The organism is Chryseobacterium sp. MYb264, from assembly GCF_035974275.1.
In the GTDB taxonomy this organism is placed as follows: domain Bacteria; phylum Bacteroidota; class Bacteroidia; order Flavobacteriales; family Weeksellaceae; genus Chryseobacterium.
On record NZ_CP142422.1, the window covers coordinates 3,286,676 to 3,344,346 of the forward strand.

The following is a 57,671-nucleotide window of genomic DNA, read 5'->3' on the forward strand; positions in this document are numbered from 1 at the left end:
ATTCTAATCTTGTATTTTTTGCTTTTTGAAGATTGTCTTTTTCCACTTTATTAATGAAAATTACGTCTACCATTTCCATAATTCCGCGTTTGATGCCCTGAAGTTCATCTCCACCTCCGATTATTTTCAGAAAGAGAAACACATCGGTAATATCTGCCACCAGTACTTCTGACTGCCCAACGCCGACGGTTTCAATTAAAATATAATCATAACCCGCTGCTTCACAAATCATCATTGTTTCAAAAGTGGTATTCGCAACGCCGCCTAAAAAACCTGAGCTTGGAGAAGGCCGAATAAAGGCATTTTCTTCTTTTGCCAGTTCTTCCATTCTGGTTTTATCTCCTAAAATACTCCCTTTATTAATTGCCGAGCTGGGATCAATGGCTAAAACAGCTACTTTTTTGCCATTTGCAATCGCTAATCTTCCGAAACTTTCAATAAAAGTTGACTTTCCTGCTCCCGGAACTCCTGTGATTCCTACACGAACGGAATTTCCTGTAAAAGGCATAATTTGTTTTAATAATTCTTCTGCCTGAGTTCTGTGTTCTGCCTTTTTACTTTCGACTAATGTAATGGCTTTTGCAATCAGACGTTTGTTGCCTGACCGTATTCCGTCAATTAGTTCTTCTGTAGAAAATTTCATTGACTCAAAAATAAGGATTAAAGAGGGAATTGTCAAATGTGAATGATGAATTTCTTTGAGTCACTGGTCAATTATACACTGATCAAAATTAACTTGCGAAGCAAAATTCACAATTCACCATTCTGCGGTTCATATTTATACTTCTTCTAAATTAACCCCCTTTTAATCAATGAAGAACGGAATTTGCTACATTTGTTACCAATCAAAATAAGAAACATGAAAAAGATAATCGCTGTAGCATCATTCACTGCTGTTTTACTGGCATCTTGTACATCAAAATCAACTACACCAACAGCTCCGATAGGGCCTGCAACATCTACAGCCGAGCAAATAGCACAGGGAAAAACGATTTTCGAAAACTCTTGTGGAAAATGTCATAAATTACCAGATCCAACCGCTCACACTTCGGTACAATGGGTAGGAATTATGAACTCGATGGCTCCTAAAGCTAAACTGACAGATGAGCAACATCAGTGGGTTTATGATTATGTTGTTTCTGTGAAGAAATAAACCTTTTCAAAAAATATTGTTATGAAAAATTTGATTTTAGGTATGATTATCGTGTCTGCATTTATGACTTCATGCGGACCCAAAAGTATGGCTGTAACCGGTCCCAAATACACCTCATCTGAACAAATCGTTCAGGGAAAAACCATTTTTGAGAACTCTTGTAACAAGTGTCACAAACTTCCTGATCCGGCAAAGCATGATGATCAAGGTTGGATAAAGACTTTAGCGAGAATGGCTCCTAAAGCCAAATTAACGGATGATCAGCATCAAATGGTTTATGATTATCTGATTTCTGCGAATAAGAAATAAACTTTCTTTTGAGAGTTTTCATATTTTAATTCTACTTCTATTTTAGGAGTAGATTTTTTTATGTTTAATTATTTCATTAAAAACAAAAAGAGACCCGAAAGTCTCTTTTAAATAGCATATAAATTAAAAATTATCTTACAATAAGCTTTTCAACTTGAGTTTTATCTCCCTGTTTAATATGAACCATATAAACACCTTTTTGGAAACCTCTCGTAGAAATTGCTTTCTTAGATGCCGCTTCTCGGGAATCTGAAAGAACTAGTTTTCCGGACATATCGAACATTGTAATCTTCACCTCTTCTTTAGATTTATCAATATTTCCTACGAAAAATTCATCGTATGTTGGATTTGGAAATACAATAAATTTAGTATCAGCTAATTTTATATCCTGAGTTGCCAAAGCTGTATTACACTCTTGGGGAACTGTAAAATCTTCTACCTGATCATTTGCTACAGAGCTACTTCCCGCGGATGCATTTACACCGAGCCCCCTTTTAGCAAACGTATTCCAGATCATACATTTATCGGCTGCAGCGTTTCCTACCGCATCAGCCTGAAGAATTGCATTTCTTCCATCAATAAATGAAGGATTACAAGCCTGTAATTTAAGCCCATCCATTACAATTTGTAGAGCTTTCGCATTTCCTGAAGTTGAGCTTGCCATTACATCACTATTATACCCATACTTTTCAATATATTTCCATGTAAGATCCCATAGCATCGTTGCCCATATAAAACCAATGGAATGAGCTCCTGTGACGGTATTTGTTCTTGCATAGGTATAATTATTCACTCCAAAATCAGGAGAATATTTAGCCGGTCGTATTCCGTCTCCTGTAGTTGGTTCACTGCTGGCATATGTTCCGATAGCTCTTGCTAAAGCAGACGTATCTCCCGGTTTTGTGGTAAGCATTAAAGCAAAATAATCTGACCAGCCTTCCCCCATTTGTTCAGCACTTTGAAGACAGCTATACCCTTGCCCTGTTAATCTGTTTGAAATACCATGCCCATATTCATGGGCTACAATCCCATTATCAAGGCTTGAATGTCTAAAGCCATTATAATCAAAATTCAATGTAAAGTTTACAGTTCCTGTACCAATTTGACTTACAAGAAAGTCTCCTTCCGTTTTTCCCATCATAATTGATGGAATATTGATCCCCGTAACCGCAGCATCGGCTCCCATATTAATAGGTGTTGTATTTACTGCATCATAAATAATGCCTCCAACAGCTCCAGCATTCTGCATATTTTTTACCTTTAGTGCAAAGCTACAGGTTCCCCTTTTTGCAATCCCTATTTTACCTGTCAAGCTTCCTGCAGTAAGTGCTGTACACGCATCATCAGGAGAAGAAATTGCCAAATCGCCTGTAACTGTTGGTCCTCCGATTAATAATGGGCCAAATGACGCACTGCCAGTTGCTACTTTAGGTCTATTGACAATAGCAGACGGAGAATTATATTGATATCTGATAACCGGATCATCTGCGGGTTGATCTCTATCCCAAAGGTACATCTGCATTCTAGGTGCAGCAAAGTAGGAATTGCCATTAAATACATATTCATATCCTGAGGCGAAATTAGCGTTATTTAAACCGCTTCCATCAAAAGCTTCAGCTCTTACAGCGTCTCCCTGTATTCCTCCTTTTCCAAAATTGTTAGTTTGAAAATTTCTTGCCGTTTCTGTAAATCCAAATTTATAAAAGATGTCATGCATCTTATTATTCATGTAAAACAGATTGGTAATCGCAGCGTCTCTGTACGCCACAGGATTATCATATCTTCCATCAGCAAAAGGAAAGTTAAATGTTAAACTACTGCCTCCATCAGGAGAATAGCCTGGAGTATTCGTATTGTTCTGATCCGAATAGGCGTACACATTATTTCCTCTTGTATTGGTATAATTGTTTGTTCCGTCAGAATGCCAGCCTTCAGGAGATGCTACCAGATACCAAGGATCACTCACAACAGCCCGGGATCCAAATGTTGGCGCTTCTACCGGTAAAGGAAAAACGTTATAAGAGGCACTTGTAGGCGGCGGAGTAACGGTATTAGCAAAGTAATTATTTGTACTCTGCTCACTATCGAAAGGTGAATTTTCCACACTTTCTGAATGCGCTGTTTCTGAGTGATGACCATTCTCAAATTGGCAGTTAATTGTTGTATTATGTTTAGAAAGCACTTCTCCTGAGCTTGCATCCGCAATCACATGCCAGATATCTGAAGAATTTTTATCATAAACGAATAGCTCTTTAGCAATAATATATAAACCATTTTTATTAAAATAAAGATCCGGAAGGTAATCAACATTAGAAATTTCATCTACTCCTAAGTTCTGTTTCAGTGTGTTCTCAGGAACTTTATCAACGATCTTTCCTTGCTGAGCAATAATGATATTTTTACTGAATTCATTCTTCTCAGAAATAATTTTATCACCTTTAATAATAACTTTTCCGAAAGCATTATAAACTCTTAATCCATCATACGTCTGTTGTACATTTACAATATTTGCACCCAAACTTCTTGAGGCATCTTCATTTAAAATAATGACATCTACCTTACTAGAATTTCCGCCATTTTTTTGATTTAATTGACTACTTTTTTTATAGTAATCCTGAATAATCGTCTTCGAATTCTGTGCACTAAACGTACCAAAAGCAAAAAACACCGCCAATGAAATTGGCAACAAAAATAATTTTCTATTCATAACCCCTTTTTAATTAAATCTAATTTATAACTTTTTTTCAAACAATTTAAAAAATCATTAGAAAAATAACAATTAGGGTGATTTTATTTTTTTATTAAATTCAGAGTTATTTTTATTTTTGTTTTTTTTAATTAATTTTTTTTTGACAAACTTCTTACGATCCTTTACCATACTCAAACTCTCTTCCGTAAAGCAAAACTTTGCAGCCTCGTCGAGAAACTTCAGTGCATTCTTAAAACTTCCTCTTTTTTCGGAAAGCAAGGATCTGTAAAACCATAAAGTAGCTTTATCAATTCCTTTTATCTTTAAAGCATATTCAATCAGCTTGGTGGCCTCATGATAATCTTCATTATCCAAAAGACATTTGATATAATATTGCGGAGTATTAAGATTATTAACATCATACAGCATTGCTTCCTCAAAATACAGCTTTGCTTTTTCGTAATCGATAAGCATTTCGCTATAAATTCTGCCCATCAAACACAAGCTGTCTGCATCTTCCGGATCGTAAGACAGCGCATAATTCAAGGCTTCCAAACATTCTGGAAGGCTGTATGGATAGTGGTCCAAAGCCTCGAAATAGTATTTATTTTTAGTTAAGGTCATTTTTGTAGTTTTTTAACTCGTTTTTCAGTTGACTTCTCTGTTTTTTGAAAGATTTTTCCTGATGATTCTTTTTAAAATCTGTTCCGGCAAATGTTCTGATCGGGTTTCCTCTTTGCACCTGCAAATGATTATTCCATGTTTCCTGCATTCTTTTTTGAAGCTGAATAATATTCTGTTCCAACACTTTTTCTTTCAGTCTTGAAATTGACAATTTTTTATTCTCCAATTGTGAGCGCGAATCCTGAACGAAAACACTTTGCCCCGTCGGAATATGAGTTGCCCGAACCGCCGTGTTCACTTTATTTACATTTTGTCCGCCACTTCCCTGACTTCTCGTGGTCTGAAACTGAATATCTTTTTCATTAAATTGAATCTTGTCCAAACCTTCCAGTTCAAAAACTCCAATAAACCAGTTACTTCTTTTATGAAGTTTCCGGAATGTACTTTTTCCTGTCCAGCAAATACTTCCTAGCCAGGTTTTTAAAAAGTCATTTAAAATTTGGGCTTTTAAAAGGATGGTCACAGATTTCAAAGTAAGGTTTTCATCCCCATTTTCACGATGGATGATTTCATAGTCTATATTATTATTTTTTGCTTCCTCAAGGAAAGTTTTCAGCACTTTGGCAACGACCCATTGGCATTCCAAAGGTCCTCTTCCTGAGGTTATTTGTATGAGTTTTTCCATTTTTGTAAAATTTTTAAAATCGCCTCTCTATTTTTGGCTTCTTTAATAAATGTTGGTAATCTTTCTACCATTCGCATTCTGTACGGCAATCTTGTTCTCAAGTCTGATGAAACATAGTTTTCCATTTCCAACAGATGCTCCCGATTTCTTGCCCAGAATAATTTTCCTTTAAAATCTTCCTGAAAATAATATCGACAACCGAAAATTGGATCGTGAATCAAGCCCTCTTCTTTTATGAAACGATTGAAATATTTCTCTGATTTTGGCTGAATTTGAAAAGAAAACTCACACTCATCACATTTTACAGTAACATTCTTAGGCTTTTCTTTTAAATTACCTTGTTCGTAATGAATCGGGTGTGAACAAGCGGGACAATAAAGATTGACAAACGCTTTGTAAACCACTAAATCCAATCCGTTTTTTCGCAAATCACAATGATTACATTCCAGTGTTGCCGTTTTATAACTATGTTCATTTTTTACAAGTGCATCTTCTCCGCAATCCGGACAGACTACGAGAATACTTTCGTGGTAACCAAAATGTTCCTGTTTATATCTTTTTTTCATTTCAGTTTATTTTGGGCATTTCACTTAATTTCGGATGACCAACAGGATCAATTCCTTTTTCCAATAAATCTTTTGCCGCCATTACCGCCCAACATTTATCACTGGAATGGATATTTCTGTAAAACGAAAGCAAAACATCAGGTTTCACCACCGTAAATCCGTTGGTTTCGACAATTTCCAGATCATTTTTCTCAAAGAAATCGATCGTGATTCTGTGGAATTTTCCGTTTTCCATTTCTATTGTTTTCTCGTACCTGCGAAAATTTTCTTCGCTTGGAAGATGATCATATCTCGTCCAGACTTTCTGAAAACCTTCCTGCTGAAGAATCATAACCACCTCAGCAATATTCTCCTTTCGTACAAAAACATCAATATCCTTATGATCATGAGCGTGTTTATATTCCGTGTGTCCGATTTCAGACATAAAATGCCATGCCCAACCTCCTGAAATAATGACTTTTTCTTTTAATTTCTCTAAAATTTCCAGTCCGTGTTGAATTCTAAATTCCGGCCAGACTTCGCCGTATCTTTTTATGTTATGTGGTGCTCCCATTTTTTTGTTGTTAGTTGCTAGTTGTTGGTTGACGGTTGTTAGCAGGAGTGTTCCCTCCATTAACTAACAACCATTAACGATCAACCAAATTATTTATCCATTCTCACAATTCGAGGCTGGAAAGTTCCAAGAATATCCACCAGTTCACTTTGCGCATTCATCACTTCATTGATGTCTTTGTAAGCCATTGGAGCTTCTTCCGTATTTCCACCCATTAATGTGACATTTTTGAGTTTTAATTCTTTTTTAATGTCATTTTGAGTGAATAAACTTCTGCATTCACCTCTAGAATGCGCTCTTCCCGCTCCGTGCGAAGCCGAGTTCAACGAATCCGGATTTCCTTTCCCGCGAACGATAAAACCTTTTGCCGTCATTGAGCCGGGAATCATTCCTAATTCATTTTCATTCGCAGGAGTTGCTCCCTTTCTGTGAACAATGACTTCTCTTCCGTTGTGAATTTCCTTCCACGCGAAATTGTGATGATTTTCAATTCTTGCCTTCACTCTTCCTCCGACTGCTTTTACCAATCTTCTGTGAATATCATCGTGACAGGCTGAAGCATAATCTCCTGCTAAATTCATTGCCGTCCAATATTCCAAACCGAGATGTGTGCTTAAATCTAACCACGCAAATTGCTGTGCTTCTTTTGGCAACGGACATTGTTCTGCCGCCACTCTCGAATAATATTGAGCGATTTCCGCTCCCAATCCACGAGATCCACTGTGTGAAAGAATTCCTAGGTATTTTCCTTTTGGAAGTCCGATTTGTTCGTCTTCTTCTGTGATTTCTACTTCTCCGAATTCCACAAAGTGATTTCCGCCACCGGAACTTCCCATTTGTTTAATGGCTTTTCCTTTTAATCTTCTTAAAATCGGAATCATATCAAACGTATCTCTGTCGAAAATTTCGTGATCGATGTGAGATTTATGTGTTTCATACATTCCGAATTTAGTATGCTCAGCAAGAGCTTTTTCATATTTATCTCTTGCTCCGTCAAGATATGAAATAGGGGTATCCAAAATACTCAGGCTCATTCTACAACCGATATCCATGCCGACTCCATAAGGAATTACGGCATTTTCTACGGCAAGAACACCTCCAATCGGAAGTCCGTACCCGCTATGTGCATCGGGCATTAAAGCGCCCTGCGTTGAAATTGGAAGTTTCAAAGCGGTATACAGTTGGTTTTTTGCTTCATCCGAAATATTGTTTCCGAAAATATTAAAAGTTGCTCTGTTTGTATTAAGCATTCTTTTTTCTGTTTTCCTGGATGAAAGCAAAGCTTCTGCGATTTGTCCGAACGTTAAATCTTTTTCAAACTGTTCCGGATTTTGCAGAATTTCCTTTAAAAGAGATTTTACATGATGAATATTTTTCGTTGCAAAATTTCTTTTCATGACTTCCAAAGCGATGTTCACACTCTGATTGTTTGGATAGCCTATTTTTAATATATCTTTTCCTTTAAGTTTTAAATTTCCCATTGTTTTTGTTTTAAAATTGGAGGATATTTCCATCCTCTGAATTTTCTGCAATCTCTGTTGCAGACATTTTGTAGCGAACGCATTTTCTGCTGTTCAGCGGATCACGTGTGTATTTATTTTTCCATGGATTGGGTTTTCCATAAATCTTTTTATGAATAATTCCCGTGACTTTATGCCGACCTAAAAATGAATCGAGTTCATCAATTTCTCTTTCTAAATCGGAATTCAATGGTTTGCAATGAGTAATCATATTTGGTTTTACTCTCAATACAAATCTCCATGGTTCAATAAATTCGTAGTAAATATTATATCTCTTTCTGATCGGACAATAATCTTCTCTTTTTAAGAAATATTGCCTTTCCCGGGTTGTTAATCCTAACTTTGGATCGTTCCATTGATGCGTTGAAAGTCGAGCCAATTTCTGTTCTCTTTCAACATAAATTCTTCGTCCGAATTTTCTTTTCTTTTTTAAGAATTTTCGGGTTTCGGAATACATCTTTGTATTAATCTTATCTAAAATTCCTTGGAAGAAATCGCCATCTTTAGATCGTTTCACATCGTCTCTTACGACAAAGAATCTTACAAATCCTTTCTGATAAGGTTCCATCAAAGAAACTAACGGAATATTTCTTCTTATTTTCCAAAGTTCATCACTACGTTTATACTTTTTCCTGATCTGCTTTTCTACATCTTTTCTTATTATTCTTTTTCTGCTTCTCAGACTTCGTAATCTGAAAGACAAAAGGTTATCTTTTTCCATTTATTAATAGATTCTAGATACAAGACACAAGATTTCAGATTTTCTGAAACTGTATTTTTGCATTAAATCTTTAATCAACTATTATTTTAGTTGACTTTATTTAAACCTCATAGGTTTTAAAAACCTATGAGGTTTAGTTTATCCGTAGCCTTCTCCTAGCCCCGATTGCAGCGACATCCTTTTTTGTTGCGGCCGCAGCGAAGCGGAGGCCGTAATAAAAAAGATACAGCGGAAAGCGGGAATAGCTTCAAATAGAAATTATCTGCTATTTCGAAAAAAGCTCCAAAAATTTTATAAAAAAAGATTTCGGGGAAACTGATTTGAGTTTGAAATATTGCGCAATAAAAAACCCGAAAATCTTACGACTTCGGGTTTTGATATTTCAATATACTGTTATTCTATGAGTGTACCAAACCACGAAGCCTCGCCTTTGCAAAAGGCAATCCTACTGTTGAATGTAGATTAAATTTGAACATTGCTTCGTTGCTTTTTAATTGGTTAAACTTGATTTTCAGATGCAAAGATATAGTATTTTTTTAATCTGCAAAATAAATTTTTAAAATTCTTCACCTTTCATCATGCTGAGCATCAAGTTCAAAGCATTTTCCGAGTGAAGTAATACCGTATTTTTCAATGTATCTTCGGTGACTTTTGAGGTTCTTTGCTGCATTTGTTTTTTCGTAGTATGAAATGGCTCTGAGGTCAATTTTGAAAGGATGAGATTCAATCTGAGAATTCATATAATTAAAAATTTACTTCAAATTAATCAAGCTGATGAAAATAGCATCAATCACCTTCGTCATTCGCTGTAGATCGAGCGTTTCCAAAGTATCTGTCGGTTCGTGATAATTTTTATTTCTGAAAAATGATGTATCTGTGATCATTAAAGCCGGATAATTAAATTTCCAATAATTAAGATGGTCAGAAAAATCTACTCCTTTTACGAACTTCGGAGCGGGAAATGTTTCTGTTTTTATTTGCTTTGATTCTTTAAAATTAGCAACAAAATTTCTTACAAATTTTCCTGAACCACTGAATCTTTTAACCAAAGTGATAAAATCTCCTTTGTTACCATAAATCCAGGAAAGCGCACCCACCGGAAAGCTTTGTGAATTTTTTTCATCTTTAAAATAGCCGATCATTTCCACACTTGCCATTCCGTACACTTCAATATGATTGTCTTTGAGGTATTTTGCATGAATATAACTTCCCATATTTTCAGTTCTGAAAAACGGTGGTTCCTCTAATGTATATGCAACTAAATCTATTCTGTAATTGAGTTTTTGCCCTTTCAACATTCTGGCCAATTCTAAAAGAGCCGTCACTCCCGTCGCATTATCATCCGCTCCTTTTTGATCGCCGCAAACATCATAATGAGCTCCTACGATGATTCTTTTTGTATGTTCCGTTCCGAAAGAACAAATTACATTTTTATAGGTCTTTCCATCAACTTTATATTCCTGAAAGGTCGTTTCATCGGCATATTGAGTGAAGTTTTTAAAAATATAATCGGCAACAGAATTCAGCTGTTCTAAATTTTGATAATTCCGAAATTGTGGCGTTTCAACAAGCGCTTTTAAATGTTGATTTACCAAAATACTATCTGCCGAAGTGTTTATACTATTCAAATAAACTTTCTTTTTAAAAGTTCCGAAAAGAAAAAGTACGATAAAACAAAAGCCTACGAGAAGAAAAAATTTTCCTCTTGTAGGCTTAATTATATTTTTAAAATTCATTATTTATAATAAATGGGTTAATTGAATTTAATCTTTCGAACCCAAATCATCCATCGTATCTCCCATTCCTCTACTGTTTGGACTATAGGTTCTTTCCGAATCCAGGAAATAAATATTATGCTTTGCTTTCGCAATAATTCCGTCATATTCCTGCTCGGTCATTCCTTCAGGGATATCTTTCTGCTGATCCGCAGGTTTTCTGTAAACTTCAAGTGCTCCTTTCTCGTTAAGAACCGCTTTTGCAAATTTTGCCTGTTCCAAATCATCCGCATACACCACGATATTGTTTTTTCCGACACTATGCGTTCTATAAGCATCTAGCATTTCGGCGTCATGAGCGAAAACATAATCAAAGAAACCTTTTGTCTGCTCGTCTTCCTGATAATGATTGAGACCCGTTTCAACCTTTGATTTGGAAACAATAATATTTGCTTCGCTGAATCCTTTTTCTTTTAAATCTTTTTTAATTTCCTCTGTATCTACAGTCTGCGGAAATACTGAAACTACTGTATAAGCCATAATATTTTGTTTTGGTTATGGTTTACAGTACAAACGCTGTGCAATTTTTTCGTTGAAAACGTTAATTTAGTTTAAAAATTTCTCCAAAATATCAACTGCGCATTTCGGAAGATTCGTTCCCGGGCCGAAAATAAAATCTGCTCCGTTGGCATATAAAAATTCATAATCCTGTTGAGGAATTACGCCACCAACAACGATTGTAATATCGTCTGCACCTAACTTTTTCAACTCTTCAACCACTTGCGGAACCAATGTTTTGTGACCGGCCGCCAATGAAGAAACTCCCAAAATGTGAATATCGTTTTCCACCGCCTGTTTTGCCACCTCTTCCGGAGTCTGAAATAATGGCGCAACATCGACGTCGAATCCCATGTCTGCAAATGCAGTTGCTACTACTTTTGCACCTCGATCGTGACCATCCTGCCCCATTTTTGCTACCATTAATCTTGGTCGGCGACCTTCTTCTTCCTCAAATTTCTGAGTCAGATTTAATGCTTTTTCAAAATATTCGTTTTTCCCTGCATTCATGGCATAAACTCCTGAAATTGTTCTGATATTCGCTTTATATCTTCCGAAACTTTCTTCCATCGCATCGCTCATTTCGCCAAGTGTCACTCTTCTGCGGGCCGCTTCGATACATAATGCGAGAAGATTTCCTTTTCCTGTTTTTGCAGATTCTCTGATTTCATTTAAAATCTGTTCTACCGTTTCGGAATTTCTATTTAATTTAATAGATTCTAATCTTTCGATTTGTTTTCTACGAACTTCCGTATTATCAATATCTAATATTTCGATCTGATCTTGTTTTAAAGCAGATCTGAAAGAATTAACTCCGATGATAAATTCCTCGCCGCTATCAATTTTAGCCTGCTTTCTTGCCGCCGCTTCTTCAATTCTCATCTTTGGAATTCCGGCTTCGATGGCTTTTGTCATTCCGCCTTCCTGTTCAACCTCATCAATGTATTTCATGGCTTCCTCGATCATTTGCTGAGTCAGAGATTCCACCAGATTACTTCCACCCATAGGATCTACAACATCGCAAATTCCGCTTTCCTGCTGAAGAATAATCTGAGTATTTCTCGCAATTTTCGCTGAATAATCTGTCGGAAGGGCAATGGCTTCGTCCAAGGCATTGGTGTGAAGAGACTGAGTTCCGCCCAACGCTGAAGATAAGGCTTCAATGGCTGTTCTTGTAATATTGTTAAAAGGTTCCTGTTCAGTTAAAGACCATCCAGAAGTCTGGGAATGGGTTCTCAAGGCCAGGGATTTTGGATTTTGAGGATTAAATTGCTTTAATAATTCAGCCCAAATATATCTTGCGGCACGCATTTTTGCGATTTCCATGAAGTGATTCATTCCGATGGCCCAGAAGAAAGATAATCTTGGGGCGAAATCATCAACATTCATTCCTGCTTTTATCCCGGTTCTTACGTATTCCAAACCGTCTGCAAGCGTGTACGCCATTTCCAGCACCGGTGTTGCACCTGCTTCCTGCATGTGATATCCTGAAATAGAAATCGAGTTGAATTTCGGAATATTTCTAGACGTATATTCGAAAATATCAGCAATGATTTTCATGGAAGGTGCCGGTGGATAGATGTAAGTATTTCTCACCATGAATTCCTTTAAAATATCATTCTGAATGGTTCCTGAAAGCAAATCCTGAGCAACGCCCTGCTCTTCTGCAGCCACGATGTAGAAAGACAAAATCGGTAAAACTGCGCCATTCATCGTCATGGAAACGGAAATCTGATCTAACGGTATTTCATTAAACAAGATTTTCATATCCTCCACAGAATCGATGGCAACGCCCGCTTTTCCAACGTCTCCTACCACTCTTCCGTGATCTGAATCATACCCTCTGTGTGTCGCCAGATCGAAGGCTACTGAAAGTCCTTTTTGTCCTGCCGCCAGATTTCTTCGATAAAAAGCATTGGATTCTTCTGCTGTGGAAAAACCGGCATACTGACGAATTGTCCACGGTTTCTGAACATACATCGTCGTGTAGGGACCTCGTAAATAAGGGGCACTTCCGGGGGATGTTTCTGTTAAAGATTCATCTTTAACATCTTCTTTTTTATAGGAAGACTTCAACTGTAATCCATCTTTTTCAAAAGGATAGATTTCAGTTATTTTTTCAGTTATATTAAATTGAGGAGTTTTGTTCTGAACTTCTCTTCTCATACTTAAATATTTATTAGATGGCTAAATTTAAGCATTTTTAGAATAATAAATAAGTATTGATAATCTTATGATTACGTGAGTTTTAAATTGTAATCTCTGTATATTAAATTGTTTTTAAAATTTCTTTTGAAAATAATTAGTCATTCCTTAAAAACCAAGTAATATTTTGATTATCAGTTTTATGCACTTATATTTCGTAAAAAATCGTTGTAAAAAATTGCAATAAATTGTATTTTTAGGATATAAAAAGTGGCAAAATGTTAGGCAAAATAAGAGAGGATTTACAGCAGAATTTATTCAAGACCAGGCTTACGGAGCTTATTAATATGGAGCATCCGGTGGTAAAATTAGCTGGGGAGATTTCCTGGGATAAAATGGAGTCAGAGTTTGAGAAATTATTTTCAGAAAACGGAAGACCTTCTATTGCTATCCGTAAAATAGCAGGAATGCTTTTGCTCAAGGAAATGTTTAAAGAAAGTGATGAAAGTGTAATAGAGAGATGGATTGAGAATGCGTATTGGCAATATTTTACCGGAGAAACCTTTTTCCAGACAGAGCAGCCTTTCGATCCGAGCAATTTTGTACACTTCAGAAAAAGAATTGGAGATAAGGGTTTGGAATTTCTTTTGGGACAAAGCGTTTCTCTCCATCCCAAAGCCAAAACAGAAGATGAAGTTCAGGTAGATACGACGGTTCAGGAGAAGAACATTACCTTTCCTACCGATGCCAAATTAGCAAAAAAAGTAATCGACAATTGTAGAAAAATAGCAGAAAAAGAGAGCGTTGTACAAAGACAAAGCTACAGAAGAGTGAGCAAACAATTATTGCGGGACGCTTTTTTTGGACATCATCCCAGAAGACAGAAGAAGGCAAAAATGGCGAGGAAAAAGCTCAGGACGATTGGTAAAAGAGTTCTTCGGGAATTGGAAAGAAAACTTCCTAAAGATGTTTTGAAAGGCTACGAAGACGTTTTTAAAATTTACCTTAAAGCACTCACCCAAGAACGTACCACGAAAGATAAAATTTACAGTCTTCACGAGCCACAAGTTGCGTGTATTGCGAAAGGAAAATCGGGAAAAGCATACGAGTTTGGGACAAAAGTAGCAGTAGTAAGAGGTCGGAAAACAGGGATCATCAGCTCGGTAAAGAGATTTTCTGGCAATCCTCACGATAGTAAAACTCTTGAAGAATCATTGGCACAGAGTGAGAGGGTAAGAAAATCCGTTGGCGGAACAAGACCTACGAAAGCCACTACAGACAGAGGATTTAAAGGAATCAAAGAAGTGGAAGGAACAGCAATTTTGCTTCCCGCAAAAAAAGAAAAAACAAAATATGGGCAACAAGTAGCCAGATTAAGATTCCGGGCAAGAGCAGCCATAGAACCTTGTATCTCTCATTTAAAAAGAAACCACTCCTTAGGATTAAACTTCCTGAAAGGAGTGGCTGGAGATATTAATAATGCATTATTAGCAGGGATTGGATACAATTTGAAGATGAGATTGAATCAAATCAAACAACAAATTCTTCTTTGGCTCGAACTTGTTCTCCGAATCTTTTTAGGCAAATATAATTTTCAAAGTCAAAAAACAGCTTTTTAAGGAGCGACTAATTAATGATATAAATTGACTTAATCTTTACCAATCTCAATTAATTCGGATGTAGGTTGAAAAAACATAAAAGCCGGATGAAATTCATCCGGCTTTTACTTTATCTTTTATAAAAGTTTATTTTAAAGATTTTATCCCCATTTCATACAACGCAAAAGAGATCAAATCTGCATTTTCGCCAATGACCTGTTCTGTAGATCTTCCGGCTCCGTGCCCAGCATTTTTTTCAATTCTTAATAAGACAGGATTTTGACAAGCCTGTTTTTCCTGCAACTCAGCTCCAAACTTAAAAGAATGTGCCGGAACCACTCTGTCATCATGATCACTTGTAATGATCATTGTAGACGGATAGCAAGTACTTTTCACATTATGAACCGGTGAATATGATTTTAAATATTCAAACATTTCTTTATTATCTTCAGCTGTTCCATAATCGTAAGACCATCCTGCTCCGGCTGTAAATTTGTTGTACCTCAACATATCCAAAACACCTACACCAGGAAAGGCAACTTTTGCCAGATCAGGACGCATGGTCATCGTAGCTCCCACTAAAAGACCACCATTTGATCTCCCTGACAAAGCCATATATTCTTTAGAAGTGTAGCCTTTAGACTGTAAATATTCTCCCGCTGCAATAAAATCATTAAATACATTTTTCTTCTGCATTTTCGTTCCTGCATCATGCCATTTTTTACCGTATTCTCCACCTCCTCGGATGTTTGGAACGGCATAAATTCCGCCATTTTCCATCCAGATAGCATTTACCACAGAGAAAGAAGGCTGTAAACTGATATTGAAACCTCCGTAAGAGTAAAGAATGGTCGGGTTTTTACCGTCCAGCTTTGTTCCTTTTTTATAATTAATCATCATCGGAACCTTTGTTCCGTCTTTTGAGGTATAGAAAACCTGCTCAGAAACATAATCTTCAGGATTAAATTTCACTTTCGGCTTCTGATAAATTTCCGATTTTCCGGAATCTGCATTAAATTTATAGGTCGTTCCCGGAGTAATATAGTTGGTAAATGAGAAATACAATTCCTTTTCTTTCTCCTTGCCGCCAAAGCCACCAATATTCCCTTTGCCCGGGAGCGCAATTTCTCTAACTAATTTTCCTGCCTTATCGTATTGCTTCACCTGATCAATAGCATCAATCATATAAGTTGCGAAGAAATAACCACCACCTGAAGAAATTCCCAGAACGTTTGGAGTTTCAGCAATCACATCCTTCCAGTTTTCAGGAGAAGGATTTTTGATGCTTGTTTTTACCAGGCGCATATTCGGAGCATCTTTATCTGTGAAAATAAACAAATCGTCTCCTTCGGTATCTACAATACTTGCATTGATATCAAAACCTTTGTTGATCTGAACAAAATCGCCTCCGTTTTTAAGATCTTTGATGTATAATTCGTTTCCGTTGGTTGCATTGGCCGCCGAAATAATCAGATATCTCTGATCTTCAGAAACACCTGCACTAAGATATCTTCTCGGAGTTTTTTCACCACCAAAGATCAGCTGATCTGCCGATTGCTTCGTTCCTAATTTGTGAAAATATACTTTATGCTTATCCGTCATTCCTGAAAGCACAGTTCCTTCTTTTGGTTTGTCGTAGCTTGAATAATAGAAACCTTCATCACCTTTCCAAGAAATTCCGCTGAATTTTACATCCACCAATGTTTCATCGATCTGCTTTTTAGAAACAGCATCAATAATAATGATCTTATTCCAGTCGCTACCGCCTTCTGAAATTGAATAGGCAGCTAAATTTCCTTTTTTATTAAAAGATAAATTGGCTAAAGAAGTGGTTCCTTTATCTGAAAATTTATTTGGATCTAAGAAAACTTCTGTAGATTTTGTTTTATTGTTGGTTCTATATAAAACCGACTGCGCCTGCAATCCGTTGTTTTTATAATAATAGGTATAATCGCCTTCTTTGAAAGGTGCTGAAATTTTTTCATAATTCCAGATGTCTCTCAACTGATCTTTGATTTTATCTCTGAAAGGGATCTTGGAAAGATAATTCTGTGTATAGCTCACCTCTTCATCCACCCATTTTTTTGTCGCTTGGGAATCATTTTCCAAATCACGGAACGGATCTGCAACAGCAGTTCCAAAATACGTATCAGTCTGATTTCCTTTTAATGCTTTAGGATAATTCATTTTTTGAGAATAAAATGTGGCTGAAAACAAAACACCAGCCGTTAATAAAATAGGTTTAAAATTCATTTTGAACGATTTTCTCAAAAATACGTAAAGTATCTCACATAAAAAAAGCCACTGAAAACAGTAGCTTTTTAGTATTTTATTTATTCTCTTTATTGATAGAATTGAAATTTTCAAAGTAGAAATTATTCAGTTTCCACAACAATTCCTGAGGGCCTCCATTCCAGTAATAAACGCCTTCTTCTTTATAAATTTGATATAAAAGAAACTTCTCGGAATACGAAATTTCTTTATTCGAATTCAGAAGTTTATTCGTTAAATCTTTCAGATAAATCTTCAGTTGCTTTGCTGTTATATTTTTGCCGTCTTTAAAATCAACACTCGATGTATCAGCGGGAACTTTAATTTTCACATCATAATAAACTTCCGAAACATCCTGACTTTGAGAATAATCATTCCTCATCGTATCAATATTTTTGATGGAATACGTTGCTGTTTTAAATCTGTCGAAAAGTGCTGCAAAGTAATTTCTTACATCTTGTTTGCACTCTTTACCCACACTTTCTGAAAACCCGGTAAGAAAAAGATTGGTAAACCCGGTAAGCTCCTGTTCGTAGGTATTTTTCATATCCATATGATAGATAGCTTCCTGGCCCATAAAATTTTTCAGGTAATTATTGAGGTCGGTTAAAGCCTTATTATCATGCTTTACAAAGGTGTTAAAGTACAGTTCAAACACCCTGTCTGGTTTTAAAACAGAGGTCTGTGCCCGTACATTTTGTGCACAGATAAGCACCACCAATAGCAGCACATTCTTGATCCATCCCATAGTTTATTTTAATTCTTAGTGTGTTGTGTAAGTTGAGAGCAAAAAAAAGCTCTTGAAATTTCAAGAGCAATATTAGTGTTATTTTCTTTAAAAGTTTTCTTCTTCGCCTTTCATTTTTTCAGCATTTTCTGCCATGATTACAGCATCGATCATTTCGGAAATATCACCATTCATATACGCATCTAAGTTATACATAGATTTGTTGATTCTGTGATCCGTAACTCTTCCCTGAGGATAATTATACGTTTTGATCTTTGCAGAACGGTCTCCTGTTGAAACCATCGATTTACGTTGTGCTGCAATATCTCCCTGAACTTTCTGCAACTCGATGTCATACAATTTTGTTCTCAACATTTCCATTGCCAACTCACGGTTTGCTAACTGAGAACGTGCCTGCTGACAAACAACCACCATTCCTGAAGGTTTGTGCGTTAACTGAACTTTCGTTTCTACCTTATTTACGTTCTGTCCCCCAGCTCCACCTGAACGTGAAGTCTGCATTTCGATATCGGCAGGATTTAATTCAAAATCCACTTCTTCAGCTTCCGGAAGAACGGCAATTGTGATCGCAGAAGTGTGAACTCTACCTTGAGATTCCGTTTCAGGAACACGTTGTACACGGTGAACTCCGGATTCGAATTTCATCACCCCGTAAACGCCTTCGCCTTCTACTTTCATGATCAATTCTTTGTATCCTTTTGCTGCTTCGTTAGAATCGGTTACTTCATGTCTCCAGCCTTTCGTTTTGAAATACATGGTGTACATTCTGTATACATCTTCCACGAAAATTGCGGCTTCATCTCCACCTGTTCCGGCACGAAGTTCCACGATAACGTTTTTATCATCTGCAGGATCTTTAGGAATTAATAATACTTTTAATTCTTCCTCCAATCCCGGAATTTTATCCAACGCTTCGTTTTTCTCGATTTTTGCCAGTTCTACGAAATCTTTATCAGATCCGTCGGCAATAATTTCGTCAGATTCTTCAATAGTATCCAACGCTCCTTTATATTGATCGTAAACTCTTACAATTTTCCCCAAATCGCTATATTCTTTGTTCAAAGAAGAATATCTTTTTTGGTCTGAAATTACATCAGGCTGTATAATAAGGTCTGCCACCTCATTATATCTTTGTTTTATAGCTTCTAATTTTGGAATTAATGATTTAGACATTATGAAAATTTTGTGGCTGCAAAGATACGGATTATTAATTCAATTTTAAAACTAATAGTTTGTTGTTCTGAATGAAGCGTAAGTATCTTATTTATTTCAATTGTCCTTTTGTCTTGAAACAAAAGAACGAAAAATTCAAGACCTGGAATCTGAATGCTAAAAATTAAAATTTAATCCTAAAATTCCCAAAACTTGCGCGAATTCAAAATTAGGCCTTCGGTTCGGCATTTGTCTCGCGCTTCAAACAGTTGGAATTTCTTAACGGCTTAACTTTTATTTTTTTTAACGCTTCAGCTTCCTATGTCGAAAATAAATCCTTCGACTGCTTCACGCTCAGGATGACATTGCGAATACTAATTGCTTATATTAAAAATATAATTAAAACATACGCATTGTCAGTCTGAGCCTGTCGAAGACTTTTCATTTAAATAAAAAGGTATCATCAACCTTAACTTCTTAAATAGCCTTAATGGTTTTAAAAAAAATCAAACTTTACTTCTAGTCAATTTTCTATCAATCAAATACAAAATAACACCCAACGCTACAATTCCGAGCCCGATCAAACTTTCTTTAGGATTATGAATAAAAGTGAAATACAAAATATACACACTAAACAACAAAAAAACCGTCGGGAAAACGTAGAATACATTGGATTTAAATATTTTTCGATCTTCTTTTTTAATAAAATACGATGTAGAAATCGCTAAACTGGCAAATAACTGAAGAATAAAAGCGGTATACACGAAAATTTCTTTAAAACTTCCCGTTAAAATAATCAATGTAGCAATCACAGCATGAGCAAAAATAGCCCGAACCGGAATTCCTTTTTTATTTCCGACGGATAAGGATTTCCAGAGTTTATTTTCTTTGGCAAAAGCCTGAGTTAATCTTGAACCTACCCATAAATAACCGCTGATGGTAGCAATTAACTGCAAAGCAATAAATACATTCACCACTTTTCCAAAGGTATTTCCAAGCATGTTATTAGCCACTTCACCCATTACATCTTCTTTTCCTGCCATTTGGGCTACGGGCGCATGCTTCAGCATAATAAAATTCACCAGAAGATAGCAAACGGTTACGAAAACTGTTCCTACAATTAATGATTTTGGAAGATTTTTCTGAACATCTTTAATTTCTCCCGCAATATAGGAAGCAGAATTCCAGCCCGTATAAGAATAGGTCACAAAAACCAAAGATGTGGCAAAAGCAGGCAGCATCATTTCTTTTTTCCAGGAATCATCAAACAGAAGACTGTTCCCCACACTTTCCGAATTTGAAAGAAAAACACCCAAAGCAATTAAAATGATGATAAAAGCAATTTTAATGAACGTAAAAAAATTATGAAACTTACTCGAAGTTTTTAAACTAAATGACAGAGAAGCCGCCACGAGAAAAATAATGCCGATGGCAAAGCCATTTCCAAAAGAAAAATTAAACGCTGAAAGATATTTAGACATCGCCAAAGCTGCCAAAGCAACCGGAGAAGAAAAACCGATAATCAGAGAAATCCAGCTTACCAAATATCCTAAAATTGGATGATAAGTTTCTTTCAAATAAATAAAATCACCTCCGTTTCCTTTGAAATGAGAACCCAATTCGGCATAACAAAAAGCCCCGAAAAGCGCTAAAATTCCTCCAATGACCCAAAGGAGGAATATGCTGTATGTATTCGTAATATCTGCCAGCTGAAAACCCAGCGTTGTAAAAATTCCTGTTCCGATCATATTCGAAACCACAATGGCCACTGCCGTTTTCCAGCCAATCTGATGTGACGTTGAATTCATTTAATTAAAATGTAAAATTAAGCCTTCCGAAGAAATAATTTCCCAATGCTCCCATCTGAACCGGAGCATATTTGAAAACCCCATAATATGAATTTTCGTAGCTCTGAAGATCCGGAAAAACATCAAATAAATTATTGGCACCCACGGTAAGATTGATATTTTTGGTCAAATCATAGCCCACACTGATATCGGTTACTACTTTTGGTGAAAATTTCTGCACGCCTCCGAAGGGATAGCCATCTCTTGTTACCTGACCAAAATACGTATTTCTCACCAGAAAATTAAATTTACCGATTCCGTAGTTTAAGCCCAATGTTGCCTTTGTTTTAGGCGATAAGGTTTCTATGATATTGATCTGATCAGGACCGAAAAACTCGTCCTGCGGCGTTTGTAAGCCTTGTGGAAAATGAAAATCGGTGATCTTGGTTTCCGTATAATTTCCGGCAAGGTTGATATTCAGATTTCCGCCGCCCAATTTCCAGTCGTAAGAAACTACCAAATCTACCCCTTTCGTTTCAGTATCGATAGCATTGGCAAAAAATCGGGCACTTTCCACTTCATTTCCTTCACCTACGATAGCGGGATCCTGTAATCTGTCGTCTGTAATATTACTTGTGATCACAATTCTGTCTTTCACGCCGATCCAATATCCGTCTAAGGTAATAAATAGTCCTTTTGCAGGTTTCAAGGTAAATCCGACACTTCCATTTACTGAGGTTTCCTGTTTTAATTTATCAAATCCAAGAATTTCAGCCGCTCTGCTGTCGTTGTTAAAAATTCCTTTTTTCACAATTCCAACTCCGGTGGTTGAAATATCTGCGTAAGAATTATTGAAATATTGTTGCTGCAAAGATGGCGCGCGGAAACCTGTTCCTACTGCTCCACGAATAGCAAAGTTTTTAATGAATTCATATCTGAGAGCCAATTTACCATTCAGGGTATTTCCAAAATCTGAATAGTTTTCAAACCTCAGCGCCGCATCGATATTTAATTTTTTAGCTAAATCATAAGAAACATCTGCATAAACCGCTGTAGAATGTCTTGATTTGGTTAAAGCATTGTCTGTCGAAAACCCGGTGAACGATTGCGCACCACCCGCCCCTATTACATTGGCTTCGGGAGTTGTTGGCGTTACGACGTTTCCAAAAATATCATATCTGGCGTAAGAAGCCTGTTCGCCAGCTTTAATATCATATTGCTCAAATCTGAATTCTCCACCAAAAGCAAAATTGAAATTTTCAACACTTTTAGACACATCTAAATTAACGGTATTCTGAAGAAAACTATGAGCTCCCGCGTAAAAACTCGTAGGTGAATTCGCTCCTAATGAAGCATTTAACGTGTTATCCACATTGTATTTAAAGGTATTGCTCCCGAACGTATTGCTAAGATCAAATTGCCAGTCGTTCAGATTATATTTCGCTCCAACAGCATAAGAAATATCGTATACCTGAGAATTCAAAACTGCCTGAAAACCGTTGGGATAGATGGAATACACATTATTTGAAGTCTCACTAGGGAGCCTTCTGAAACCATAGCCCTGACCTTCTTTTATGCTGAAACCTCCGAACGAATAGATTTTGAAATGATCATTAAAAGGATATTCGGCATTCACAAATAACTGCGCCTGTTTAATTTTGGCATCTCCGATCTGAAAATTGAAATCATCGCGGGATAAACCTCTTTGCTTGATAATCGCATCATCAGCTGCTCTTGCTGCATCAGGATCATCAGCAAAATCATAGGCAAAATTATCTCCAAAAATATCCAGATTGTGATTCTGAGTTCTCGTGGTCTTTCCTCTTTGATTAAGCTGAAGAGATAGGTTGATATAACTTTCGTCTTTTCCCAAAGATGACCCGTAGTTCACTCCTGCCTGATACGTTTCGCCATCTCCTCTTCCTGTGATTCCATAATTCAACGTGGCAGAAGCACCGATATCTTTTTTAAGAATAATATTAATAACTCCGGCAATCGCATCCGAACCATACTGAGCCGCTGCTCCGTCTCTTAAAACCTCAATCTTTTCAATAGCAATTACAGGAATTGCACTTAAATCAGTTCCGACAGAACCATTTCCGACCGTATTCTGATAATTGACCAAAGAAGTGGTATGTCTTCTTTTTCCGTTTACCAAAACCAGAACCTGATCCGGGCCCATTCCTCTTAATGTGACTGGATCAATATGCTCGGTTCCATCCGATGCCGACTGACGAACCGCATTGAAAGACGGAATGACATAATTTAATAAATCCTGAACGGTAATTTGCGGTGAGGATTTCTGTATCTTTTCGATATTGATAATATCTACCGGAACCGGAGTTTCCAGTTTTGTTCTTTTAGTATTTCGGTTACCCACGATAACCACATCTTCAATCTGTTTTTCCCTTTCCTGTTCCTGCGCGGAAATTATAATAGCGCCAAGTAGCAATACAGATAGGCTAAGCTTTTTCATCTTTTGTTTTTTGCAAAATTAATAATCAACCCGAACGGACAACATCCGCCAACAAAGACCGTCAAGAAAATGGAATAATATTTAGAATATTGTTTCACTTATCTTCCCCCAAATTGGGTTGGAATTAGCACCATTACCTGTCTAGAAAAGGCGGTTGCTAAGGTTTCACAGGGCCAAATCCCTCCACCTTTCTTGATAAATCTAGCACAAAGGTAGACTATTAATTTCACATAGCAAAAACTTGTAATTATTCCCTTACAATCAGCTTTTCCACAATTGTGAATAAGATGTGGAAAACGTATTAATTAGCTATTAGCAAGCTGTTAGAAGCATATGAATAAGCATAAATTGAGTATTAATAAGCTCGTGGATAAAATATGAATAAGCCGTTAGTAAGGTATTAGTAAGCCGTGAATAAACTTCAATACCAATGTGGGTAACTTTGTGAATAACCTATTAAAAACGTCTTAACAACCCGTTTACAAGTATACTTTTCAACGTGGATAATATATGAATTAATAAAAAAAAGAGATCGCTAAGCGACCTCTTTACAATCATTTTCAGACTTATCCACAAGCTATTCCACTATCATTTTTTGAATCGAAACTCCCGTATCTGATTTTAAATGAACCAAATATGTTCCCGAAGGATAACCCACCTTCATCTCATGCGTTCCGTTTTCCTGAGCAAGTCTAAATGAATCCATCAGCTTACCCGTCATGTCATAGATGAAAATTTGTCCGTTTTTAGCTTTGTTATACACCAATTTGACGAAACCGCTCTTCACAGGGTTATCAGCAATCTGAAGCAGTAACCTTTGAGAACCACTTGCATCTATTGTGGATAAACTCCCCGTATAGTTTCCAAAGATCCTGAATTCGCCCGGTTGAAGCGTAATCGGAGCCGTTGTTGACGTAATATTTGAAATGGTATTATCCATTAAATTTTGCCAAGCCCCAACATAAGGAAAATACGGAACTACACTCTTCGCTGTTGTATTATAATTCGCCAACACAACCACATTTTTCATATCGTTGTTTGTCAATAGATTATCATAAACGTAAATCCTCGTTATTAAACCCTCCGGATCATTCGTTAAATTATTAGATTCTATCGTGTAGGTTTTTGATTTAAATACAGAATGCGCATTTCGGATGTTGATAATTTTCGCCCAGGTATCGTAAACCGCCTTTCTGTTGGCATCAGCTTCATATCCCAATGCAAAAGCAATCGGCTTCTCATCTGTTCTGCAGTCATTATTAACAGATCCGTCTGCACACCTGTTGATACTGAATTCATAGCCCAATTCCCCAAACTGCCAGATCATTTTCGGACCAGGAATCGTAAAGAATGTAGCACCAAAAGTTTTCATTCTGTCAAGCGCCATATTTAAGTTTTTAACATCATAAGAACCATTCACCGCACCGTAAGCAAGATTTTTAAACATCAATCTTTCCTCGTCATGACTTTCCCCATATCCTACTGCTCTCATCGATGAAAAGCCGTGAAGCTCATGATCCACTCTGTCGAAATTACTATTTTCCTTATAGCCCATTGTATTTTGGTTATAAGAACCATTCTGATTATTCCACATCATTACTCCTTTTCCTTCTGATGCCTTATAATTAGCCCACTGCTGCTCTTCCTCGTCTGTTCCCAAATGCTCGAAGATCACATAAGAATTCGGATCGATTGCCCATTGTTTATCGGCATAATCTTTAAGAATATCCACCCTATCCTGTTGATAAGCATTGGTACAGCCTTCGTCATTTTCAGAACAGTTTTGGGTAAAACCTTTTGTAAGATCCCAACGGAATCCATCAACCCTATACTCAGTTAGCCATTGTTGCAATGTTCTTTCAACGTAATATTTAGTCGAAGGACTTGTATGGTTAAAATCATTAAATACATTATAAGAATGCTTTGGAACCGTATTAAAATAAGGATTATTAGCCGCTACATCTCCGTAACCGTCGCCATCAGGATCTACATTCCAAAGTCTTACCAGGGGAGAACGACCTGTCGCATGATTGAAAGCAACATCTAAAATCACCGCAATACCGTTTTGGTGACAAACATCTACAAATTCCTTGAATTTTTCCGGCGTTCCGTAGGCTTTGTCTAAAGCATAATGAAAAGACGTATTGTATCCCCAAGACAGGTTTCCATCAAACTCCATAATCGGAAGCAATTCGATTGCATTAATATTTAATCCTTTTAAATAAGTAATTTTATTGATCAGCGACTGCCAATTTTTTTCCTGGGTAAAATCTCTTAATAACAATTCATACACCACAAGATCTTCTTTTGCCGGACGCTGGAAATTATTTACCTGCCAGTTGTAAGGCGTTTGACCTGTTTTAAACATAGAGACCTCAAAATCCTGTCCTGCAGGAAATGTTGGTAAGTTCGGATAAGTAGTCGCCGAGATCCACTGATCATCATAAGAAGATAAAATCTGTGGCGAATAAGGATCTGCCACTTTTTTCAGATCATTGGTTCTGTATTGGAAAGTATACAATTGCTGAGGAGTCAGCCCGTTTAATTCAATCCAGTATAGATCAGGATTTGTCGTATCTCTTTTCATTAAATAGACATCATTCACTGCCCAATTATTGAAACTGCCGATCACATGAACGAAGTTTTTAAAAGGCGCATACAAAGCCAACCCAACCTTAGTCTGATCCGCCGGATCATAATTAATCCCCTGTCTTATCCATCCCGGAATCGATTCAGAAACCACATCTCGCGGAACCTGCAAAGTAAACGTTGCATTTTTAGAAGAAGAACCTTCCGTCGCAATTAGTTCCATAGAAGCATCTTCTGTTACGGTATAGCTGTAAGAATACGACGAAGAAGGCGTTGTTGTAGAATTTACGACCGTTCCGTTTGCTTTTAGCTGGAAAGTTGCATTTACATTTGTTGTCGCTGTAATGTTGATTGAGTTTCCTACAGGAACCGATGTCAAGCTATTTGCAGCAGGATTAGTAAGGCTTAAACTTAAAGTCCCAACATTTACAAAGCTATCTCCCGTTTGATGCGCTCCCGTTTTATCTTTTAATAAAAAACCAAATCTTCCGATTCCGGTTCTGCCGTAAAAAGTGGTTGGTGTAAAAGTTAAAGAATAAGAATCTGTTGTGCTGTTGTAAACCAACTTGTTCGCATCGTTTGAATCTCCCCATTGTCCGTTAGTAGGACAATCCTGATCATTTTGAAAATTAGAATCCAGTGACCAGGACCAAATATAAACTGCATTATTTGAAACGCCCCAAGCAGCTTCATCGATCTGATCTCCCGGAACCGTTAAAGTAATCTGATCCGTCTCATTGAACGGATTGGGTGTAACTGTATAGCTGATCTGCCCAAAGACAAAAGCCATTATCAACAGAAATACACCGGAATAAAATTTCCTCATAAAGTTCTCTTTTTTAATTAGTATTGCACTAAAATAATTTATTTTTCAGCAAATGATTATGCTTTTAATTAAAAAAGATGAAATTAAAAAAGATGAAATTCAATAAGCAAAAATAATATGCAGAACCTTTCATTTTAAAGATTAATAAAAAGATCTAACGTCACGGTTTGTCTTTTTCAAAGTCCATTTTGTCCGTTTTACCCCACTTACAATTTTTCAACACCCAATTCCCTACTACTTTTGAATCATAATTTAAAAATCGAAACCATTATGCATTCATATCCAATACCTCAGCAGCTTCAGAATATCAAAAAATATTTAACCAAAGGAATTCTAATGCTCCTTTTCAATTTCGGACTATCATTAAATGCTCAACAGAAAACAGAAGGTTCTTTGGGAAATTTAAAACAGATCAACGCAGGCGTTTTAAACATTGGCTATACAGAAGCAGGCTCTCCCAAGGGAACTCCGGTTATTCTTCTTCATGGCTGGCCTTACGATATTCACAGTTATGAAGAAGTCGTCCCCCAACTTACTGCAAAAGGATACAGAGTGATCACTCCCTATTTACGAGGTTTTGGAACCACCTGTTTTCTTTCTGATAAAACGATGAGAAACGGACAACAGACTGCCGTGGCTTTAGACATTATTACTTTAATGGATGCTTTAAAAATTGACAAAGCTATTATCGGCGGCTTCGATTGGGGCGCAAGAACAGCAGATGTGATGGCTGCACTTTGGCCGGGACGTGTAAAAGGGTTGATTTCCGTAAGCGGATATCTGATCACCAATTTAGAAGCCAATAAAAAACCACTTCCTCCGAATGCAGAATTAGGATGGTGGTATCAATATTATTTTTCTACCGAACGCGGCGAAAAAGGCTATGCAGAAAACACGTATGATTTCAATAATTTGATTTGGAAAACTGCTTCCCCCAACTGGAATTTTGATAAAGCTACTTATGACAGAACTGCTCAATCTTTCAATAATCCGGATCACGTAGCGATCGTAATGCACAATTACCGTTGGAGATTATCTTTAGCCAAAGGAGAGCCCTCATATGATGAACTGGAGAAAAAGCTTCAGTCAAAACCAAAAATCAGTGTCCCAACCATTACAATCAGTAGTGATTTCGACGGGGCTGCTATTGATGGAAAGGCATACGAAGGCCAATTTACAGGAAAATATTCCCATAAAATTTTAAAAGGAATCGGGCATAATGTTCCTCAGGAAGATCCCAAGGCTTTTGCAGAAGCGATTGTTGAAGTGGATGGTTATTCGAAATAGTTGATAGTTGATAGTTGATAGTTGATAGTTGATAGTTGATAGTGAAATTTAAACAAGTTTTAATTAATAAAAATCTTAAAAAATGGAAAATACAAACATTATTCAGGCAGAAAAAGTTTTATACACAGGAAAAACGCATACTACAGGCGGCAGAGAAGGCTTCTCTAAAAGTTCTGATGGTAATTTAGATATAAAACTATCAACATCGGGAGGTTCGGAACAGGGAACCAATCCGGAACAGCTTTTCGCTTCGGGATGGTCTGCCTGCTTTATCGGTGCTTTGGGAATTGCTGCCCGAAAAAGAAAGATCAGGCTCCCTAAAGAAACTGCGGTAGATGCCGAAGTAGATTTATGTTTAAACGATGATGCTTACTTTTTGCAAGCCCGATTGAACATCAGCCTTCCCGGAATCGATAATGAAACAGCAAAATCATTAGCAGAAGAAGCACACCAAACCTGTCCGTATTCAAAAGCAACGAGAGGAAATATTTTGGTAACGCTACAAATTTCATAGTCTATTCAATTATTGCCAAACAAAAACCCGCACTGTGACGAAACAATGCGGGTTTTACTGCAATTTAAAAAATGAACTAGCGCTGACTAATAAACAAAGGTTTATGGAGCAAACCTCCGCATTAAATCAAACGTTATGACAATTAGTTTTTAACAACTTTTTTAGAAATCTTCTGTCCGTTCTTCAATTTCAATTCTACGATATAGACACCATTTGAAAGAGCTTTCATATCGATTTGATTATTTGAAATCTGAACGTCTACTTTTTGACCGACAAGATTATAAACAGCCACAGTATCAATTGTTGAATCTGCTTTAATATTTAAAATACCGTTGGTTGGGTTGGGATACACCCCTGCTGTCGCAGCATTAAGTTTTACGTCAACAGTCCCAAGCTGCGTAAAATCTTTAATACATCTTATAGCTTCTCCCTGCCCTCTTGGCGCTCCGGAAGTGGGCTGTGCATTTCCTGTTCCAACATATAAATACTTACCTCCTGAAACAGCAGTTTCTGAACTCCAGAAATACCCTCTTTCTCCAACAAAAGAAAAACCTCCCGTTGAGCTGCTTCTGTATCCGCTCGCAGGCAACTTTAAATAACTGCTATAAGCCGTTGCCGGATTATTAATTCCTTCAGCATTTACAGCCGAAACCCATTCTGCTGAAACCGGAAGCCTCCAGCCCTGCCCTACTTTTTTACAGGGATCTGCCCCTATTGCCGTAGTCACATCCGAAGAAGATGCTGCCGTCCATGCATCGCTGGAAGCATGAGTCCCCCACCATGAAGATCCGGAAGGCCCAATAATAAAAGAATTATTTCCTCCGGTAATCCCCATAGGCGAATTGGGATCCGGTGCGGAATCCGTTGGCGAATTTCTCAACTGATGTCCGTCGTCCCATCTTCCCCATTGGAAAAGATCCCCATAAGATTCTGCATCATTAAAAGCTGTAGCCACTCTTGAACTTCCTAAGTTTTGCTGAAACCATACTTTTCCGTCTGCTCCTCTTACTGTAGTGTATACTATCTGCTGACCTTGATAAAAGAAAGATACACAACCTAAATCTCCAGGGTTTGTACCCGGATCTGTATTATTACAAGTAGGAATAGCATTGCTTCCTTCAAGAGAAATTCTTTTCACTTTTGTTCCCGTATCGGAATAGGCTAAAACCAAATAATTATTAGCTTTATCAATTGCTAAATCATTATAAGTCGCCTGTCCGTCAGAGATAAAATCTCCTCCGAATTTCTCCCAAACCTGATTAGCATTTAACTTAAATACTGAATTTTTCAGATAATTATCATTTTCAAAACGGCTCCCCACCACATAAGGTTCTCCTGAAGACGTCACTGCAATGGCAACGTGCTGCACTCTTCCTTCACTGAAATATTGATTTCCTACAGCAACCCACGATGTCCCGTCGAATTTTTTAACATTTAATTTAGTTCCGTTTGAAGAATTGGAAACATAAGCAACATACACATTATTATTTCCGTCAATGGCAATATCAGAAGTATAAAGCTCGCTTGCCGCAGCACCATCTACAATGCTTCCGCCAACCAACTCCCAGTTGTCTGTAGCACTGGCTGTCGTAGAATTTACATAGACTCTTAAACCACCTGATACGTTTGCCGTATATACTTTATTGTTGGTTCCGATAACCATTTCTGCATACATCGCTCCGTTTGAAAAACCCGCATTCCCAACTTGCTCCCAAGCACCGTTAACAAAACGAGAAACGGTTCCTGAATTATGACTTCCAAACGTAAATAAAACGTTAGACGGCGAAACCGCTGACGCATGGTAGTTAACCGATGTCGTTGTTGCATTAGGCAATGAATTCCAAGAAGTTCCGTTAAACCGTCTAACCTCCATTCCAGATCCCGGATACCCGATTTGATTTGTATAAAAAATATTGCCTAAACCATCTACTGATAAAGAATTATAAAGCGCAGTTCCTGTTGTAATTCCCGCACTTCCTCCGGCATAAGACCAAGTATTTCCGTTAAAAATCTGAACCGAACCTTTTGCTACCGAAGTATCATAATATGAAAGATAATATTTTCCCGCATTATCTATAACCAAATTGTTATAGCTACTTCCACCAGCAGAAACCGTTGCCACGCCTCCTACATTTTCCCATTGCTGAGCATATGAATAAGAACCTGCAAAAGCTAAAACACCGAGACTTACCCCGATTTTTTTCATTGCCACCTGTAAATTTCCGAACATATTCAATATTATTTTTATTTATTCTAAATTATATTTAATTTTGCGCAAAATTACTTCTCATAATTAACCTCAAGTTATCATTTTCAAACTTTTTGTTATCCAATGGGAAGCTTTTCTTTCAAATTGTACCATAAAAACCACGCATCGTATGAAGCAAAATAAGAACGGCGCCCTATTTATGTCCGATGATATACAGATTGTCCTGCATGAAGATTCGTACGCGGAAAATTATTTGAAATCTCAATTTATTGAAGGGAAATCCAGTTTTAACCTTCTTTTTTTGCTGAGTAATGACATTCACCTTGAAGCCAACGATTGTGGAGCTAATTTTCTGTTTAAGAAGAACCAGTATATTCTTCATTATTCCTCGATGGACAGTTCGGCAGAATTATGGGCAGAAAATCAGGACTGTTTAAAATATGTACAGATCAAAATCAATTATAATTATATATTCAACCTTATTAATCCTGAAGCTAACCGGGAAAATGCAGAGATTCTGGAAAGCATGATTAAAAATAACTTTATTTTTCTTCACAAAGAAACGCCTCCTGACATGACAGTAGAAATGCATATGATCCTTAGAGAGATTGTCAGCTACTCAAAAAAAGGGGTTATGCTCAAATTATTTATTGAAGCCAAGCTTATTAAACTGCTGATTTTAATTTTTGAACAGTTCAACAGTAAAGATGACACCCACAAGATCCCCCAAGCTCCTTCTATTATTAAAAAGTACATCGATGAGAATTACCACCGAAATATTAAGGCAGAGGAAATCGGGAAGTTAATCGGAATGAATCAGAATAAGATCAGGAAAGAGTTCAAATCACAGTACCAGATCACCATGACCGATTATATTTCTGAACTGAGAATGCTAAAGGCTAAAAAACTTATCATCAACAAAGATATGATGATCAAAGAAATTGCGATTGAATGCGGCTACGAATATGTCCAGAACTTCACAAGAGCCTTTAAAAAGAAATTCGGGGTATCTCCTGAAAAACTGAGAACCGACTAGAAAAAAGAAAAACCACTTAAAAAATTAAGTGGTTTTATATATGTTGTTTTGCTTTGATATTACTTTCTCGGAATTCATGTGAGAAAGCAATGACAATCAATTAATGATGTCCGTGACTATCGTGACCGTGGTCGTGTAAAAAAGGACCATGCCCCTTAGGTTCGCTGAAGATTACTTCAACTCCTTCCTGCTCCGTAAGCAATTTGCTTCTTATATCTTCTGGATCAAAAGGTTTTACCTTTCCGAAATACTCCTTTAAACCTTCAGTCAACCACATAGGAATTACCAATCCGAAGAACATGAAAATACACCAGAATCCTACCAGGAACATGATTATGAAAAATACGGTCCAAAGGAACTGATAAAACGGCCAAAATGCTGATAAAATCGTTATCATTCTTTAAAGATTTTAGGCAAAAGTACAGCTTTTTATTGTTTCACACAAAACATATAAGCCGTATTTTGTTATTTATTTTTATTTTAAACTAAATTAAAGACGTCTAGATAATAGATGGATAGATAATAGACTGTTTATCTATGTTCTATTTGTCTATCATCTGCGCATCAATTCTATATTTTTAATGAGCAAGATTTGCGAAGAAATCATTTCCTTTATCATCAGTAATAATAAATGCAGGGAAATCTTTTACTTCAATCTTTCTTACCGCTTCCATTCCTAATTCCGGAAAATCCACTACCTCAACAGAGAGAATATTGTCTTTCGCCAGGATCGCGGCAGGACCTCCGATAGAGCCGATATAGAAACCTCCGTATTTATGGCAAGCGTTGGTCACGTCTTTCGTCCTGTTCCCTTTTGCCAGCATCACCATGCTTCCGCCGTGGCTTTGGAACTCGTCTACATACACATCCATTCTTCCTGCCGTTGTCGGCCCGAAACTTCCGGAAGCCATTCCGTCCGGAGTTTTTGCCGGTCCTGCGTAATAGATCGGGTGATTTTTGAAATATTCAGGCATTGGTTGTCCGGCATCCAATAATTCTTTGATTTTTGCGTGAGCGATATCCCTTGCAACGATTAACGTTCCGTTTAATTTTAATCTTGTTTTGATTGGATATTTCGAAAGTTCAGCCAAAATATCAGACATAGGCTGATTCAGATTAATTTCAACCGCTTCTTCCAAATGTGGCGGCGTATCAGGTAAAAATCTATTCGGATCTTGCTCCAATTGCTCCAAGAAAATACCTTCTTTGGTAATTTTTCCTTTGATATTTCTGTCCGCCGAACAAGAAACTCCCATTCCAACCGGACAAGAAGCCGCGTGACGAGGAAGCCTGATTACCCGAACATCATGTGTTAAATATTTTCCGCCGAACTGTGCTCCGATTGCACTTTCCTGGCAGATTTTCTGAACTTTTGCTTCCCATTCCAAATCTCTGAAGGCCTGTCCGGCTTCATTGCCTTCAGTAGGAAGATGATCATAATATTTTGCTGATGCTTTTTTCACTGCTGCCAAATTCGCTTCCGCAGAAGTTCCACCAATGACTAAAGCTAAGTGGTAAGGCGGACAAGCAGCTGTTCCTAGATCCGAAATTTTCTCTTTGATGAATTCTTCAAGAGATTTTTCGTTCAATAAAGATTTTGTCTTTTGATAAAGGAAAGTTTTGTTTGCAGAACCTCCACCTTTTGTTAAGAATAGAAACTCATAGTAATCTCCTTTCTTAGCGTAAATATCAATCTGTGCCGGAAGATTTGATCCAGAATTCTTTTCATCAAACATCGTTAAAGGAACCACCTGAGAATATCTTAAATTTCTTTTTTGATAGGTATTAAAAATTCCTTTGCTTAAATATTCTCCGTCATCAACACCTGTGTAAACGTTTTCTCCTTTTTTACCCATCACAATCGCAGTTCCCGTATCCTGACAAGAAGGTAAAGCGCCTTCCGCAGCTACCGCAGCGTTTTGTAATAAATTATAAGCAACGAATCTATCGTTATCTGTAGCTTCAGGATCGTCGATAATTCTTCTCAAACTTTCTAAGTGCGAAGAACGAAGCATAAAAGAAACATCCGCCATCGCTTCTTCTGCAAGAAGTTCAAGACCTTTCGGATCTACGGTTAAAATCTCTCTGTCGCCAAGTTTTTCAACTTTCACAAACTCTGAAGTCAACTTCTTATACACCGTATCATCTTTCTGAATCGGATACGGATCCTGATATCTAAATTCCATGTCTACTTTTTCTTTGGTGCAAAAATACGGCTTACGCAAAAAAACATGAGCAAAATCAGTGATTTAGATTGATATTTATAATGATTATAAATTGTGAGGTTTTTCATTATTGAGTAACTTTATGGGAACATATTTTTTAATTAAAATATTTCTATTTTTTTGCTGAGATCCCTAAAGAATGCAAACTAAATGGAAAATTTTAATCGTTAAAATTTATGATTAAAAAGTTTAAACTAAACAAAAAATATTCAATCACAATGAATTACAGAATTGAAAAAGACACCATGGGTGAAGTGCAGGTTCCTGCAGATAAGTTTTGGGGCGCACAAACAGAACGTTCAAGAAACAATTTCAAAATTGGTCCGGAAAGTTCTATGCCTCACGAAATTATTGAAGCTTTTGCGTATTTAAAAAAAGCGGCCGCATTTACCAACACCGATTTGGGCGTTCTTCCTGCTGAAAAAAGAGATATGATCGGTAAAGTTTGCGATGAAATCCTGGAAGGAAAATTGAACGATCAGTTTCCTTTGGTCATCTGGCAAACTGGTTCAGGAACACAATCAAACATGAACGTGAACGAAGTTATCGCCAATCGTTCACACGTAAATGCCGGAGGAAATCTTGGTGACAAAACTGAAGTTCACCCGAATGATGATGTGAATAAATCTCAATCATCAAACGATACATATCCAACCGCAATGCACATCGCAGCATATAAAAAAGTTGTTGAAACAACGATTCCGGCGGTTGAAAAATTAAGAGATACATTAAAAGAAAAATCACAAGCCTTTAAAGATATAGTAAAAATCGGGAGAACGCATTTGATGGATGCAACTCCTTTGACTTTAGGACAGGAATTTTCAGGATATGTGGCTCAATTGAATTATGGAATTAAAGCTTTAAAAAACACGTTACCTCACCTTTCAGAATTGGCTTTGGGGGGAACTGCGGTTGGAACAGGTTTGAATACTCCCCAAGGTTATGATGTAAAAGTGGCTGAGTATATTTCAAAATTTACGAATCTTCCTTTTGTAACAGCAGAAAATAAGTTTGAAGCTTTAGCAGCTCACGACGCCATTGTAGAATCTCACGGCGCTCTTAAACAACTGGCTGTTTCTTTATATAAAATTGCTCAGGACGTGAGATTACTGGCTTCAGGACCACGTTCAGGAATCGGAGAAATCCATATTCCTGAAAATGAGCCAGGCTCATCCATCATGCCGGGGAAGGTGAATCCTACACAAAATGAAGCCATGACGATGGTTTGTGCTCAGGTTTTAGGAAATGATACTACCATTTCTTTTGCCGGCACCCAAGGAAATTATGAACTGAATGTTTTCAAACCTGTGATGGCGTATAATTTCTTACAGTCTGCTCAGTTGATTGCCGATGCCTGTATTTCATTTAATGATCATTGTGCGGTAGGAATAGAGCCAAATCATGAAAGAATCAAAGAACTTGTTGACAAGTCGTTGATGCTGGTTACGGCCCTGAACACCCATATTGGTTACGAAAATGCAGCAAAAATTGCAAAAACTGCTCACAAAAACGGAACGACACTGAAAGAAGAAGCGGTCAATCTTGGACTTTTAACAGCCGAACAATTCGACCAATGGGTTAAACCGGAAGATATGGTGGGAAGTTTGAAGTAATATAAGGTCGAAAGATGAAAACTTGAGGTGGGAACTTTAATTCGCTTTCAACCATCTGTCTTTAATTAAAATGATCAATTTCCAGAAAATAAAATATGGGAAAACCTCGGAGAAATCTGAGGTTTTGCTTTTTTATAAACAATTGAAATACAATTTTTTAAATAAAATCAATTTTCAATCATTTTTTTTCATAAATTAGTGATATAAATACAATCCACTATAAAACAAATCATTATGAAAAATCGAATTAAGTTAAACAGAAAGGATTTAAAAGAAGTTTTAGGAGGGCACACCTGCCCCGGAAACCTTATTCATGTGCAATGGAATGGTTATCATGCCTGCTGCATTACACCGCCTCCGGGAGGAAACCCATGCAACGGAACAGCCTGCCTTATACCGGTAGACATGTGCGAATCCGGACCCTTTTAAACAGAAAGCCTGTTTATAATTCTATTAAAAGCGGCCTCCGAATGTATAAATAGTTGATAAAAGATTTCAAAAAAGAAAGGTCAGGGAATTTTCTCTGACCTTTTATATGAATATGAATCTACCCGGCTACATTTTCCAGAGTAACAAACAATAAGATTTACCTTAATGGTTGAACGCACGCTGACAGAAAAGACACCAATCATAAAAAACTGAAAATCAACACACAAAATCAACAGTCTTTTATAAGCATAAGATGTCAGCAATCCATATTACATTAAAAAATAATATGTTTACTAAAATTTGATTTTGATTTTTCCGGCTAAAATGTTAACTTGTAAAAATCATAAATACAGATAGAATTTAATGCTAGAAAAGAAAGAACATAATTACGAGAAGGCGGTCTTGGTAGGTGTTGTTACCCAGCATCAGGACGAAGATAAGCTGACCGAATATATGGATGAACTAGAGTTTTTAGCCTTTACGGCCGGGGCTACAGTGGACAGAAGATTTACACAAAAACTAACCCAACCTGACTCCAAGACCTTTATCGGAAGCGGAAAAGCGCAGGAAATAAAAGAATATGTAAAGGAAAAGGAAATCGGAACCGTTATTTTCGATGATGAATTATCTCCTTCCCAGCTGAAAAACCTCGAAAGAGAAATGGAAGTGAAAATTCTGGACAGAACCAATCTGATCCTTGATATCTTTGCCCAAAGAGCAACAACTTCCTACGCAAGAACTCAGGTGGAATTAGCACAGTACCAGTATCTTTTACCACGATTAACGAGAATGTGGACTCACTTGGAGCGTCAGAAAGGGGGAATCGGGATGAGAGGTCCGGGGGAAACGGAAATTGAAACGGATAGACGTATCATTCGTGACCGAATTTCATTATTAAAAGATAAACTAAAAACTATCGACAAGCAAATGGCGACCCAGCGAAACAATCGCGGAAAGGTAGTGCGCGCAGCTTTGGTAGGATATACCAACGTAGGGAAATCTACATTGATGAATTCTCTTTCGAAATCTGAGGTTTTTGCTGAAAATAAACTATTCGCAACGCTTGATACGACTGTAAGAAAAGTAGTGATCGGAAATCTTCCGTTTTTGCTCACCGATACGGTAGGGTTTATCAGAAAATTGCCTACTCAATTGGTAGAATCATTTAAATCCACACTGGATGAGGTTCGCGAAGCTGACTTATTGATTCACGTGGTTGATATTTCTCATGAAAGCTTTGAAGATCATATTGACTCAGTTAATCAGATTTTAATGGAAATCAATGCACATCAAAAGCCGATGATCATGGTTTTCAATAAAATTGATGATTTCAGTTATGAACAGAAGGAAGAGGACGACCTTACGCCTTCCACCAGAAAAAATATTTCTCTTGATGAATGGAAAAATACCTGGATGGCAAAATCTAAATATCCTACGGTATTTATTTCTGCTCTTACCAAAGAAAACTTCCCTGAAATGAAGAAAATGATCTACGATGAGGTAATGAAAATACATATTTCAAGATTTCCTTACAATGATTTCCTTTTCGAATATTTCGATGATGAGGAGGAAGATAATAACAAAAATTAATGAAAAAATGCCTTTTCTTGTTGCTGCTTTTTATTTCGGTTTTGGGAATTGCTCAGAAGCTGAAACCAGATTTTAAAAGCATTGAGAAAAATCTTACCGATAAGCAGTCTCCCTACCATTATGACAAGCTGATTTTTAAATATAAGGCTTATCCTAAGTCTTTAGACAGCCTGGAAGCGCAATACCTGTACTACGGAAGAAACTTTCAGGAAAACAAAGTTTCAACCACAGATGATGACTTTAAACAACTGGCGGACGCTTTCAAAGAAAAGAACGCTGATGCATGCATTAAACTGGGAAATGCTTTATATCAGAAAGACCCTACCAATCTCGATGTTTTACTCATCCTGCTACGTGCTTATGATTCCAAGCAGGATGCCGGTAACTTTGCCCATCACGTAAGCCAGTTTCGGCTACTGACTGACGCCATTAAAAAATCTGGCGACGGAGCCAGTGAGAAAACGGCATATCTCGTCAATTCTGTGGGGGATGAGTATATTCTGCTTAATATTTTACAGATTGGAGAGGATTTTAACCGACAGTCAAAAGCACAAAATGATGGCATGATGGACGTCTGGGACAAAGACGGCTACAAGATATACATCAAGGTTCTGTACCTGGATTTTTAAACCAAATAAAAAAAAACACTTCGTGGAGTTATATTATTCATTTTCGGCCTTAATTGTTTTAGCCTCAATATTTGCTTATCTGAATTACAGATTTCTTAAACTTCCGAGCACCATCGGAATTATGGTGATTGCCATTGTTGTTTCCATCATTTTGGTATCTTTTGGTGAAACTTTTTTACCAAGAACTTTCGGACATCTTCATAATTTAATGAGCAGCATCGACTTTACCGAAGTGCTGATGGGAGCGATGTTAAATTTCCTTCTCTTTGCAGGGGGAATTCATATTAATATCAATGATCTTAAAGAACAGCTCAGACCAGTGGTTATTTTTTCCACTTTAGGAGTCGTTATATCCACTTTCGTGGTCGGTTTTGGAATTTTTTATCTTCTTCCTCTATTTGGGATCCAGTTACCGTTTATTTTCTGTCTCCTTTTCGGAGCCTTAATTTCTCCAACAGATCCGGTGGCGGTGTTAAGTATCCTGAAACAGGCCAACGTTTCAAAATCTTTAGAAACGAAGGTGGCGGGAGAGTCTTTGTTCAATGACGGTATGGCCGTGGTTGTATTTTCGGTAGTCCTGCAACTGGCCATTGGAAAAGAAATTGATCTGGGAATAGAAAACATTGGACTTTTATTATTGAAAGAGGCCGGAGGCGGACTGTTGCTGGGAATTGTCCTGGGATGGGTAACGTCAAGGCTTATGCGTGAAGTGGATGATTATATTATTTCAGTTTTGGTTACCCTTTCTGTGGTAATGGGAGGCTACCTGATTGCGAGACAGATGCATATCTCGGGGCCTTTAACAATGGTAGCTGCCGGATTATTTATGGGTAATTTCAACGTTAAGTTTAAAATGAAATCCATCACTCAGGATTATTTAATTAAATTCTGGGAACTGATCGATGAAATTCTGAATGCCGTATTGTTTTTATTCATTGGATTTGAGTTATTAATGATTAAAGACCTAAAGCACTTTGTAATTCCTGGTTTAGCGGCCATTGTAATCGTTTTATTTGCAAGAGTAATTTCCATTTGGGGACCAACGAAGTTTATGAGAACTACGTTTAGTCCGCAGACCGTAAAAGTTCTGGTTTGGGGAGGAATTCGTGGTGGTGTTTCCATTGCCTTAGCAATGTCTATTCCCAAAAGTGAATACAGTGAAATTATTTTAAGTATTACTTACTGTGTCGTAGTATTCTCTATTATTGTTCAGGGACTTACCATAGCGAAAGTAGCAAATCCGAAAAAAATTGCCAAAGAAGAGCGGGAACTGGAAAGTATTGCTGCTGAAGAAGGACATTAAACAATAAAATAAACACAGAGATGAAGAAAATAATTTATCTGCTATTTCTGGTTAATTTCAGCATTTGCTTCTCACAGATTAATGTTGAGGAAATAAAAAAGTATATGTAAAATTAGTGGGAGGTTTCAAATGAGTATTATTAAAGAAATTCACGAAGCATTAGCCGTTTTATCTATTCCCGAAAAAGCCGCATTTTTTCCTAAATTCTTTAAAACAGGAAAAGGAGAATATGGAGAGGGTGATCTTTTTCTTGGGGTAAAAGTTCCGGATCAGCGTGCTGTAGCAAAGGAATATTATACTAAAATTTCATTAAAAGAGCTGAGTGAATTACTTTCTTCAAAATATCATGAACACCGTTTAACGGCCTTACTTATATTAATTTTCAAATTTGAAAAAACGAAGGATAAAACGGTAAAAGATGAGATTATAGAATTTTATTTAACCCATTTGCAATTCGTTAATAATTGGGATCTTGTGGATTCCACCTGTTACAAGATCCTTGGGAGATATGCTTTTGAATATGAGAGGGAAGATTTGCTTAAGAAACTATCAGACTCCGAAGAAATGTGGCATAAAAGAATCGCGGTGGTCGGGACAATGCATTATATAAAGAAAGACTCCTTTGATTTAACGAAAGAATTGGTGACGAAGAATTTAAATCATCCTCACGATTTGATGCACAAAGCAAACGGCTGGCTATTGAGAGAAATGGGTCAGAAAAATGAAAAAGAACTTATCAAGTATTTAGATCAATACTACAAGGAAATGCCGCGAACCTGTTTGCGGTACGCCATTGAAAAGCAGGATGAAGAAGTACGTCAAAACTATTTAAAAGGCCGAATATAATGGATTGTTTCTTTTGGAAAACGGTAACTCATTATTTTCTGCATTTGGTGTTTCCTGTTTTTATCGCACTGATCTTTTACCGGGAAAATTGGAAAAAAACCTATTTTATCCTGTTGGCGACCATGCTTGTAGATATGGATCATCTGTTTGCCCATCCTATTTTTGATCCGAATCGTGGGAGTATAGGGTTTCACTTTTTACATTCTTATTATGCCATTGCGGTGTATTTTTTGCTGCTGTTTTTTAAAGGAAATATAAGAGTTATTGGCATCGGGCTTCTACTCCACATGATCACTGATTTTCAGGATTATCACCTATGGTGTCATTAAAATATTATTAATATTTTCTTTTAAGATGGTAAAGATCATAGATTTTTTGTATTTTAGAGACGCTTATGAAATTAAAAGAATTCCTTCATTATACTTATATCTTCCCCGTCCTGGCCGTAATTTATTATTTTTCCGGCCTTATGGGCAACGGGGTCATTTATGATATTATTGCAGGGCTTTTACTTACGGGAAGCGTTCTTTCCGCTGTCCATCATGCTGAAGTAGTGGCTCATAAGGTAGGAGAACCTTTCGGAACGATTATCTTAGCGCTATGCATCACTATTATAGAAGTTGCCCTGATCATCTCCCTAATGGTTGCCGGAGGCGATCAGGCGATTACATTGGCCAGAGACACTGTTTTTGCAGCTGTCATGATTATTCTTAATGGGATCCTGGGCATCTGTATTCTGGTAGGAGGTGTAAAATATTACGAGCAGTTTTTTGCAAGAACCTCCGCTACCACCTATCTGGTAAGCATTGTCTCGATTCTGATACTGACTCTGGTTCTTCCCAATTTTACATCAAGTGTCAACGGGCCTTTTTATAATGAGGCTCAACTGATCTTTGTTTCTATTGCCTGTCTTGTTATTTACGGCATATTTTTGATGGTTCAGACGATCCGGCACAGAAATTATTTTATTGTTCCTGAAGAACATTCTGAAGAAAATTATATTCCCAATCTCACGAAAACACTGGTTAGTTTTGGTTTTCTTGTAGTTTGTTTAGCCATTGTAGTGATGATGGCTAAAGGTCTTTCCACCACCATTGAAAATATGGTTCAGAGCTTTGGAGCACCCAAATCCTTGGTCGGAGTAATTATTGCAGCTGTTGTTTTACTTCCTGAAGGGGTTGCGGCCATTCGTGCCGCACGAAGCAACCAGATCCAGTCCAGTTTAAATCTGGCTTTGGGTTCTGCCCTTGCCAGTATAGGTTTAACGATCCCTGCCGTTTCTGTGGTATGTATTCTGTACGACATTCCCTTGGTTTTAGGCTTGGATAAAAAAGATATTATCATCCTATCACTATCGGTATTTATCGTTATGCTTTCTTTAAGCCGGGGAAAAACAAATATACTATACGGAACTGTGTTATTGGTAAATCTTGCCGCTTATATTTTCACGGTTATTGTTCCTTAAGCTTAAATGGCATTTAACCATAAACGTTAAATCTAAAACTTTAAACGATTAAAGTCTTCTTGCCAAATCCATTTTAAAGGCCATCAGTTTAGCAATATTTTCCGCTTTATAAATCGCCAAATCTGCGTTTTCGCCCACGAAATTTTCTTCAACAGTTGAAGTCCACATGGTAAGCCATTGATCAAAATGTTTTTGCTCCATTGCCTGCATTTCATTGATCGGGAAATGAACGCCCATCGGATTTCCTTTATAAGTCATCTGTCCGAAAAGAATAGATTCCCAAAAAGAATACATTTTAGGTAAATGTTGGCTCCAGTCAACTTTGGCAATATCATTAAAGAAAAACCCAATCGTCTCATCTTTAATTACTTTGTCATAAAAGGCATTGACAAGGGTTTCAATATCTTCTCGTGTTTCCAGCTTTTTCATATTTCAAATTTAGCTTAAAATAGATTTAAAAATTCAATCGCGAACTTGATAAATTTCATGAAAACAATATTTTATCTTTGCCTATCGTAAAAATAGAATTTACGATGCATGGAGAAGAATCAAAATGAACTTAGAATCATATAAAAAACAGGCTTTACAAAAGCAAAAAGAACATAAAAAATTTCTGGACGGATTGAAGAAAAAACCGCCCAAAAACCTTGATTATATTGTTCAGGAAACGCATGATGAAGTATTTGAGGAAATTGATTGTCTTCAATGTGCGAATTGCTGTAAAACGACGGGACCTTTGTACACCGAAAAGGATATTGAACGAATTTCCAAGCATCTTCGTATGAAAGCCTCTGATTTTGAAGCGAAATTCCTTCGTGTAGATGAAGATAATGATAAAGTTTTGCAAAACCTTCCCTGCTTTTTTTTGAATGCAGATAACACATGCTCTATATATGAGGTCCGCCCGAAAGCATGCAGAGAATACCCTCATACAGATCGTAAAAAAATCTTCCAGATCAATAATCTTATGATTAAGAATACCGTAATTTGTCCTGCGGCATATAAATTTGTAGAGAAAATTATGAAGAATTTGGCAAAATAAACTACATTTCCAAAATCGTCTTAAAAGATTATAAAGTACGTTACACTAAATATTTACATATAATATTCGATAAAATGGTGCCGTTTAACTTAAACAACCATTTAAAATATTATTATGAAAAAGTTAATTTTTACAGCAGCATTCTCATTAGTCGGAGTAATCGCAGTATCGGCGCAGACAACAACACAAAGTCCTGCAGAAACACCTAACCAGACCACTCAGAATCAAACTCAAACTCAGAATCAACAGCTGCAGACAACTGACCCCAACGTTATTTCAACGCAGCAAAATACGCAGACTGTGGATCCTTCGGTTCAAAATCAAACAACTGTAACCACTACAGATCCTAATCAGGATGCGACAAAACCACAAGAAGTAACAAAAGAAGAGCGAAAATCTAAAAAGAAAAAATCGAATTAGAGAAAACCAATCTAATTGTTTAAAGTAGAAATGAGATCCTGGAACATTATGTTTCAGGATTTTTTCCATGAGTAATTTCAAAAAAAAAGTGTAGAAAATTAACTTTAAAATGAACTTCTAATTTATATTTTCTGAAATAGAATTATTTCTATTAATTTATATAATACAAAATAACAAAAACAGGAAGACAACACTTAAAACATTAACAACCAATGCTTTAACACCTTAAAATCATTATATTTGTTTGTGTAAAAAAACGGATTATTTCTATCATTAATAAAAAAAAGAAAAAATGATGACACAAGCAACTACTTTACCTCTGACAATTATGGCCTTTACAGGCTTTTTTTTTCAGCCTCAGCTGACGATGGCTCAGCAGAAGAATCCTCAGGAACAGAGAGTTTCCGTCCGGGAGCTGCCACAATTTACAACAGATTCTTCTATGGGAACGTTCCATTTAAATTTTGAAGGACTTAATATTACTTCATCTTATCTTACCGCTCATTTTAATGAATGGTTGGGAGCAGACAGCAATCACACCTTCAAACTGATAAGCGAAAACACAGATGAATTAGGTATAAAACATTCTGTTTATCAACACTTTTACAAAAACACAAAAGTGCAGGACGAATTGATGCTTTTACACGAAAAAAACGGAAGACTTACCTTTGTAAATGGTGAATTTACCGGGAAAATTGATCTCAATCCTTCAACATTGTCCGAAAGGGAGGCAGAAAATATTATTTCTAAAGATTTTCCCGAAAATACAAAGATTACATTCTCTTCTCCTGAAACGGTAATTGCTAAAGTGAAAAGTGAAAATGGTATAAAAACATACTATGCCACCAAGGCTGAAGCATCTTCTATGAAGCCAATGAAAGCTTTTGATTACTATATTGATCATGCTAGCCGTAAAATTGTAAAAAAGCTTTCAAAAATTTATGCCTCAGATACTCCTTCTACAAGTGCAACTCTTAATAAAGGTAATCAACAAATCACGGTAGATTCTTATTCAGGCGGATATAGGCTTAGAGATAATGCACGAAAAATACATACTTTCAACGGAACTAATTTTGATGGCGATATAAACCAAAACGGAAGCTTTGTAGGAGCTACAGAATATAACAATTCTACCGCAAATTATACATCCAACGCCACTAAACCTGCTGTAGAAGTACATTGGGGAATAGAAAAAACACATGATTATTACTTAGCAAGACACAATAGAAATAGTTTTGATAACAATGGTACACTCGTAAGAAATTACTATAATATAAATATGAATGTCTTTAGTGATGATCCTGGTCATAATGGCGCCAATGCTGCAGCTATAGATCAAAATGGCATCGTAGCAATGGTATATGGGAATGGAAAAATAAATAATACAGCCGTATTAAATCCAGTTGTAATGATTGATGTTGCAGGGCATGAATATTCACATCTAGTGGTCAGCAGAAATGGTTTAGGAGGTCTTAATTATGCAGGGGAATCCGGAGCGTTGAACGAGTCTATTGCAGATATGATGGGAACGGCAATTGAATTCTATACAGGATTAAATCCCAATTGGACAGTGGCTGAAGGAATATTTATAAATCCTCCTGGAAATTCTCCCAATTATTTCAGAAATATGGGAGATCCAAATTCGGCTTTCCAGCCCCAACCCGACACGTATATGGGTACTTTTTGGGAACCAACAGGCAATCCATCAGAATCAAATGATTATGGTGGCGTACATACCAACAGCGGCGTAGGAAATTATTGGTTTTATCTTTTATCACAAGGAGGAGCTGGAACAAACGACATTGGAAATACTTATTCAGTAACAGGAATTGGAATTCAAAAATCAGAGAAGATAATTTATAGAACATTAACAAACTATTTAACACCCAATGCAACTTACCTAGATGCCTACAATGCTACTAAAATGGCAATAACAGATCTGTACGGAGCCAATGGCAATGAAGCCATCCAGAATGCAAAAGCATGGTACGCAGTAGGTTTCGGAAACGGAAATCTGGCGACCAGCGAAACTGTGAAAGTTACAGAGAATGATTTCAGAGTATATCCCAATCCTGTTTCTCAAGGATATTTTACGATAGAAACACCAGCTAAGGGAGATTCTACATATGAATTGTATGATCTTTCCGGAAAACTTTTAATACCTTCTCAAAAATTGAATTCAGGGGTTAATAAAATTCAGGTAAACGGCGTGCAAAGCGGAGTTTATTTACTGAAAATCAATTCAAGCGGAGATATGTTTTCAAAAAAAATTATCATTAAATAATCAACTTTTCATTACATTTTCTTACAGTCCGTAATTCATTTTACGGGCTGCTTTTGCAATAAAAAAACCGGCACAGAAAAAGCTTCTGCACCGGCATCTCCATATCAAATAACACTATTACTGTTATTTATTTTTTAATAAATTTATTTTTATAAACTTTTCCGTCAATACTTTTAGAAACAATAAGATAAGTTCCGGTTATTAATCCGCTTACATCAATCGCTTCTTTATATTGATGATCTTTTTTCTGAAGAACAAGCTTTCCTGTCATATCAATAATAGAAACTTCTGTATATTTCTTATCAGATTCTTTTCCGATATATAAAAACTGCGTGGTTGGATTCGGATAAATACTTAAATTATTATCCTTCGGTTTCGTTTCTCCCGTTCCCAAAGTACAACTGCTCCACTGTCCGAAATTCAGGGTTAAAAAAGCATTAATGCTCAACATTTCGCACATATCAGGACAATACTCCGTACAGGCATAGAATCCATAAACTCCCGATTCCGCGGCAATAAAAGTATCATCCGTTGCCCCTGGAACAATACAAGGATCTGTCACTGAAGGTGGGTTGCTGCTCGGAAGACATTTAAACCAGGTATGTTTTCCGTACACCTGAGGAAAGCCATCATCTAACTTTACCGTGGCTCCTTCACAGATATTATATTCTCCTGGCCCCACCTCTTCAAACGTTCCCGGCGTAAAGTCAGCTATCATATAAGGAAGCCCATAGGCATATCCGTCCGCAAGAATGGCAGGACTTTCGGAAGAGCAGTCGGCCTGTGTAACGACAACTTTAAAATAATACAGCATATCATCCGTCCCGTTAATCGTTAAGGTCTGCGAGTTGGCATTGGGAATAGCAGTCCAAGGATTTGTATTCGGCGTCTGCCAGTCCCATTGCTGCTTATACCATTGATAAGTGTCATAAGTCTGCGTCGTGGAAATTGTTTCGGTCTCTGAAGTACAAAAAACGATTTTGTCCTGAAACATAGCTCCCAATCTAGGACTGGTGATAGTGGGATTGCATTGTGCCTGTATTTTTAACAGGTTTAAAAATAGATAGCACAGTAAAAAAATTAATTTTGTTTTCATGTAAAATAAATATTTATTGGTTGTTTTAAGTTTTTTGATCTTGAAAATTGGGACGTATTTGGTGGGAAGACTATTATATAGCCTTCTAAAATTGTAATATTTAATTAGCATCTTAAACGTTAATCAATCTGCACCCTAATCCCGAATTTCATATTAAAATTCAATGGTTTTTCTTTATAAATCGTATTCAGCTGGCTATCATCTTTGAAATGGTACGCTAGCCCTGGCTCTGCATATAGGCCAATATTATTGAGGATTTTAACCTGAACTCCGACCGCAGTGTTTACCGAAAACTGCAATGGTTTTACCTCTACCTTTTCCGTAAACTCTTCTTTCACTATGTGATCTACCACATACTGTGTTTTCTGCTTTCCTGAAACGGCCTTTTCCGCCAGGGCTCCTGCGGTTATATATCCTGTAAAACGACCTTTTTTCACTACATTATAATTCACCTGAACTGGTACTCCGATGTAATGAACCGACTGATCTGTTTTAATAAAATTATCATCACTTCCCGAATGAATTTCAGAAGATAATTTCGTGTAATTGATACCCGTTCCGATGCCCCATCTTTTCCCAATATTGTAATACATCGACAAACCGAAACTCACCGGAGTCTTGTGTTTCACTCTCGCGTCAACTTCTTTATTCTGATTCGCAATAAGGACATCTACGAAAGGATTTACCTCTGCACTCTGGTACACCTCACTTACACTCATCGGTTTTCCCATGGCTGTTGCATATCCCGGAAATTGTTCTGCAGCACCTGAAGAAGCATTCCCCGTTAACATACTCAGCATCCACTTTTTAGAGGGCTGTTTTTTCAGCTTTTTTTTATCAATTGCTGAAGGGGCGGAAAGTATTTGATGGTCAGCAATAAGTTCCTGAAATTCATCTTTTTCCTCAGAAGATTCTTTATTGTTAGAAGTCCCCTCTTCATTTTTCTGAGCAATTATTTGATTTTGATTGAATAAATCTTTCGTTTTAAACTCGTTTTGACCTTTAAAAAATATCTTGTCGTTGTTTTCTTCTTCTCTCAATTTTTGACCCAAGCTACTTTTTTTTGAATTCTGAATTAAAACACTTCTAATCAACTGATTACTTACATCAAATACACTTTCAGTTTTTATATTTGCATTTACTTTCGAAGTTGATTGATTTTCAGAAACTTGATCGCCAGACTTTGTTTTATGATTAGAATATGAATTTTGATGGATAAGTTTGTTTTGTTCTGAATGATTGGTATTTACTAATTCTTTAGCCACAAAAAAGAATACAGCAATCGCCGCCGCAACTCCCGCAACACGGTAAACTTTCGTCTTAAAATTGATTGGGATTATTTTTTCCTGTGCCTTCGTTTCATTTCCCAAAGCTAATCCCGCACCTTTATTTTCATCATCTCCACGGAATAATTCATCGCTGATGTCATCCCATAGCCCTTCCGGAACATCCTCTGAGTGATCTTCCATTCTATTGCGCAGGTTATTTAACCATTGATCATCCATATTGCGCCTTTTTTGACATTTTATAATCTTTTACTTTCTGAACAAGCATTGCCCTTGCTCTGTGAAATTGAGAAGCAGAAGAATTCTCGGCAATTCCCAGGGTCGACCCAATTTCTTTATGACTTTTTCCTTCAAACACAAAAAGATTAAAAACTGTACGATAGCCATCCGGAAGCTCCCGAATCATATTCATCATCGCAGATTTAGGTACTTCTTCCAGATTGGGTTCGTCTTCGTGAGCCCTATCCGGAATTTCATCTACGTCTGCCCAGTTTTTACTCTCTGTATTTTGTTTAATGTGTTTTAAAGATTCATTCACCACAATTCTTTTAGTCCATGCATGAAGAGATCCCTCTCCGCGATACTCAAAAGAATCAATAGATCTGAACATTTTGATAAAACTGTTCTGAAGCACGTCATGCACATCCTCACGGTCGATAATATACCTCGAACAAACATAGGTCAGCTTGCCCGAATAAGCTCCAAACAGCTCTTTCCAGGCAGTTTCGTCCTTTTTTGCCAGACGGTTTACCAAACTTTGTTCTTTACTGATGTTCATCTATAACGTTCAGAAAACTATTTATTTAACGATTGTTATTCACTTAAAAATACAAAAATAGGTTGCCTTTTCACAAAGCACAACCTATTTGGGGCTATAAACATTAATTAATACTTTAAACTGTATGGAAAATCATATTTTATTTTTTCATAAGGAGTCAAATCCGTACCGTCTACTGTAATTTTATCTGCTACAAAACCAAATCTAAGAGACCAGTCCTGTCCAATGAAGTATCCTTTGTTTGCTGCTGTGAAAGTAACAACAGTATTTTTTGTCTGTCCGTTTAACGGAATCTGAAGTGTTAATGTTTTGGGCGCAAAAGTAAATTCAATGACATTTTGCTCAGGCACTAATTTCGGGGTAAAATTCAGCTTATATTCAATTTTACCCATAGCTGCCACCGCAGAATCCGCTTTACCGGCATCTTTCACTACCGATCTTACAATTTCTTTAATAGGAAATTCTTTGTAAGTAATTACAGAATCTTTCACCGTAAAATCCATAATTTTCTCTGTTCTGCTGTTGCCCTGTGTCGTAATCAATTTTGTTCTGAATGTTCCGTTTTCATCTCCCTTTTTTACAGGAATTGCTTCATAGCTATCCGTATTACAAGATATTAAAGACACTCCAAAAAAGGCAACGAAAGCCGCTACAAAAGCCGTAAGTACTATTAATTTTTTCATTATTTCAAATTCAATTCATTATACATTTTGTTATATTGAGTACTCACTTATATAAATCCGGTTTTCGTAAAATCTTGCGTTCAAATTTTAATTTTTTAACGATTATTTCATAACCCACTGATTTTAAGCATAAAAAAATACAGCTAAATAAAAAAATGCTTCATCTTTTTTATTATTTCAATACATTTGTTAAAACCTATGTTTGAGTGAATTCCGTAGTGAACGATACCAATGTTAAAAAAGAGCGGAAAAACAGAACGTTGTTTACTGACAATAATCAAAAGAAATCCGGGCTACAGGAAAAACAGGCAGAACAAAAAAAACAAAAACAGAGCAACTAATCAACACATTATGAATATAAAACCGGATATCTCATGGACAGATTTTGAAAAAATAGACATCCGATGCGGAACCATCATTTCAGTAAACGATTTTGAAAAAGCGAGAAATCCATCCTACCAGTTGGAAATTGACTTTGGAGATTTGGGGATCAGAAAATCCTCAGCACAAATTACTTCACTTTATCAAAAGGAAGAATTGATTGGCAAACAGATTATGGCTGTCGTCAATTTCCCTAAAAAACAAATCGCTAATTTTTTCAGCGAATGTTTGGTTTTAGGAGTTTATGGAGAAGACAAAAAAGATGTCACGCTTTTAACACCTTCATTACCAACAAAAAATGGAATGCAGGTTGGATAAATTTTTCAATATATTTATTCTCATTCATTTTAATTAAACCTCATAGGTTTTAGAAATCTATGAGGTTTGATCTTAATCCGTCATATTTAATTTAAAGTAAAAAACAAATGATACAAAACATTCCTATAGAAAAGATTTTATTCATTGATATTGAGACGGTTCCGGGCGCAGAAAACTGGGAAGACCTTACAGAAACAGAGCGAATGCTTTGGGATAAAAAAACCAAATTTCAGCGAAAAGATGATTACTCCGCAGAAGAGTTTTATCCCGAGAGAGCCGGAATCATGGCAGAATTTGGAAAGATCGTCTGCATCACCATCGGGATGCTCGAAAAAAATGATACCCTGAAAATTAAAAGTTTCGCTCATCATGATGAGAAAAAGCTGTTGATGGATTTTGGTGAAATTTTTAACAGCACGCGGCTTCGTGATGTTATTCTTTGTGCGCATAACGGAAAGGAGTTTGATTTTCCATGGATTGCCCGAAGATTTTTAATTAATAGGATGATGCCTCCGGCACCGTTTCAGATGTTTGGAAAAAAACCTTGGGAAATCCCGCATCTCGATACCATGGAACTCTGGAAATTTGGGGATTATAAAAGTTTTGCATCCCTTGAATTACTCGCCCATCTTTTCGGCATCCCTACCCCGAAAGACGATATCGACGGCTCAATGGTTTCATCAATCTACTACATAGAGAAAGACTTGCAAAGAATAGTTGACTATTGTGAAAAAGATGTCTTAACTTTGGCAAATGTTTTCCGGCGTATGCGTCAGGAAGATTTGTTGAAAAGGTACATCAATTTAGATTAAAAAATGAAATTTACAGACGATCAGATCGCTGACATTGGTGAGGAAATCATCGGTGTCCTAAAAACCGTATATGACCCTGAAATTCCGGTAGATATCTACGAACTGGGTTTGGTTTACGACGTACAGATTTCCGACGATGCGGATGTTAAAATCATCATGACACTGACAACGCCCAACTGCCCAGTAGCAGAAACGCTTCCCCAGGAAGTAAAAGATAAGGTGGCAGAGGTAGAAAACGTGAAAAGTGTAGATTTAGAGCTTACTTTCGAGCCTAGCTGGCATAAAGATATGATGAGTGAAGAAGCGAAGTTTGAGCTGGGAATGCTTTAATATTCGATAAAATAAATCAGGCTGTCACACCCGTTGACAGCCTTTTATTTGGTGAAAAATTAAATTTCTCGCGCCATTTCTTTTCCATCCCTTCGGCTCCATTCGCTCCAGGAGCCTACATATAAGCCAGGGATATCAAAACCTGCATAATATAATGCTAAAATGGTATGGCAGGCAGTCACGCCAGAACCGCAATGAATAATTAAATTCTGAGGTTTATCCGCTAATAATTTTGAATATTTTTCTTTAAAAGCTTCAGGTTTCAGGAAATTACCATTTTCATCTAAATTTTCAGAGAAAGGAATATTAATCGCTCCGGGAATATGTCCGGCAACCAAATCGATTGGCTCAGATTCTCCGTTATAACGATAAGCATCTCTTACATCGATTACCGTTGAAGAATGGTTTGTTAATTCATTTTCAACAGTTTCCAACGTTGAAGTTGGAAGAAGCCAGTTTACTTTTTTAATTAATTCTGCTTTTTCAAAATTTTCTTCACCAGAAGAAAATTCTAAACCTTGTTTTTCAGCATTTTGAAATCCACCATCCAAAACCTGTACATTATTAAAACCAAAAGATTTCAACATCCACCAAACTCTTGCCGCAGCATTTGATCCGTTTTTATCATCATAAACAACGATGTGAGAATCCTCTGAAATTCCAAGATTAGAAAGTGTTTCTGCAAATTTTTCAATGCTCGGAAGCGGATGTCTTCCTCCAAAAGCGGCATTTTCACCAATTTCAGCTAAATTTTTATCCAGATCAATAAATTTTGCACCTTTAATGTGCTTACTTAAATAGTTATGGTGAACTTCTTTTCCTACTCTCGCGTCTAAGATGATTAGATTTTCTGTCGAAAGATTTTTTAATTCGGAGGGTGAGATTATGGGTGACATTTTATTGATTTTTTGAGTTGGTTTAATTATAAGTTTTGGCTAAAGCCATTTTATATTTTGAAGAATAAAGCGGGCTAAAGCCCGCTCATTGATATTTATTCGAAAATATAAAACCTCAGAAAAATTCTAAGGTTTAAAAAATATTTTATTGATAAATAAAAATCATGGTTTGTAACAAATCAGGATGAAGACTTTTCGCTACCGGACAATTATGCGCAGTTTCTTCGATAAATTCTTTTTCTTTATCCGAATATGAATCTGAAAATACAAAATTGCATACAATTTCACCAATTCTTCTTGGCTCACCTTTCATAATTTTTTGAAGATTACAGTAAGCTCCATCAATGTTAATATTTTTTTCTTTGCCTAAAATGGCAATCGTGGTAAGCGCACATTCGGCTAAAGAAGTTGCGCATAAGTCTGTAGGAGAAAATTTTTCTCCTTTTCCATGATTATCAGTTGGAGCATCACTTTCAATAATGGTTCCTGATTGTAAATGTTCCGCTGAACATCTTAAATCTCCAATATATGTAATTTTTGAAGTCATAATTATTAAAAATTAAGAGAGACAATGTCTCAAAAATGAAAAATATCTTTCGCTTTGTTATAAGAGCTTTCGAAGTTTAGCAGTTTCAGTTTGTGGTCTGCTTTTTCTACGCTCATAAAGTTGATGACCTGCTCTGTCGGCATATTTCCAACCAAATCATCTTTCGCCATCGGGCAACCTCCAATTCCTTTGATCGCGCTATCGAACCTTGTACAACCTTGGTCGTAAGCCGCTTTTAACTTCGAATAAGAATCTTCGTAACGGTTATGAAAATGTGCTCCGAAATTAATTTCAGCATATTTTGAAGGTATCTTTTCAAATAAAAGAGAGATTGATTGTGGTGTCGCAACTCCCGTTGTATCAGATAGTAAAACATCTTTAACTCCAATTTCTGAAAAACGCTGTGCCCAGAAATCTACATCTTCCCATTTCCACATTTCGCCATAAGGATTACCGAAAGCCATGGAGAAATAGATGTTTAATTGTCGGTTTTCACTTTTTACCAATTCCAGCATTCTGATGATTTCTTCAAAAGCCTCCTCTTGGTTTTTATTGGTATTTCTATGCTGAAAAGTTTCAGAAATAGAAAACGGAAACCCGATAATATCCACCGATTGATGCTTCAATGCTTTTTCGGCACCTCTGTAATTGGCAACAATCGCAGAAACCTTAGTTTTGGAGCGGGATTTATCGATATTTTCGGCAACCTCATCAGAGTCTGCCATTTGCGGAATTGCTTTTGGAGATACAAAACTCAGACAATCTAATACATCAAAACCAACATCCATCAAAGAGTTGATATAATCTATTTTTTTATCAGTGGGAATAAATTCTCCCCAACCCTGCATTGCATCACGCGGACATTCAGTAAGAAACATTTTACTTTTAGATTTTCTCAAATATAATAAAACTAAACAATTTGGAATATGATATTTACAAATCTAACATTATTTTGATTTTCAAAGGATTATATTCAATTTAAAATTTCAATAATAAATATTAAATAACGAATACTTGAAGTGCTTTTTATCAATTTCTTTTTCATTAAAAATTAAATCATAACCTGATTCAAAAATTTAATATTAAATTTCATCACCTTTAACACCTTTTAATAAAGGAAAAATAAAAATGTGGTATATTTTTTATTCAAATTGGTAAACAAATTGTATATGCTTCATTACCAATAAAATTAATTACTATGAATATTTCTTACTACGACTTCAAAAATTTGCCGGATCAGCAATCTCAATGTAATATGGTGATGACCAACGGGCGGGTGATGAACGAAAGAACAGTAAATACACTGAAATATGTTCTTTATGAAATTTCATGTTTTACTGTAGAGATTGTTTACAACACGTTTACCAACAAAATAGAAGGAATGACTGTTTTTCAGAATAAAGCGGCTTACGCAGTTTAATATTTACTTGATTTTGATTTTCAATGAATTATGATTAATGATTTAATTCAAGGATAAATCAATTATTCTCCGCATCAAATTTGCTAACTTTGCTGGAAATTTAATCTAATAATGAGTGCAATAGAATTCAACCAATTGTGGAAAGAAAAGTTACTGAACCGTTTTCTTAGTTATGTAAAAATCTATTCAACCAGTGATGCCGAAAGCGAGTCAACCCCTTCTACAGAGAGACAGTGGGATATCGCCAATTATATCACAGAAGAATTGAAAACGATCGGTCTTGAGAATGTATCGATTGACGAAAATGGTTATATCATGGGTTATGTACCGTCAAACCTTGAAAATGATGATCAACCGACCATTGGATTTATTTCACATTATGATACTTCACCAGACTTTAGTGGTGAAAATGTAAAGCCACAGGTTTGGGAAAATTATGACGGAAATGATTTACTTTTAAATCAGTCGACAGGTTTTACCTTATCTCCTTCAAAATTTGAAAGTTTAAAGAAATATATTGGTCAGACTTTAATTACAACAGACGGAACTACGCTTCTTGGAGCTGATGATAAGGCAGGTTGCGCAGAAATCGTAACGGCTGCAGAATATCTGATTGCTCATCCTGAAATTAAGCATGGAAGAATTGCTGTAGGATTTACCCCTGACGAAGAAATCGGAAGAGGAGCCCATAAATTTGATGTAGCAAAATTCGGAGCTGAGTTCGCCTATACAATGGATGGCGGTGAAGTTGGAGAATTGGAATATGAAAACTTCAACGCGGCTGGAGCAGTCGTAAAAATCCACGGATTGAGTGTTCATCCAGGTTATGCGTACGGAAAAATGGTTAATGCAGTTCTTTTAGCTTCTGAATTTGCACAATCTCTTCCGGCAAACGAAACTCCGGCTACAACGAAAGGATTTGAGGGATTCTATCATTTAATGGATTTGAATGCTGATATTTCTGAGGCTAAATTACAATACATCATCCGTGATCACGATGCTGAAAAATTCGAGGCAAGAAAGAAATTCATGGAAGAAAAAATTGCTGAATTTAATCAGAAACACGGCGAAGGAGTTGCTGAAATTGAGATTAAAGAGCAATACCGAAATATGAAACAGCAATTTGAAGGAAAAATGCATATCGTAGATCTGGCTGCTGCCGCTATGAAAGAAGCAGGAATTGAGCCCAAAATTAAAGCGATCAGAGGAGGAACGGATGGGGCACAATTGTCTTATATGGGTCTTCCTTGTCCTAATATTTTTGCAGGAGGAATTAATTTCCACGGACCTTACGAATATGTGGCATTGGAAAGTATGGAAAAGGCAATGGAGGTAATTTTGAATATTGCTAAAGTGTAATCGCTCATTTCATATAACACTGTTTTCTTTTTGAATTTACCGTAAGGGTTACATCGGGTGAAATCCGATGTATAATTATCCAATGAGGTTATAACCCTGAAAAGGTTAAATAAATTAATGGAAATTTCAAAGATAAAATGGTATAAACAAAAGACTGCCTCTATTGGGCAGTTTTTTTGCTTATATAACCCACTCCATTCCAATCTGAGTTCGGGGTAAGAAACTTTTTCAATAATATAAACCAGGTAGGCTATCAATTTTTCCCTTCCTTTTTTCAGCCCGCTTCCACCCAACAAAAAAAACGAATATATCACTAATAATCAAAACATTAAAAACCTAACCCTATTAAGAAAAATGAATGGTCTGATTTTTGAAAACTTTTAAAAATAAAAAATTTAAAAATGAAAAAGAGATTATATTCAGCAGCAGTAATTCTTTTATTTGGAATCGGCATATCAGCACAAAAAAAAGAACCGGCAAAACAAGAAATAAAGAAAGATGCCGGAAAAGTTGAAACAGCTGTTAAAGACGGTGCAGAATGGACCGGTAAAACCGCAGAAAAAGGATATGATGCGACAAAAAAAGGAGTTAAAGATGCTGTGAAATGGACAAAAAAAACAGCCAAAAAAGGCACAGACGCGGTAGATAAGACCTATCACGATGCCAAAGCTGATATTAAGAAAGACTAATCCCTGTAATGAGCTGTCTGCATCAGCATTCACCCTCATAACAAAATAAATAGGCAGATCCGAAGGAATATTTTCTTCGGATTTTTTATTATTTTCTTTGCAGCATGAGTAACCGAGGATTCAGGATGATTTGGGATCAAGTACAAAAGTTGGGGACTAGGCAAAAAAGTTCAGATCATGTAAGATGAAATTTTTTGCTCTCGCAGATTTTGCAAATGATGCAGATTCTTTTCCTTACACTTTACATATTGAACACGAAGCCAACCCAAGTTTTTTGACAATTCCCGTTTTAAGTCTCACCAAACCGTTCTACCTATAAAAGACCGCAAAGGTTAAACAAAGAAAATCAACGATATCATCCGTGGTAAATCTGTGCTATCCGTGGGAAATAAAAATATTCGCGCATTCGTGGCAAAAAAATATCTAAAGAATTTCTCCCCAAGTTTTGAAACTGATCCATGATTTGACGACCTGTGTTTTGGCACTGATTTTTTTGCTAGATCCCGGTCATTTTGTGCGCCCCATAAAAATATTTTGACTGTTTTTTTCTCCTAGTTAAAAATATACAATACGATGCTTTTGGCTACATGGGTGAGAAAAATTAAGAATCTAATTCCTATTACTATTATCAACATCCATACACAACTGACCATAATTTTATCTTTCATACGTAAATGTGTGTTTTTTATTAATTGTAAAAGAAAAACCATTATCTGAATAGTTCTTCATTTTATAATTAGGTCATCATTATTCAAATATGGCGCCAAAATAAGGGTCTGGATTCAAAATACCGCTTTCCGAATAGCACAAAAAAAACACTGCAAATCAGAACATTATCAACCTACCTCAGTGATCAACTTACCAATTTATGCAATAGCATCTCCTTTCATTAAAAAAAGCAATGGATGGAGCGAATTCGCTTATTTTTATTATTTCAATAATTATGATCAGGGCGCGCTGAAGGGAACACTTAAAATGACAAAATTTCCTGTCTTTCGAATCTATCATTACATAGGCTGACAAAATTCATCGGGAAAAGATTCTGCTGAAGAGTCGAAATGAAATTCATTTTTAGCCTATTTAAAATTTCTTACTTTTGAAGCATATTCCGAATAATGAACAGAGATCTCTATATTGACTTTGCAAAAGGACTGGCAACGCTTTCCATTATATTCATCCATACCGCTTTCTGGTCGGGACAGTTTTATATTCCCGCTGAAGTCAGGGTCTTTTCTTTAGTCTTTGATGTGGCTTTATTTTATGCATTAAGTGGCATCACCTCAGGGTCAAATATTGAAAAAACCTTCTACAGACTATTAAAATTACAGATCACCTTCATGATCTTTGTGACATTTTTATTCTTTTTAGATTATTTCTTTAAGGTTTTTGGACTCAGTTTTTTTTCTTTAGAATGGCTGCAAAACTTTTATTCCACATTCGGGTCAAAATATGCGACAACGAGCATTTCAGCTGTCCCACAATGGCAAAATCTCGGAAAC

Annotated in this window: 53 protein-coding genes and 1 riboswitch (2 of these 54 running past the window's edge); of the genes, 24 read left to right on the top strand and 29 right to left on the bottom strand. The window is 36.6% G+C overall.

Annotation, left to right across the window (positions count from 1 at the left end; genetic code table 11):
• Window positions 1–643: the 5' portion of a methylmalonyl Co-A mutase-associated GTPase MeaB gene (gene meaB / locus VUJ46_RS14175; RefSeq protein WP_326981396.1), read on the bottom strand. Its footprint begins 344 nt before the window's first position; 643 of the gene's 987 nt are visible here — the first part of the coding sequence; its start codon is at window positions 641–643; its stop codon lies beyond the left edge, outside the window.
• A 216-nt stretch (window positions 644–859) separates the two neighbouring features.
• Here meaB and VUJ46_RS14180 point away from each other — a divergent pair, with 216 nt between their 5' ends.
• The gene (locus tag VUJ46_RS14180) at window positions 860–1,153 is read left to right on the top strand and encodes a c-type cytochrome (RefSeq protein WP_326981397.1); all 294 of its coding nucleotides are present in this window, start codon (window positions 860–862) and stop codon (window positions 1,151–1,153) included.
• 21 nt (window positions 1,154–1,174) lie between these two features.
• Entirely contained in the window at window positions 1,175–1,462 is a 288-nt protein-coding gene (locus VUJ46_RS14185) for a cytochrome C (RefSeq protein ID WP_326981398.1), read from the top strand.
• Between the two features lie 130 nt (window positions 1,463–1,592).
• On the opposite strand, the gene VUJ46_RS14190 is transcribed toward VUJ46_RS14185, so the two are convergent.
• From VUJ46_RS14190 to scpA, 11 genes are all read right to left on the bottom strand, one after another.
• Window positions 1,593–4,169 (bottom strand): T9SS-dependent M36 family metallopeptidase, encoded by a 2,577-nt coding sequence (locus tag VUJ46_RS14190; RefSeq protein ID WP_326981399.1) that lies wholly within the window; start codon window positions 4,167–4,169, stop codon window positions 1,593–1,595.
• A gap of 72 nt (window positions 4,170–4,241) precedes the next feature.
• Window positions 4,242–4,775: a tetratricopeptide repeat protein gene (locus VUJ46_RS14195; protein WP_326981400.1), complete on the bottom strand. Its 534-nt coding sequence runs from the start codon at window positions 4,773–4,775 to the stop codon at window positions 4,242–4,244.
• A complete protein-coding gene (gene prfH, locus VUJ46_RS14200; RefSeq protein ID WP_326981401.1) occupies window positions 4,762–5,460 on the bottom strand; it encodes a peptide chain release factor H in 699 nt (232 codons plus the stop codon). Before prfH ends, VUJ46_RS14195 begins: the two co-directional genes overlap by 14 nt.
• On the bottom strand, window positions 5,439–6,026 hold the full coding sequence (locus VUJ46_RS14205) for a hypothetical protein (RefSeq protein WP_326981402.1): 588 nt from the start codon (window positions 6,024–6,026) through the stop codon (window positions 5,439–5,441). The genes prfH and VUJ46_RS14205 overlap by 22 nt, the downstream gene beginning before the upstream one ends.
• Window position 6,027: 1 nt before the next feature.
• Window positions 6,028–6,579: a nucleotidyltransferase domain-containing protein gene (locus VUJ46_RS14210; RefSeq protein ID WP_326981403.1), complete on the bottom strand. Its 552-nt coding sequence runs from the start codon at window positions 6,577–6,579 to the stop codon at window positions 6,028–6,030.
• 89 nt (window positions 6,580–6,668) lie between these two features.
• Window positions 6,669–8,060 carry an RtcB family protein gene (locus VUJ46_RS14215; RefSeq protein WP_326981404.1) on the bottom strand — a complete coding sequence of 464 codons (1,392 nt, stop codon included), beginning with the start codon at window positions 8,058–8,060 and terminating at the stop codon, window positions 6,669–6,671.
• A 10-nt stretch (window positions 8,061–8,070) separates the two neighbouring features.
• Window positions 8,071–8,820, bottom strand: a complete 750-nt coding sequence (locus VUJ46_RS14220; protein WP_326981405.1) for a hypothetical protein — start codon at window positions 8,818–8,820, stop codon at window positions 8,071–8,073.
• A gap of 566 nt (window positions 8,821–9,386) precedes the next feature.
• Entirely contained in the window at window positions 9,387–9,560 is a 174-nt protein-coding gene (locus VUJ46_RS14225) for a hypothetical protein (protein ID WP_326981406.1), read from the bottom strand.
• A 12-nt stretch (window positions 9,561–9,572) separates the two neighbouring features.
• Window positions 9,573–10,448, bottom strand: a complete 876-nt coding sequence (locus tag VUJ46_RS14230) for a M28 family peptidase (protein WP_326981407.1) — start codon at window positions 10,446–10,448, stop codon at window positions 9,573–9,575.
• 135 nt (window positions 10,449–10,583) lie between these two features.
• Entirely contained in the window at window positions 10,584–11,075 is a 492-nt protein-coding gene (locus VUJ46_RS14235) for a hypothetical protein (RefSeq protein WP_326981408.1), read from the bottom strand.
• Window positions 11,076–11,141: 66 nt separating this feature from the next.
• Window positions 11,142–13,259 carry a methylmalonyl-CoA mutase gene (gene scpA / locus VUJ46_RS14240; RefSeq protein ID WP_326981409.1) on the bottom strand — a complete coding sequence of 706 codons (2,118 nt, stop codon included), beginning with the start codon at window positions 13,257–13,259 and terminating at the stop codon, window positions 11,142–11,144.
• 257 nt (window positions 13,260–13,516) lie between these two features.
• On the opposite strand from scpA, the gene VUJ46_RS14245 reads away from it, so the two are divergent.
• Entirely contained in the window at window positions 13,517–14,857 is a 1,341-nt protein-coding gene (locus VUJ46_RS14245; protein WP_326981209.1) for an IS5 family transposase, read from the top strand.
• A 126-nt stretch (window positions 14,858–14,983) separates the two neighbouring features.
• Here the strand turns inward: VUJ46_RS14245 and VUJ46_RS14250 are convergent, their stop codons facing one another.
• The 6 genes from VUJ46_RS14250 to VUJ46_RS14275 all read right to left on the bottom strand — a co-directional run bounded on the left by VUJ46_RS14250 (window position 14,984) and on the right by VUJ46_RS14275 (window position 26,685).
• Window positions 14,984–17,023, bottom strand: a complete 2,040-nt coding sequence (locus VUJ46_RS14250) for a prolyl oligopeptidase family serine peptidase (RefSeq protein WP_326985107.1) — start codon at window positions 17,021–17,023, stop codon at window positions 14,984–14,986.
• A 142-nt stretch (window positions 17,024–17,165) separates the two neighbouring features.
• Complete coding sequence (locus tag VUJ46_RS14255) at window positions 17,166–17,855, bottom strand: hypothetical protein (RefSeq protein ID WP_326981410.1); 690 nt, start codon at window positions 17,853–17,855, stop codon at window positions 17,166–17,168.
• Window positions 17,856–17,942: 87 nt separating this feature from the next.
• The gene (prfA, locus tag VUJ46_RS14260) at window positions 17,943–19,028 is read right to left on the bottom strand and encodes a peptide chain release factor 1 (RefSeq protein ID WP_326981411.1); all 1,086 of its coding nucleotides are present in this window, start codon (window positions 19,026–19,028) and stop codon (window positions 17,943–17,945) included.
• 485 nt (window positions 19,029–19,513) lie between these two features.
• Window positions 19,514–20,815, bottom strand: a complete 1,302-nt coding sequence (locus tag VUJ46_RS14265) for an APC family permease (RefSeq protein WP_326981412.1) — start codon at window positions 20,813–20,815, stop codon at window positions 19,514–19,516.
• A 4-nt stretch (window positions 20,816–20,819) separates the two neighbouring features.
• Window positions 20,820–23,270: a TonB-dependent receptor plug domain-containing protein gene (locus tag VUJ46_RS14270; RefSeq protein ID WP_326981413.1), complete on the bottom strand. Its 2,451-nt coding sequence runs from the start codon at window positions 23,268–23,270 to the stop codon at window positions 20,820–20,822.
• Between the two features lie 95 nt (window positions 23,271–23,365).
• Window positions 23,366–23,472: riboswitch (SAM riboswitch) on the bottom strand.
• Window positions 23,473–23,847: 375 nt separating this feature from the next.
• Window positions 23,848–26,685, bottom strand: coding sequence for an alpha-amylase family glycosyl hydrolase (locus VUJ46_RS14275; protein WP_326981414.1), 2,838 nt, complete (start codon window positions 26,683–26,685; stop codon window positions 23,848–23,850).
• A 270-nt stretch (window positions 26,686–26,955) separates the two neighbouring features.
• Here VUJ46_RS14275 and VUJ46_RS14280 point away from each other — a divergent pair, with 270 nt between their 5' ends.
• Together VUJ46_RS14280 and VUJ46_RS14285 are read left to right on the top strand one after the other, a co-directional pair.
• Window positions 26,956–27,972: an alpha/beta fold hydrolase gene (locus tag VUJ46_RS14280; RefSeq protein ID WP_326981415.1), complete on the top strand. Its 1,017-nt coding sequence runs from the start codon at window positions 26,956–26,958 to the stop codon at window positions 27,970–27,972.
• An 82-nt stretch (window positions 27,973–28,054) separates the two neighbouring features.
• Window positions 28,055–28,486 (top strand): organic hydroperoxide resistance protein, encoded by a 432-nt coding sequence (locus tag VUJ46_RS14285; protein ID WP_326981416.1) that lies wholly within the window; start codon window positions 28,055–28,057, stop codon window positions 28,484–28,486.
• Window positions 28,487–28,628: 142 nt separating this feature from the next.
• Here the strand turns inward: VUJ46_RS14285 and VUJ46_RS14290 are convergent, their stop codons facing one another.
• Window positions 28,629–30,716: a T9SS type A sorting domain-containing protein gene (locus VUJ46_RS14290; RefSeq protein WP_326981417.1), complete on the bottom strand. Its 2,088-nt coding sequence runs from the start codon at window positions 30,714–30,716 to the stop codon at window positions 28,629–28,631.
• Window positions 30,717–30,864: 148 nt separating this feature from the next.
• Here VUJ46_RS14290 and VUJ46_RS14295 point away from each other — a divergent pair, with 148 nt between their 5' ends.
• Window positions 30,865–31,731 (top strand): helix-turn-helix transcriptional regulator, encoded by an 867-nt coding sequence (locus VUJ46_RS14295; RefSeq protein ID WP_326981418.1) that lies wholly within the window; start codon window positions 30,865–30,867, stop codon window positions 31,729–31,731.
• A 100-nt stretch (window positions 31,732–31,831) separates the two neighbouring features.
• On the opposite strand, the gene VUJ46_RS14300 is transcribed toward VUJ46_RS14295, so the two are convergent.
• Together VUJ46_RS14300 and VUJ46_RS14305 are read right to left on the bottom strand one after the other, a co-directional pair.
• On the bottom strand, window positions 31,832–32,128 hold the full coding sequence (locus VUJ46_RS14300; protein WP_326981419.1) for a hypothetical protein: 297 nt from the start codon (window positions 32,126–32,128) through the stop codon (window positions 31,832–31,834).
• Between the two features lie 181 nt (window positions 32,129–32,309).
• Window positions 32,310–33,917, bottom strand: coding sequence for a fumarate hydratase (locus tag VUJ46_RS14305; protein ID WP_326981420.1), 1,608 nt, complete (start codon window positions 33,915–33,917; stop codon window positions 32,310–32,312).
• Window positions 33,918–34,174: 257 nt separating this feature from the next.
• On the opposite strand from VUJ46_RS14305, the gene fumC reads away from it, so the two are divergent.
• From fumC to VUJ46_RS14345, 8 genes are all read left to right on the top strand, one after another.
• Window positions 34,175–35,569, top strand: coding sequence for a class II fumarate hydratase (gene fumC / locus VUJ46_RS14310; RefSeq protein ID WP_326981421.1), 1,395 nt, complete (start codon window positions 34,175–34,177; stop codon window positions 35,567–35,569).
• Window positions 35,570–35,803: 234 nt separating this feature from the next.
• The gene (locus tag VUJ46_RS14315) at window positions 35,804–35,998 is read left to right on the top strand and encodes a hypothetical protein (protein ID WP_326981422.1); all 195 of its coding nucleotides are present in this window, start codon (window positions 35,804–35,806) and stop codon (window positions 35,996–35,998) included.
• 363 nt (window positions 35,999–36,361) lie between these two features.
• Complete coding sequence (gene hflX, locus VUJ46_RS14320; protein WP_326981423.1) at window positions 36,362–37,588, top strand: GTPase HflX; 1,227 nt, start codon at window positions 36,362–36,364, stop codon at window positions 37,586–37,588.
• On the top strand, window positions 37,588–38,217 hold the full coding sequence (locus tag VUJ46_RS14325; protein ID WP_326981424.1) for a DUF4919 domain-containing protein: 630 nt from the start codon (window positions 37,588–37,590) through the stop codon (window positions 38,215–38,217). The genes hflX and VUJ46_RS14325 overlap by 1 nt, the downstream gene beginning before the upstream one ends.
• Window positions 38,218–38,239: 22 nt before the next feature.
• Window positions 38,240–39,520 (top strand): cation:proton antiporter, encoded by a 1,281-nt coding sequence (locus tag VUJ46_RS14330; RefSeq protein ID WP_326981425.1) that lies wholly within the window; start codon window positions 38,240–38,242, stop codon window positions 39,518–39,520.
• Window positions 39,521–39,649: 129 nt separating this feature from the next.
• Window positions 39,650–40,366: a DNA alkylation repair protein gene (locus VUJ46_RS14335; RefSeq protein ID WP_326981426.1), complete on the top strand. Its 717-nt coding sequence runs from the start codon at window positions 39,650–39,652 to the stop codon at window positions 40,364–40,366.
• The gene (locus VUJ46_RS14340) at window positions 40,366–40,695 is read left to right on the top strand and encodes a DUF6122 family protein (protein WP_326981427.1); all 330 of its coding nucleotides are present in this window, start codon (window positions 40,366–40,368) and stop codon (window positions 40,693–40,695) included. The genes VUJ46_RS14335 and VUJ46_RS14340 overlap by 1 nt, the downstream gene beginning before the upstream one ends.
• 65 nt (window positions 40,696–40,760) lie before the next feature.
• On the top strand, window positions 40,761–41,831 hold the full coding sequence (locus VUJ46_RS14345) for a calcium:proton antiporter (RefSeq protein ID WP_326981428.1): 1,071 nt from the start codon (window positions 40,761–40,763) through the stop codon (window positions 41,829–41,831).
• Window positions 41,832–41,879: 48 nt separating this feature from the next.
• Here VUJ46_RS14345 and VUJ46_RS14350 read toward each other — a convergent pair whose 3' ends face one another.
• Window positions 41,880–42,260, bottom strand: a complete 381-nt coding sequence (locus tag VUJ46_RS14350) for a group III truncated hemoglobin (protein ID WP_326981429.1) — start codon at window positions 42,258–42,260, stop codon at window positions 41,880–41,882.
• Between the two features lie 124 nt (window positions 42,261–42,384).
• Between VUJ46_RS14350 and VUJ46_RS14355 the strand changes: the two genes are divergently transcribed.
• From VUJ46_RS14355 to VUJ46_RS14365, 3 genes are all read left to right on the top strand, one after another.
• Window positions 42,385–42,873, top strand: a complete 489-nt coding sequence (locus VUJ46_RS14355) for a YkgJ family cysteine cluster protein (protein ID WP_326981430.1) — start codon at window positions 42,385–42,387, stop codon at window positions 42,871–42,873.
• A 114-nt stretch (window positions 42,874–42,987) separates the two neighbouring features.
• Window positions 42,988–43,293 (top strand): hypothetical protein, encoded by a 306-nt coding sequence (locus tag VUJ46_RS14360; protein WP_326981431.1) that lies wholly within the window; start codon window positions 42,988–42,990, stop codon window positions 43,291–43,293.
• 292 nt (window positions 43,294–43,585) lie between these two features.
• Window positions 43,586–45,577 carry a M4 family metallopeptidase gene (locus VUJ46_RS14365; RefSeq protein ID WP_326981432.1) on the top strand — a complete coding sequence of 664 codons (1,992 nt, stop codon included), beginning with the start codon at window positions 43,586–43,588 and terminating at the stop codon, window positions 45,575–45,577.
• Window positions 45,578–45,704: 127 nt separating this feature from the next.
• Here the strand turns inward: VUJ46_RS14365 and VUJ46_RS14370 are convergent, their stop codons facing one another.
• From VUJ46_RS14370 to VUJ46_RS14385, 4 genes are all read right to left on the bottom strand, one after another.
• Window positions 45,705–46,673, bottom strand: a complete 969-nt coding sequence (locus tag VUJ46_RS14370; RefSeq protein ID WP_326981433.1) for a T9SS type A sorting domain-containing protein — start codon at window positions 46,671–46,673, stop codon at window positions 45,705–45,707.
• A gap of 119 nt (window positions 46,674–46,792) precedes the next feature.
• Window positions 46,793–48,178, bottom strand: coding sequence for an outer membrane beta-barrel protein (locus tag VUJ46_RS14375; RefSeq protein WP_326981434.1), 1,386 nt, complete (start codon window positions 48,176–48,178; stop codon window positions 46,793–46,795).
• Entirely contained in the window at window positions 48,171–48,737 is a 567-nt protein-coding gene (locus VUJ46_RS14380) for an RNA polymerase sigma factor (protein WP_326981435.1), read from the bottom strand. The genes VUJ46_RS14375 and VUJ46_RS14380 overlap by 8 nt, the downstream gene beginning before the upstream one ends.
• A 107-nt stretch (window positions 48,738–48,844) precedes the next feature.
• Window positions 48,845–49,420, bottom strand: a complete 576-nt coding sequence (locus VUJ46_RS14385; protein ID WP_326981436.1) for a DUF4840 domain-containing protein — start codon at window positions 49,418–49,420, stop codon at window positions 48,845–48,847.
• Window positions 49,421–49,771: 351 nt separating this feature from the next.
• On the opposite strand from VUJ46_RS14385, the gene VUJ46_RS14390 reads away from it, so the two are divergent.
• The 3 genes from VUJ46_RS14390 (at window position 49,772) to VUJ46_RS14400 (ending at window position 51,261) form a co-directional block, all read left to right on the top strand.
• A complete protein-coding gene (locus VUJ46_RS14390) occupies window positions 49,772–50,119 on the top strand; it encodes a tRNA-binding protein (protein WP_326981437.1) in 348 nt (115 codons plus the stop codon).
• 107 nt (window positions 50,120–50,226) lie between these two features.
• Entirely contained in the window at window positions 50,227–50,931 is a 705-nt protein-coding gene (locus VUJ46_RS14395) for a 3'-5' exonuclease (protein ID WP_326981438.1), read from the top strand.
• A gap of 3 nt (window positions 50,932–50,934) precedes the next feature.
• Window positions 50,935–51,261, top strand: coding sequence for an SUF system Fe-S cluster assembly protein (locus VUJ46_RS14400; RefSeq protein ID WP_267403437.1), 327 nt, complete (start codon window positions 50,935–50,937; stop codon window positions 51,259–51,261).
• Between the two features lie 59 nt (window positions 51,262–51,320).
• Here VUJ46_RS14400 and VUJ46_RS14405 read toward each other — a convergent pair whose 3' ends face one another.
• From VUJ46_RS14405 to VUJ46_RS14415, 3 genes are all read right to left on the bottom strand, one after another.
• Window positions 51,321–52,157 (bottom strand): sulfurtransferase, encoded by an 837-nt coding sequence (locus tag VUJ46_RS14405; protein WP_326981439.1) that lies wholly within the window; start codon window positions 52,155–52,157, stop codon window positions 51,321–51,323.
• 145 nt (window positions 52,158–52,302) lie between these two features.
• The gene (locus tag VUJ46_RS14410) at window positions 52,303–52,704 is read right to left on the bottom strand and encodes an OsmC family protein (RefSeq protein ID WP_326981440.1); all 402 of its coding nucleotides are present in this window, start codon (window positions 52,702–52,704) and stop codon (window positions 52,303–52,305) included.
• A 29-nt stretch (window positions 52,705–52,733) separates the two neighbouring features.
• Window positions 52,734–53,582: a hydroxymethylglutaryl-CoA lyase gene (locus VUJ46_RS14415; protein ID WP_326981441.1), complete on the bottom strand. Its 849-nt coding sequence runs from the start codon at window positions 53,580–53,582 to the stop codon at window positions 52,734–52,736.
• Window positions 53,583–53,902: 320 nt separating this feature from the next.
• Between VUJ46_RS14415 and VUJ46_RS14420 the strand changes: the two genes are divergently transcribed.
• The 4 genes from VUJ46_RS14420 to VUJ46_RS14435 all read left to right on the top strand — a co-directional run.
• Entirely contained in the window at window positions 53,903–54,124 is a 222-nt protein-coding gene (locus VUJ46_RS14420) for a hypothetical protein (protein WP_326981442.1), read from the top strand.
• Between the two features lie 111 nt (window positions 54,125–54,235).
• Window positions 54,236–55,483, top strand: a complete 1,248-nt coding sequence (gene pepT, locus VUJ46_RS14425; protein ID WP_326981443.1) for a peptidase T — start codon at window positions 54,236–54,238, stop codon at window positions 55,481–55,483.
• A 401-nt stretch (window positions 55,484–55,884) separates the two neighbouring features.
• Complete coding sequence (locus VUJ46_RS14430) at window positions 55,885–56,172, top strand: hypothetical protein (RefSeq protein ID WP_326981444.1); 288 nt, start codon at window positions 55,885–55,887, stop codon at window positions 56,170–56,172.
• A gap of 1,115 nt (window positions 56,173–57,287) precedes the next feature.
• Window positions 57,288–57,671: the 5' end (the start) of an acyltransferase family protein gene (locus tag VUJ46_RS14435; RefSeq protein ID WP_326981445.1), read on the top strand. 714 nt of this gene lie beyond the right edge of the window; the window shows 384 of its 1,098 coding nt (coding positions 1–384); the start codon lies at window positions 57,288–57,290; its stop codon lies beyond the right edge, outside the window.

Bases quoted from the DNA above. Each gene is read 5' to 3' on its own strand.
- VUJ46_RS14350 (WP_326981429.1), bottom strand. From the start codon at position 42,260: ATGAAAAAGCTGGAAACACGAGAAGATATTGAAACCCTTGTCAATGCC.
- VUJ46_RS14395 (WP_326981438.1), top strand. From the start codon at position 50,227: ATGATACAAAACATTCCTATAGAAAAGATTTTATTCATTGATATTGAG.
- VUJ46_RS14365 (WP_326981432.1), top strand. From the start codon at position 43,586: ATGATGACACAAGCAACTACTTTACCTCTGACAATTATGGCCTTTACA.
- VUJ46_RS14225 (WP_326981406.1), bottom strand. From the start codon at position 9,560: ATGAATTCTCAGATTGAATCTCATCCTTTCAAAATTGACCTCAGAGCC.
- VUJ46_RS14250 (WP_326985107.1), bottom strand. From the start codon at position 17,023: ATGAATTATCCTAAAGCATTAAAAGGAAATCAGACTGATACGTATTTT.
- VUJ46_RS14210 (WP_326981403.1), bottom strand. From the start codon at position 6,579: ATGGGAGCACCACATAACATAAAAAGATACGGCGAAGTCTGGCCGGAA.
- VUJ46_RS14275 (WP_326981414.1), bottom strand. From the start codon at position 26,685: ATGAGGAAATTTTATTCCGGTGTATTTCTGTTGATAATGGCTTTTGTC.
- VUJ46_RS14235 (WP_326981408.1), bottom strand. From the start codon at position 11,075: ATGGCTTATACAGTAGTTTCAGTATTTCCGCAGACTGTAGATACAGAG.
- VUJ46_RS14195 (WP_326981400.1), bottom strand. From the start codon at position 4,775: ATGACCTTAACTAAAAATAAATACTATTTCGAGGCTTTGGACCACTAT.
- VUJ46_RS14355 (WP_326981430.1), top strand. From the start codon at position 42,385: ATGAACTTAGAATCATATAAAAAACAGGCTTTACAAAAGCAAAAAGAA.
- VUJ46_RS14280 (WP_326981415.1), top strand. From the start codon at position 26,956: ATGCATTCATATCCAATACCTCAGCAGCTTCAGAATATCAAAAAATAT.
- prfA (WP_326981411.1), bottom strand. From the start codon at position 19,028: ATGTCTAAATCATTAATTCCAAAATTAGAAGCTATAAAACAAAGATAT.
- VUJ46_RS14410 (WP_326981440.1), bottom strand. From the start codon at position 52,704: ATGACTTCAAAAATTACATATATTGGAGATTTAAGATGTTCAGCGGAA.
- fumC (WP_326981421.1), top strand. From the start codon at position 34,175: ATGAATTACAGAATTGAAAAAGACACCATGGGTGAAGTGCAGGTTCCT.
- VUJ46_RS14190 (WP_326981399.1), bottom strand. From the start codon at position 4,169: ATGAATAGAAAATTATTTTTGTTGCCAATTTCATTGGCGGTGTTTTTT.
- VUJ46_RS14415 (WP_326981441.1), bottom strand. From the start codon at position 53,582: ATGTTTCTTACTGAATGTCCGCGTGATGCAATGCAGGGTTGGGGAGAA.
- VUJ46_RS14420 (WP_326981442.1), top strand. From the start codon at position 53,903: ATGAATATTTCTTACTACGACTTCAAAAATTTGCCGGATCAGCAATCT.
- VUJ46_RS14255 (WP_326981410.1), bottom strand. From the start codon at position 17,855: ATGGGATGGATCAAGAATGTGCTGCTATTGGTGGTGCTTATCTGTGCA.
- VUJ46_RS14305 (WP_326981420.1), bottom strand. From the start codon at position 33,917: ATGGAATTTAGATATCAGGATCCGTATCCGATTCAGAAAGATGATACG.
- VUJ46_RS14205 (WP_326981402.1), bottom strand. From the start codon at position 6,026: ATGAAAAAAAGATATAAACAGGAACATTTTGGTTACCACGAAAGTATT.
- VUJ46_RS14265 (WP_326981412.1), bottom strand. From the start codon at position 20,815: ATGAATTCAACGTCACATCAGATTGGCTGGAAAACGGCAGTGGCCATT.
- VUJ46_RS14370 (WP_326981433.1), bottom strand. From the start codon at position 46,673: ATGAAAACAAAATTAATTTTTTTACTGTGCTATCTATTTTTAAACCTG.
- VUJ46_RS14270 (WP_326981413.1), bottom strand. From the start codon at position 23,270: ATGAAAAAGCTTAGCCTATCTGTATTGCTACTTGGCGCTATTATAATT.
- VUJ46_RS14390 (WP_326981437.1), top strand. From the start codon at position 49,772: ATGAATATAAAACCGGATATCTCATGGACAGATTTTGAAAAAATAGAC.
- VUJ46_RS14385 (WP_326981436.1), bottom strand. From the start codon at position 49,420: ATGAAAAAATTAATAGTACTTACGGCTTTTGTAGCGGCTTTCGTTGCC.
- VUJ46_RS14400 (WP_267403437.1), top strand. From the start codon at position 50,935: ATGAAATTTACAGACGATCAGATCGCTGACATTGGTGAGGAAATCATC.
- VUJ46_RS14360 (WP_326981431.1), top strand. From the start codon at position 42,988: ATGAAAAAGTTAATTTTTACAGCAGCATTCTCATTAGTCGGAGTAATC.
- VUJ46_RS14340 (WP_326981427.1), top strand. From the start codon at position 40,366: ATGGATTGTTTCTTTTGGAAAACGGTAACTCATTATTTTCTGCATTTG.
- scpA (WP_326981409.1), bottom strand. From the start codon at position 13,259: ATGAGAAGAGAAGTTCAGAACAAAACTCCTCAATTTAATATAACTGAA.
- VUJ46_RS14185 (WP_326981398.1), top strand. From the start codon at position 1,175: ATGAAAAATTTGATTTTAGGTATGATTATCGTGTCTGCATTTATGACT.
- VUJ46_RS14290 (WP_326981417.1), bottom strand. From the start codon at position 30,716: ATGTTCGGAAATTTACAGGTGGCAATGAAAAAAATCGGGGTAAGTCTC.
- VUJ46_RS14295 (WP_326981418.1), top strand. From the start codon at position 30,865: ATGAAGCAAAATAAGAACGGCGCCCTATTTATGTCCGATGATATACAG.
- VUJ46_RS14180 (WP_326981397.1), top strand. From the start codon at position 860: ATGAAAAAGATAATCGCTGTAGCATCATTCACTGCTGTTTTACTGGCA.
- VUJ46_RS14285 (WP_326981416.1), top strand. From the start codon at position 28,055: ATGGAAAATACAAACATTATTCAGGCAGAAAAAGTTTTATACACAGGA.
- VUJ46_RS14345 (WP_326981428.1), top strand. From the start codon at position 40,761: ATGAAATTAAAAGAATTCCTTCATTATACTTATATCTTCCCCGTCCTG.
- VUJ46_RS14430 (WP_326981444.1), top strand. From the start codon at position 55,885: ATGAAAAAGAGATTATATTCAGCAGCAGTAATTCTTTTATTTGGAATC.
- VUJ46_RS14380 (WP_326981435.1), bottom strand. From the start codon at position 48,737: ATGAACATCAGTAAAGAACAAAGTTTGGTAAACCGTCTGGCAAAAAAG.
- VUJ46_RS14315 (WP_326981422.1), top strand. From the start codon at position 35,804: ATGAAAAATCGAATTAAGTTAAACAGAAAGGATTTAAAAGAAGTTTTA.
- VUJ46_RS14220 (WP_326981405.1), bottom strand. From the start codon at position 8,820: ATGGAAAAAGATAACCTTTTGTCTTTCAGATTACGAAGTCTGAGAAGC.
- pepT (WP_326981443.1), top strand. From the start codon at position 54,236: ATGAGTGCAATAGAATTCAACCAATTGTGGAAAGAAAAGTTACTGAAC.
- VUJ46_RS14335 (WP_326981426.1), top strand. From the start codon at position 39,650: ATGAGTATTATTAAAGAAATTCACGAAGCATTAGCCGTTTTATCTATT.
- hflX (WP_326981423.1), top strand. From the start codon at position 36,362: ATGCTAGAAAAGAAAGAACATAATTACGAGAAGGCGGTCTTGGTAGGT.
- VUJ46_RS14215 (WP_326981404.1), bottom strand. From the start codon at position 8,060: ATGGGAAATTTAAAACTTAAAGGAAAAGATATATTAAAAATAGGCTAT.
- VUJ46_RS14405 (WP_326981439.1), bottom strand. From the start codon at position 52,157: ATGTCACCCATAATCTCACCCTCCGAATTAAAAAATCTTTCGACAGAA.
- VUJ46_RS14300 (WP_326981419.1), bottom strand. From the start codon at position 32,128: ATGATAACGATTTTATCAGCATTTTGGCCGTTTTATCAGTTCCTTTGG.
- VUJ46_RS14245 (WP_326981209.1), top strand. From the start codon at position 13,517: ATGTTAGGCAAAATAAGAGAGGATTTACAGCAGAATTTATTCAAGACC.
- VUJ46_RS14375 (WP_326981434.1), bottom strand. From the start codon at position 48,178: ATGGATGATCAATGGTTAAATAACCTGCGCAATAGAATGGAAGATCAC.
- VUJ46_RS14325 (WP_326981424.1), top strand. From the start codon at position 37,588: ATGAAAAAATGCCTTTTCTTGTTGCTGCTTTTTATTTCGGTTTTGGGA.
- prfH (WP_326981401.1), bottom strand. From the start codon at position 5,460: ATGGAAAAACTCATACAAATAACCTCAGGAAGAGGACCTTTGGAATGC.